This window comes from Streptomyces sp. SDr-06 (assembly GCF_003324565.1).
Classification (GTDB): domain Bacteria; phylum Actinomycetota; class Actinomycetes; order Streptomycetales; family Streptomycetaceae; genus Streptomyces.
Window position 1 is genome coordinate 1 of the sequence record NZ_QOLA01000027.1, and the last position, 55,342, is coordinate 55,342.

Consider the following 55,342-nt stretch of genomic DNA (forward strand, 5'->3'; position numbering starts at 1 on the left):
ACCACACCCCCATCGGCGTCTTCCGCTCCGTACAACGCCCCGTCTACGACACCCTGATGGCCGACCAACTCGACACCGCCATCGAACAGAACGGCAAGGGCGACCTCGCCACCCTCCTCACCGGCAAAGACACCTGGACCGTCATCAACGGACGCTTCGGTAGCCGGCAGACATCGGAGAAGACCTCATGACCTACGTCATAGCCCAGCCGTGTGTGGACATCAAGGACAAGGCCTGCATCGAGGAGTGCCCGGTCGACTGCATCTACGAGGGCCTGCGCAAGCTGTACATCCACCCGGACGAGTGCGTCGACTGCGGGGCCTGCGAGCCGGTCTGCCCCGTGGAGGCCATCTTTTACGAGAGCGACCTGCCCGTCTCGCTGCTCGACTACCGCACCGCGGACCGTGAGGTGTTCGTCGAGCTGGGATCGCCCGGCAGCTCGCGCAACCACCCCGTGCTCGCCGCCGACCACGCGGTGGTCGACGCGGAGCCGCTCAGCAGCAACGCCTGAGCGGGCGCCGCCGAGCGCCTGCCGACCCGCGTACTCGTTCTCACCCACGTCTTCGCGACAACCCCCAGGCCGCCCTCGCACGGATCGAGCCCATCATGAGCCCCGCTGCCGTTTCCCTGCCCGTTGTCCTCATCGCCGAGGAACTCTCGCCCGCCACGGTCGTAGCCCTCGGGCCGGACTTCGACGTCCGGCACTGCGACGGCACGGACCGCCCGGCGCTGCTCGCCGCCGTGGCCGACGCCGACGCGCTCCTGGTGCGCAGCGCCACCCGGGTGGACGCCGAACTGCTGGGCGCCGCGCGGCGCCTGCGCGTGGTGGCGCGAGCCGGTGTCGGAGTGGACAACATCGACGTCCCGGCCGCCACGCAGGCCGGAGTACTCGTCGTGAACGCCCCGACCTCCAACATCGTGACGGCCGCCGAACTCACCTGCGGGTTGCTGATCTCCACGGCGCGCAACATCCCGCAGGCCACTGCTTCGCTCAAGAGCGGGGAGTGGGACCGCACCAGATACACCGGTGTCGAGCTCGCCGACAAGACCCTCGGCATCCTCGGGCTCGGCCGCATCGGGCTGCTGGTCGCCGAGCGCATGGCTGCCTTCGGCATGCGGGTCGTCGCCCACGACCCCTATGCCCAGGAGGAGCGTGCGGCACGGGCGGGAGTACGGCTGCTGCCGCTCGGCGAGCTCCTGGAGACGGCCGACTTCCTCACCGTGCACTTGCCCAAGTCCCCCGAAACGATGGGTCTCATCGGGGACGCGGAGCTCGCCCGGATGAAACCCTCGGTACGCATCGTCAACGCGGCGCGGGGCGGCATCGTCGACGAGGAGGCGCTGGCCGCCGCGCTCAAGGACGGGCGGGTCGCGGCGGCCGCGCTGGACGTCTTCGCGGTCGAGCCGTGCACCGACTCGCCGCTGTTCGGCCTCGACAACGTCGTCGTCACCCCGCACCTCGGCGCCTCCACCATCGAGGCGCAGGAGAAGGCGGGCATCGCCGTCGCCGGCTCGGTGCGCCGGGTCCTCGCGGGAGAACTGGTCCCGGAGGCCGTGAACGCCCAGGCCGGTCCCGTCGACGCGGAGGTCTACCCGTATCTGGCCCTCGCCGAGAAGCTGGGCGGCGTGTTCGCCGCGCTGGCCGGGCACGCGATCACAGCCCTCGGCATCGAGGTCGTCGGCGCCCTCGCTCGACACGATGTGAGCGCCCTGGAGCCATTCGCTCTCAAGGGCATGCTCGCCGGCCGCGCGGCGACGGCCGTGTCGGTGGTGAACGCGCCGCTCCTCGCCGCCCGGCAGAACATCACCGTGGACTTCACGAGCGGCCCGAAGGCCCTGGACCGCCGCGACACCCTCACGCTGCGCGGCGTGCTGCCTGACGGCAGGCCGGTGTCGGTCTCGGGCGCTCTGTCGGGCCGCAAGCATGTGCACCGGATCGTGGCCGTCGGCGACTTCGACGTGGACGTGGAACTCGCCGACCGCATGCTGTTCCTCTGGTACGCCGATGCGCCGGGCGCCATCGGGAAGGCTGGACAGATCCTCGGCGACGCGGGCGTCAACATCAAGGCCATGCAGATAGCGCGCTCCGATGCCGGTGAAGCCATGGCAGCGATGACCGTCGACAGCGCGGTGCCCGCGCCGGTCCTGCGCCCGCTCGTCGACGCGCTCGGCGCTCGGGCCGTTCACGTCGGCTCCTCCGTGCCGAAGGGCTGAAGCAGCAGCCGGGGCGCGCGCAGCTCGCGGCTGATCGGGTCCTGGGGCTCCGATGTAGGAGCGCCGGGACCTGGCCGCGTTTCCACGTCCCGTGGCGCGACGGGTATGCCGCACCGAGGGCATTCTCCGTACCAGCCCAACTCCGTTCCGCAGTCGGCATGATGGAATGTATGGATCGGGCGCGTGCCCGGCAGGAATGCGCGACCCCAGAGTCCGAGGGATCGCAGGACCGGCCACAGGGCGCTGCCCCGCTCGGTCACCGTATATTCGTAGCGCGGCGGATTCTGCTGGTACGGGCACTTTTCGAGCAGCCCGGCCTCGGTCAGCGCGCGGAGCCGGATGGCGAGCACGGCACGGGGAATTCCCAGGTGTGCGGCAAAATGGTTGAAGCGCCGTACCCCGTAGAGGGCGTCACGCATCACGAGGAGGGTCCAGCGCTCGCCAATGATCTCCAGGGCGCGGGCGATCTGGCATTCCTGTGCGGCGTAATCGTAATCCTTGCCGAGAGTCATGCCCCAGGGTTTACCCCGTGTATTCCATGGTGGAACGAATTCCCGGGCGGAATACGTTACTTCGCCAAGTCGGCCGGGCCTCCCGCAGGCGCGGGGACCCAGGCCGGATCGGTGTACTCGGCCGACATCACCCGGCAGAAGGTGGCGAACGCGGCGGCCCTACGGGTGAGTTGGACCCCGGCCGGGCGGGCCAGCACCACCGACAGGGGTTGCACCTCGTCCTCGATCCGCCGCACCGCCAGGGTGCGGCCTTCATAGCTGAGGTCCGGAGTGGGGCGCTGGATGAGCAGGGAGTAGCCGACTCCCCGGGCGACGAGACTGCGGACCATCTCGAAGCTCTCCGTGCGGTGCCGGATGGACGGCGTCACCCCGGCCGAGCTCAGCACATCGCTGAAGTACCGCAGGCTGGGCGGCACATCGAGCATGATCATGTCGTGTTCGGCGAGGTCGGTGAGCCGTACGCGGTCATGGGCGGTCAACGGATGGGCAGGTGGCAGCAGTATGTGCGGCTGGGTCGCGTAGAGGGTGTCGAAGTCGATGCCGGTCTGGATGTCGACCCCGTAGAGCACGGCCAGTTCGCAGCCGCCCTCCAGGAGAAGCTGCTGGAGATCGGTCAGGGAGCCCTCGACGAAGTCGAGGGTCACCCGGGGGTGGGCGGCCTGGAACTCCTCCAGGAGGCGCGGCAGCAGGAACGGCGCAAGGGTCGTGAAGCAGCCGATCACCAGGCGCCCGGCCGGGGCCTGCCCGATGTCCCGCATTCCGGTGCGCAGTTCCTCGGCGTGTGCGAGCAGGGCGCGGGCCTGCGGAAGGAGCAGCCGGCCCGCTTCGGTGAGGGTGAGGCCCTTTGCCTTGGACCGGAGCAGAAGTTGAACTCCCAATTGCCGTTCGAGCTGGGAGATCGCCACCGATACGGCGCCCTGGGAAATGTAGAGGCGACGCGCGGCTCCGGTCATGGTGCCGGCCTCGGCGCAGGCCACGAAATGGTGCAGCTGACGCAGGCTCATCCCGTCGGTCATTAATGGATTCTATAACACGCTTCAAGATTATGTTGTTTCCAAGTGGCCCCGCTTGTCCGAGACTTGAGGAACCAAGCCCAGGAGGTTGCGCGATGACACCGACCGATATGGCGGCGAAGTGCCCGGTCCATCACGGTTTCGATCCGCTCGGCGATTCCTACGTGGCAGATCCGTATCCGATCCACACGGCGGTACGGGAAGAGGCTCCGGCGTTCTACGCCGAGGCGATCGACATGTGGGTGATAACCCGGTACGACGACATAGAGGCCGTCCTCAAGGACCCGGGAACCTTTTCCGCGGCGGTCGGCCAGCGTCCGGTCTTTCCCATGTCGGAGGAGGCCCAGCGCATCCTGAAGGACGGATTCCGCGCCTACCCGGTCATGTCGGACTGCGACCCGCCGCGGCACACCCGCATCCGCAAGCACAACATGACCGGCTTCTCTCCGCGCCGCATAGCGACGCTGGAGCCGAAGGTGTGGGCGAAGGCCACCGAGCTCGTTGACGCCATCGAGCCGGGCCGGGTCGACCTGGTGTCGGCACTGACCTATCCGCTGCCCGCCTACATGATCTTCACCTTCATCGGGTTCCCCGACGAGGACATGGACATGCTCAAGAGCTGGTGCGGCAACCGCATCGCGTTCAGCTGGGGGCGGCCGAGCGGCGACGAGCAGCGCGAGATCGCCACCAACATGACGCACTACTGGGAGTACTGCGAGAAGTTCGTGGCCCAGCGCGCGGCCGAGCCGGTCGACGACTTCACCAGTGACCTCGTCCGCATCCATCAGGCCGACCCCGACGCCCTGTCGCTCGCCGACATCACCAACGTCGCCTACGGGCTCAGCTTCGCCGGTCACGAGACCACGACCAGCTTCACCGGAAACGCGATCCGCCAGCTCCTCGCCAACCCCGAGCAGTGGGCGGCGATCTGCCAGGACCGCTCGCTCATCGCCAAGGCGATCGAGGAACTCCTCCGCTTCGACAGCAGCATTCCCGCCTGGCGGCGCATCACCACCCGCGCGGTCGACGTCGGCGGCGTGGAGATCCCCGCCGAGGCCAAGGTGCTGATCCTGCTGGGGGCCGCGAACCGGGACCCGAACCATTTCGAGGACCCCGAGACCTTCGACATACACCGCGGCGACGCCCGCCACCACCTCGCGTTCGGCAAAGGCATCCACTACTGCATCGGCGCCCCGCTGGCTCGCATGGAGGCCCGGATCGCGCTCGACCTGCTCGCCCAGCGGGCCCCGGACATGCGGATGGTCGAGGGCCAGGACTTCGACTTTCCGGCCAATGTCTCGTTCCGCGGTCCCCGCAGGTTGCTGGTCGACTGGCCGCAGTGAGCCGCCGGGTCTGGTCACCGGGGCGATGACGGCAGACTGCCCGTCGCTCCGGTGGCAAGCGGTCATCCAGGCCTGCGCTCGGTGACGAGCAGGGTCTGCAGGACCCGGCCGCAGTCGCCCGTCTCGTCGTACATGAGCCCCGTCGCCAGGCCCGACCCGGCGGGGCTGGCCGCGGTCTCCGAGCGCAGGCACAGCCACTCGCCGACCGGGGCGCGGTGCAGGGCGAGCGTGATGTCGGTGTTGATGACGAGTCCCTCGTGGTGGTCCAGTTCGAAGGCGACGGCCCAGCTGCTGTCGGCCAGGGTGAGCGCCCGGGTCAGCGGAGAGTCCCGCTCTCCGGCGACCAGCGGGATGCGCTGGCGGGCCCAGACGGTGCCCGGGCCGACGGAGTCGAAGCTGTGGCCGTCCGGGAACCGCCACTCCATCGCGGAGACATAGCCGTCCAGATGCGCTCCCGTCATGGTCCGCGCCGCCTGCGGGGCGGGCTTCGGCGGTGCGGGAGGGCTGTGCCGCAGCGAAGGGGTGGCGGCGGGGCTGGCCACCATGCGCCAGGCACGGGCCAACAGCACCGGCTCGCCGTCGGCGGTCAACTCGCCCTCCAGGAGCTCGACCCGGCCGCCGGCGCGCACCGTCCGCACCTCCACGCGCAGATCCGCGACGGGCACCGGGCGAAGCAGCTCCACGGTGACCCGGACGATCCTCGACCCGGCCCGCGCCGCATGTCGTTCCAGGGCCCGTCCCACGAGGGCGGACGGGGGACCGGCGTGCTGGGTCTTGGGACTCCACGGTCCCGCGGTCGCCGACGTGCTCTCGAAGGAGCCGTCGGCGAGCTCGCGGTAGAAGGACGCGGGAAACGCGGGGGCGGCGCAAGCGGGTTCAGTGCTCATGGCGGAAATCTGTAGACCATGCGGCATCGGCCGGGCAAGAGGGCCCCTCCAGTGCCGCCCCGGGATCAGCGCGGCAGCAGACGCACTCGGTGCGACTTCGCCAACTCCCCTGGAGAAAAGGCGACTTGGCCCTGGCGCACCACAGCGGGGGACGGCGGGTGGATCCGTACCGCCACGTACGCACATGGTTGATCCTTCGCCGCACTAGCCGACGGGTGCGAGTGTCCCGGCCGCGTGCTGGGAGCGCTCGAAGGCGATGCCCACGCGGAACAGCACCGACTCGGCGAGGGGCCCGGCGATGAGCTGCATGCCGATGGGCAGTCCGTCGGCGTCCTGGCCGGCGGGCACGGACAGAGCGGGGAAGCCGGTGACGTTGGCGGGCGCCGACAGCCTGACGTAGGCGTCGGTGACCGTCTCGGCGGTTCCGTCCGGCCAGTGCACCAGGGTCTGGCCACGCAACGCGGCCGTCAGGGGCGCGGACGGTGCGGCCATCACGTCGATGTCCTCGAACAGTCGCAGCCAGGCGTTCCTGATCAGTGTCCGGGAACGCTGGGCGCGCAGGTAGTCGAGGGCCGGAACCCTCCTGCCCGCCTCCAGGAGCAGCCGCACATCGGGGCTGTAGAGCCCGGGAGTCCGGCTCAGGGAGTCTTCGTGGACGGCGGATGCCTCGGGTGCCATGAGGCCCCACTGGGTGGCCTCCACCTGGGCGACCAGGGGCAGACGCACCTCCACGGGAGTCGCGCCCAGCTTCTCCAGGCGGGCGACGGCGCCGCGCACGGCCGATTCGACCTGGGGGTCCACACGGTCGAAGTAGTAGTTCACGGGCACCCCGATCCGCAGCCCCCGCAAGCCGTCGTCGGCCGAACGCGGCCGGGCACCGGCGCGTGGCGCCGCGATGCTGGCCCCGTCGCGCGGGTCGTGGCGGGCCAGCGCGTCGAACACCAGGGCCGCGTCCTCGACGGTCCGGGCCAGCGGGCCGACGTGGTCGAGGGACCACGACAGGGGAGCCACCCCGTGCCGCGAGACCAGCCCGTAGGTGGGCTTGAGGCCCACCACGCCGTTGAGTGCGGCCGGCACGCGGATGGAGCCGCCGGTGTCCGTGCCGAGCGCGAACAGGGCCGAGCCGGCCGCCACCGCGACCGCCGAACCCCCGCTGGACCCGCCGGCGATGTGCCGCGCCGCCCAGGGGTTGGCGGTCTGCGGGGTGAGCAGGCCGTAGGCGAACTCGTGGGTGTGCGTCTTGCCGATGAGGACTGCGCCGGCCGCCGAGAGCAGTGCCGCGACCGTGCTGTCCTCGGTGGGCACGCGCCCTTCCCACAGTCGTGAGCCCGCGGTGGTGGTGATGCCCGCCGTGTCGATGAGGTCCTTGAGACCGTAAGGGATGCCGTGCAGGGGGCCGAGGCGGCGGCCGGCCCGGATGTCCCGCTCGGCCTGCGCGGCCGCCGCTCTGGCCCGGTCGGCGACCACAGTGACGTACGCGTTGAGCTGTCCCTCGACCGCGGCGCACCGCTCCAGCACCGAGTCGACGAGTTCGACGGGTGACAACGCGCCGCGAGCGATCGCCTCGGCGGCCGCGGACAGGGTCAGTTCAAAGGGCGGCATGGGTCGACTCCTGCCGCACCGATGGCGACTCGCCCGCGGCGCGGAAGGCGGCCGCGGGGGCGACGCCTTCCAGATCGAGCGTGCGCAGCCGACCGAGAATGCCGCCCAGGCGCTCGGCGAACTCGGCCACCTGGAGCGCGAACGGAGCGGCGGCGGGGCCGGCATCCGCGGCCACGGCCCCTTCCGGTTCCGATGAGCCGGAGCATTCCGAGGACACCATGGGAGGTTCCTTTCCGAGCCGGACAGGGTCAGACGACCAGAAGAGGAGACAGGGTGGCGGAGGAGCGACGAAGAACCCGGCGGCCCCCTACGGGGGATGCGAGGGCCGCCGGGAGAAAGGGACGTTCCGGGGCCGGGCCGCGGAACATCAGGTGCCGGTGAGCCTGCTCAGAGGTCCACGGTCACGCCGTACTTCTCCAGCCAGGCGTTCAGCCAGAGCGGCACCTCCAGGTCGATGCGGGTGATCTGGGTGCTGGCGGTACTGATGCTGCCGTCGAGGCGGCCGTGCACCTTCTCCAGGTCCAGGAGCGGCAGGATCGGCGCGTTACCGCTGCCGATGACCTCGGCGAGCCGGTCCCGGAGCTTCTTCTCGTAGCCCGAGTCCTGGGTGCTGGGGTACGGGGCCTTGACGCGCTTGACGATGGACTCCGGAAGCACGTCGCGGGTCGCGGCGCGCAGCAGGCTCTTCTCGCGGCCGTCGAAGGTCTTCATGGCCCACGGCGCGTTGAACACGTACTCCACCAGCCGGTGGTCGCAGAAGGGGACCCGGACCTCCAGGCCGACCGCCATGCTCATCCGGTCCTTGCGGTCCAGGAGGGTGTTGAGGAAGCGGGTCAGATTGAGGTAACTGATTTCGCGCATGCGCTTCTCAAGGCCGGTCTCGCCCGCGAGAACCGGCACCTCGGCGATGGCGTCGCCATAGCTGGAGCGCCGGTAGCCGGGGATGTCGAGGGTGTTGAGCAGGCTGCCGTCGAACAAGGGGGTGCCGTCGTAGAACGGGCCCGGGGTGGTGGTCAGCCAGGGGAACGTCTCGGCGGTCAGGACCTCGGGGTCGTGGAACCAGCTGTAACCGCCGAAGAGTTCGTCGGCCGACTCGCCGGACAGGGCCACCGTGGACCGCTCGCGCACCGCTTTGAAGAGCAGGTAGAGCGACGGCCACAGGTCGCCGTACCACATGGGCGGCAGGTCGGTGGCGGCGAGCACGGCGGCGCGCACCCCCGGGTCGCTCAGGTCGTCACTGTTGAGCAGGATCTCCTTGTGCTCGGCCGCCACGTGCTCCGCGAGGTCGCGTACGAACGGGGCGTCGGGCGTACTGCGCAGCGGGTCAGGAACGAAGTTCTCGACCGCGCCCACGAAGTCGACGGAGAACGAGCGCACCGGCCCGGCCCCTTCGGCCGCCAGTGCCTTGGCGGCCAGCGCGGTCACCGCCGAGGAGTCGAGACCGCCCGACAGGAGGCTGCACAGCGGCACGTCGGAGATGAGCTGCCGCTGGACGGTGTCCTCCAGGAGGTCCCGCACCGTCTCGATGGTCTTCTCCAGGGAGTCCGTGTGCTCCCTGGCCTCAAGTGCCCAGTAGCGGCGCTTGGTCAGGCCCTCGCGGCGGACCCGCACGGTGTGGCCGGGGCGGACCTCGTGCATGCCGGTGAAGATGGCGTGTTCGGGTGTCTTGACCATGTCGAGGAGTTCCCGCAGGCCGTTGGCGTCAACCCGGCGGGGTATCTCCGGGTTGGCCAGGATGACCTTGGGCTCGGAGCCGAAGAGAACGCCGTCGGCCGTCGGGTAGTAGTAGAGGGGCTTCACGCCCATCCGGTCACGCACCAGGAGGAGTTCCTCGCGGCGTACGTCCCAGATGCCGAAGGCGAACATGCCGTTGAGCTTGTCGACGACGCCCTCACCCCACTCCAGGTAGCCCCGCAGCACGACCTCGGTGTCGCTCCGCGTGCGGAAGCGGTGCCCACGCGACACGAGGTCCGCCCTGAGCTCCCGGTAGTTGTAGACCTCGCCGCTGAAGGTGAGGACCGCGAGGAGACGTCCGTCCTCCTCGGCGGTCATCGGCTGACGGCCGCCTTCGAGGTCGATGACCGACAGGCGACGGTGGCCGATCGCGGCGTGCGAGCTGACCCACACGCCTTCGTCGTCCGGGCCGCGGCAGGCCATCGTCTGAGTCATGGTGTCGACGGTGGCGCGCGCCTGGGTGAGGTCGCGACCGAAATCTATCCAACCCGCAATGCCGCACATGTGTGACGTTCTCCTTAGGTCGACAGGCCGACGATGAGCACCGGGCTTCCGGGCACTCCGCAGTCAGGTACAGGTATGGGGATGGGCCGTTCACAGGGGTCGGCCCGCCGCGGCCGAAGGGGGATGACCGCGGCGGGCCATGCAGGAGAGGGCGGTTCGGGCCCTACGGGGACTCGGGGAACGAGATCTTCCTGGCGTGGTGGAACCAGGCCGCGAACACCATCAGCACGGCGGCACAGCCGCCGAGCGTCATGACGGTCGAGGGGGAGGTGTGGTCGATGACGATGCCGCCCATCAGCGCCCCGATGGAGAAGGTGGCCTGGAACGACGCGGTGAACACGACGGAGGAGGCTTCAGGGGAGTCAGGGGCGGCCTTGGCGAACCAGGTCTGCGAGCAGACCGGCACGGCGCCGTAGGCGATGCCCCAGACGATCAGCAGGGCCACCGCGCCCAGGTCCCACCGGCCGAGCACCGGCAGCAGCAGGGTCACGGAGGCGATCATCGCCGCGGCCGCCGCGAAGGTGGCCCGCGGGTACCGGATCACGGCGGACCCGCCGAGGAAATTGCCGACGATGCCCGCGACTCCGTAGATGAGCAGGTAGACCGTGATGAGTCCGGAGCTCACATGGGTCACCTGCTCCAGGAACGGGGTGACATAGGTGTACGTGCCGAAATGCGCCAGGACGATCAGGAAGGTGAGCACCAGGGCGAACCGTGTGTTGATGCTCCGGAACATGCCGCTGAGCACGTTCAGGCGGGTGGTCTGCACGGCCGGGAGTGGGGGCACCACCAGGAGCAGCATCGCGAACACCGCGATGGTGAAGACACCCATGACGAGGAACGTCGTCCGCCAGCCCGCGATGTCCCCGATGAACGTGCCGAGCGGGACGCCGAGCACCGAGCCGAGAGGCACCGCCGAGAAGATCACCGAGGTGGCCCGGCCCACCTGTTCCGCCGGTACGAGCCGGCCGGCCAGCCCGGCACCGATGGACCAGAACCCGCCGATGGTGATGCCGACCATCACCCGCGAGATCAGGATCATCCAGTAGCTCGACGCCATCGCGGCCAGGAAGTTGGCCAGGGCGAGGATCAGGATGAACGCACCGAGCATCACCCGCCGGTCGATGCGCGCGGTGGCCACGGTCACCACCGGCGCGGAGATCGCGGCGAGGAAACCGGGCATGGTCATCATCAGCCCGGCCATTCCGTCCGAGATGGTGAAGCTGGACCCGATCGACGTCAGCAGACCGATGGGGAGGATTTCGGTGGTGACGATCGCGAAGATCCCCATCATCACCGAGGTCACGGCCAGCCACGAGACCAGAGGGGAGCGGAGGGTCGGTGCCGCTGAGGCTTCGACGGAGGTGGTTGCTGTGGACATGAATCCCGTCCTGTGTTGGGCATCACATGGAGTGTGATCACTAGTCCAGCAGGGACGGCAGCCAGCTTCTGGCAGATTCTCGACACGGACAACAGCCATCCCGGGTGATGTCGCATTCTCGCGATGCACCCGCTGGCGGCCGAAAATTGAACATCTCCGCAGGTCAGAGGCGTATACGTGATGACATGGGGGCACCCCTGGGGCCGCCGGTGCCACCGGCTCGCGCACCTCGATCCGCTGGCGACTTCGCCAAGTCGACGAAGGGGACGGAGCCGGCGCAGACCCTGGACGGGGTGTTCGGAGTCGGGTGGGTGCTGTCGAAATGCTGCCAGCGAGGAGACATGGCAGCTGACACGATCGAGATCTGCTCGGAGGGACGAGCCGCGAACTGAACTGGCTCACGCATGTCGATGCCCCTTCCTCGGCGCTGCGCACCGCATGGCAGGGGAGCACTTCCTGGAAGCCGCCCGGAACTGTCCGGTAGACGCAAGGGGGTGCCGCAGGCGGGGGAGTGCGTGGAGTTGGTTGGCCTCGGCTTGAGGCGCAAGGGCGAACACCTCTGCACTATGGAAGGACTCGTATGGTTGAACACTTGGACGACTCGACCCGGAAGGCGATTCAGGAGAGGGCTACGGGGATGAGCCATGCGGATGCCGTGATCGAGGAATCACGTATCCGCTCTGCGAGGAAGCGGCTGGGGAGCCTCCACTGTTTTGAGTCCTACTGGCAACAGAAGTGCCTGGACTTCCAACTTGCCGAGTGGGAGCGCATCATCCAGCTGCTGAGCGAGGACGGCTTCGGATCTTACTCGCGGGACAAGGACCCTGCCGCAGCGGAACTGGAGCCCGCGGAAGGCTGACAGGCCGAATCCCCCTTTTCGGCTGCTTGCGCGGTCAGCGCGGCGAGGAAGACGTGAGCGAGCTTGGCCAGGGTGATGTGCCGGTACCAGCCGACGTAGCGGCGAACGTCGGAGCGGTCGGGGCCCGGCGCAGGGCCCCGTTCTCCCGACCGCCCCTGACAAGGGTGCTTGATCCACTGCGAGTTGGACGCGTGCCGTTTCCGGACTACGCCGACTCGCCTGCGGTGGACGGCGGCAGACGGTCGAGGAATGCCGCCACCGTTCCCACCGGCTCCCGCCATCCCAGTCGGTGGCTGAGCCGGGTCATCTGCGGCAGCTCGTAGGCGTACCGCGCAGGATCCTCCGTCCCCGCCAGCCAGCGCTCCGTCGGTCCGTCCCACTCCACACGGCCCCCGGCCAGGACGATGACACGGTCGAAGTGCTCGGCACAGAACTCCATGTCGTGGGTGATGGCCACGACGGTCCGGCCACGCGCGGACAGGTCATCGACCACGTTCTCGAGGAGCTGGATCGACCGGTGGTCCTGGCCGGTCGTCGGCTCGTCGAGAACGACGATGGGTGTGTCCATGGCCAGCACCGATGCCAGCGCGATCCGCTTCCGTTCTCCGAAGGACAGGTGGTGGGGGTGGGCGCCCGCAAGATCCGCCAGACCTGTGCGGCGCAGGGCGGCTTCCACCAACTGGGATCTGCGTGCGGGCGGGAAGCCGAGGTTGCGTGGGCCGAAGGCGACTTCCTTGGCCACGGTCGACGCATGGAGTTGGTCGTCCGGGTTCTGGAACACGAAGCCGACCGACGCGGCCAGTTCGGCGATGCTGAGCCCCTCCGTGCTGCGGCCGTCGATCTCGATGCTGCCCGAAGTCGGCCGCTCGATACCGATGAGGTGCCGGGCCAGAGTGCTCTTGCCCGCTCCGTTGGGCCCGATGACGGCCACGCGTTCTCCGGCGGCGATCGACAAGGAGACGCCGTCGAGCGCGGTCGTGCCGTTGGGGTAGCGGAAGACCAGCGACTGGATGCGCAGGGTCATGCGGTGGCGCCTCCTGCCGTGACGATGCTGGTCATCCCGCCGAATCCCTCGGCGGCGCTGTCGAGCGTGACGGGCAGCGGCCGGCCGGTGGGCCACCGGTGGCGTTCCGCGGCACGCCGCGCCGCGATGGTGTAGCGCAGCGGTGCGATGCCCCAGGACTCCAGTTCCTCCCGGGCCAGCACCTCGTCCGGGGTGCCGGTGGCCACCACCCTGCCCTTCTCCAGGACCACCACGCGGTCCGCCTCACGCGCGACGCGCTCCACCCGCTGTTCCGCCAGCAGGACGGTGATGCCCCGCTGCCTGAGCGTGGAGAGGGCGGTGAACACCAAGTCGCATCCGGCGGCGTCGAGTTGGGAGGTGGGTTCGTCCAGGGCCACGACCGCGGGCCGCATGACGAGTACGGAGCCGATGGCCAGAAGCTGCTGCTGGCCCCCTGAGAGCTGGAAGGGGGAGCGGTCGCGCAGGTGGGTGAGGCGGAGCTCGTCCATGACGGCGTTCACCCGCTCGTTCATCTCCGCGCGAGGAACGCCCAGATTCTCCAGGCCGAAGGCCAGTTCTTCCCGCACGGTGAACCGGGCGCCGGAGATCTGGTTGAACGGGTTCTGCATGACGAGTCCGACGTGCGCCGCCAAATGGGCGGTGTCCTCGTTCGCCACGGTCGTTTCATTGACCTGGACCGCTCCGGAGGCGGTTCCGCCGGTGAGGTGGGGAATGGTGCCGCTGATCACTCCAGCCAGAGTGCTCTTGCCCGCGCCGCCGGCCCCGAGTACGACGCACAGTTCTCCGCTCGGCACATCGAGATCGAGATCGCTCAACGCCGGAACGGTGCTCGTGGGATAGGTGAAGGAGAAGTCCTTGATATTGATCATCGCACTACGCCCCATACATTGACGGTGACCGCGCCCGCCGCGCAGAGCATCATGACGGCGCGCGACAGACGTTGCGCCGTGCTGTCGGCCATGGCGACCAGGCTGGTGGGCCGGCCGGTCGCGCCGAAGCCGCGGGTTTCCATGGCCGCCGCGCGTTCGCTCACGTCGGTGAAGGCGCCGAGAACCAGGGGACCGATGAGCGGCACCAGGGCGCGCACCCTGCCGTACAGGCCCTTGATCCGCTGCCCGCGCGCCTGCTGCGCATGCAGGATGCTGGTCGCGCGGCGGTTGAGGGTGGGCACGATCTGCAGCGCGGCGGCCACGATGTACACGATGCTCGGTGAGATGCCCCGCTCGCTCATCGTGCTCATCAGTGAGCCCGGGTGTGTGGTGAGGAGCAGGAGGAAGAATCCGCCCATCATGACGGCGATGTGCAAGGCGGTCTGCACCGCGAATTCGACGCCCTCCGCCTTGAGTTGCAGGGGCCCGAAGTCGGCAATCACGTGGTGCGCCTCGGGGAAGAAGAATCCCTGAATGAGGAACACGGCGACAGCCACTGGAATCCACAGTGCCATGAGCATGAGCGAGAAACGGCGGAGAACTCCGGCGGCAATCGACACTGGTACGAGAACGACGCAGAAAATCAGCAGCGGCCACCAGTAATCGACGACTGCGAAAGCGCAAATGGTCGTCGTGACAGCAAAGGTGAGCTTCGTCAGGGGGTTGAGCCGGTGAATTCTTGATGAAGGGACGGTGCCCATGGTCTCGTGCACCGTTTCACACCGCCCTGGTCAAGTCGGGCCGTTGCGCCAGGGGTCGATGGCGCCGAACGAAGGGGAATCGGTGCATGAATCCCGGTGGCAGCCCTTTCACGATCGCCATCGCGAGCGCCACCGTCAGGGCCTTGTCCAGTGGATCGGCCACGAGCCCCTGCAGGGTGGCCGCTTTGAGCATGCCGTTGCCGAAGGCCTGGAAGGTGGCGATGAGCGCGGACTGCCCGACGGATCCACTGGCGTTGCCGAAGACGAAGGCCGTGATGGGGGCGGAGATGACCCCGGCCACGACGCCTGTGAGCCCGCCCGCCAGGAGGGCCGTGGGCACCCGGCGGAAGAGGCCGATGCGGGCGAACATGCCCGCCGTGAAGCCGATCATGGCTGCTGTCACGGCATAGGGCAAGGCCCCCGGAGTGATCGTCATGCCGACGACGACGCTGGCCAGAGCCCCCGTGGCGGCCCCTGCCGCCGGGCCGGCGAGCATTCCCACCAGCACGGTTCCGATGGAGTCGAGCTGCAGGGGGAGCCCGCTGAAGTAGACGACCTTGCCCATGACGATGTTCACCGTGACCGCCACCGGCAGCAGGGCCACGGTCGTGGTGGGCAGACGGCCGACGGCTCCGGACACGATCAGCATGGCGCCGAGTGTGTAGCCGATGAGCGCGAGGAGCGCTGCCGGGCCGCCCACCCCGTGCTCCGAGGTGGGCCGGGCCACGATCAGGCCGGCGTAGGTGGTGAACACAACGGCGGCGCCCAGCCCTAAGCGCCAACTTTCGGACAGTTTCAACGGACCTGAATGTCCGGAACCAGCCACGCTCGACCTCATTCCCCGCTCGTGAGGCAACACCGGGATTTTCGGTGGCGGACACTAGCAGTCGCTCATCAGTAGATGTCAACACCATTGGTGGGCCCACCTGTTGTGGTCGGCCTCGGAGGACACCACCACAATGGGCGTCAACCGGCAACCTGTTGACAAGCCATCCTGGCTGGTGTGGGATCGCCGTGAACCTAACGATCATGAGGCGTTGCTTTGTCCGAATTGGCTCAAAGTAAAGACTCACGCAAAGACGTGCAGGGGGAAATGGCAGTGGCCAACCACCGTTCTTTCGCGGATTCCTACACCGCCGGACTGCAAGAACTCCTGGATACGGGCAAAAATGTTCCGTCCGTACAGGACCCTCTCTCCAAGGCATCGGACTTCGGGCGCAACGACCGCCCCTACCGCGAACTGATTGCCCATCAGAGCACCATCGACGACCCCACGTCCTGTCTGGCCGTATCCCCGCACCTGCCGGTGAACCTCTCGTACTGCTTCGGGCTGCTCGCCTGGTCGCTCGACGGCCGCAACGACGTGGGCACACCGGCCTACTACCGTCGCGGCGCCCACGAGTACTCGGACGACCAGCACACGCTCAGCGGCGCCTTCGGCCACCGCCTTGTCACCGCCAACGGCAACCAGCTCGCCGAGGTGGTCGGCCGCATCGAACGCGACCCGGCCCACCGCCGCGCGTTCGCCCTGGTCCTCGAACCCGAGGACAACTTCCGTCAGTCCAGGGAATACCCGTGCGCGGTGGGCGTGCATCTGTTCCTGCGCGACGGCGCACTCACCTGGCTCACCGTCATGCGGGCGCAGCAGGCACTCACCGTCCTGCCCTACGACGCCTTCCTCTTCATGGGCATGCAGCAGTACGCCGCGGGCCTGCTGGGCGTTCCCGCAGGCCCGTACATCCACCAGTGCGGCACGTTCCACTTCTACGACAACGAACTGCCCCTCGCCCAGAAGGTGGTGGACGGTCCCGTCCGGGCGGGAACCCTTCCCGCCTTCCCCGCCACGCCCGACGGAGCCCGTGAAACGGCCAGGGAACTCATCGACTTCGAGCTGCGGCTGCGTACCGCCGCCGAGGCCGGCGATGTCGCGACCGTGGACGAGATCGCCGGCACCAAGGCCAACACCGACTTCGCCGATGTCGCCCGCGCCTGCCTGGCCACGCACGCCTATCGCAAGCTCAACGACGCCTCGTCGCTCGTGACCAGCCACGCGACCGACGAGACCGTGGCCCAGCTGATCGCCGCGATCTGATTCCCCGAGAACAGGGAGTCACCAGTGACCCTCACGATCCGCCCGCCCCTGGAGTCCCGCGGCCCCGATCGGGCAGCGGCCCGGAAAGCCCTGGCCGATCGCATAGCCCACAGGCGTGAGCTCTTCGACCGGGCCCCCGACAACGTTTCCCACCCCCACACCGACCGCTACCGCTTCCCGGTCATGGCGGCGCTGGTTCCCGTCGCCACCAGCAGAGGTGGGGAGATCGCCTATCCCGGCGACCCCATGTGCCTCTACGCCGCGCTCTCCCTCACCGTCATGCACTCCGTCGCACGCTTCGAAGCGGGGCTCGCCGACGAACCCTCCCTCGACGACGTGGCTCCCGACTGGGGCCGCTACCCCGACGCCCGCTACCGCCGCGCCGAGGACGGACCCCGGTCCACCCTCATCGCGGACAACCCCACCACGGACGGCCACGTCTTCGACCCGCGCATCTGGGACGACCTCGCCCGCGACGCCTTCATCACCGAAGTACGCGCGCTCCAGCCCAAGGTGCTGCTCCTCAGTTCGGTCTCGGCAGGGCACCGTTACGCGCTGGAGATGGCCGAACTCGCCAAGGAGCACGCGCCGCACTGCGTGGTGGTCATCGGAGGCCGGCACGCCGACGAGACCGTCCGCTACCAGCACGCGACCGCGAGCGTGGACCTGTCCTGGAGCAGCACCGTCCAGGTCATCCAAGACGGACGGGCCCGCCCGGCCGTGGACTTCGTCGTGGCGGGGGACGGATCCCCGCTGCTGGACCTCCTGATGCGTGCCCTCGCCCTCGTCGTCACCCCGGGCTTCGGCCCCACGCGTGTCGAGGACGTACTGGAGGCGCTGCCCCTGGTCGCGGCGCACGAGGACGGCCCCCGCGGTTCCGGGAGCATCGTGGGCCTGACCCGGGAAGGCGCAGTCGTCGTCCCGGTGCGGGGCGAGCGTCTGACCTCGGCCCAACTGCCCTCGCCCTACGAGGCGTTCTCCGTGCGGGCCCGATTCGGCATCTTCACCCGGGCGGGCAGCTCGCCGATCGGCAGCCGCACCGCCCATGTGATGACGCTCGACGCCTGCCCGTTCAAGTGCACCTTCTGCTCCGAGAGCATCCAGGTCTCCCAGCGGCCCACGCGGTTCGCCGTCACCGAGACCGAGCACGTGGCCCGGCGCATCGACCAGCTCATCTCGTGGGGCGCGGAAGCCGCCTTCTTCGACGACCCGGTCTTCTGGGGAGGCAACTGGAAGGCCATCACCGACTTCTGCCACGACCTCGCGGCGGTCCGGGCCGAACGCACCGACGGGACGCCCTTCGAATGGGGCGCGCAGCTGACCGTGGACGTCGTCCTCAACCGGGCCAAGACCGACGAGGTCCACGCGGCACTCGACCTCATGCGCGAGAACGGCTGCACCTACATCTACATCGGCATCGAGAGCATGGCCCAACGCGTGATGCGTCACGTCGGCAAGAACCTCCTGCGCCGCAACCCCGAGGCTTGGGTGAGCAAGGTGCGTGAGGCGCTGGAACTCATCAAGGGCCATGGCATCAGAGTGGGCAGCTCCGTCCTGTTCGGCCTGGACGGGGAGGACAGGGACACCATCGAGGAGACGATCGAGGAGATCGGCCGGCTCATCGACGACGACCTCCTCATCATGGCCAGTCCCAACATCCTCACCTACCACCCCGGCACGGCCATCACGGCGGCGCACGGACAGGACCGGCTCGACTACCACTCGCGCAAGGACAACCGGCCCCCCTACACCTACTTCGAAGAAGCCTACCCAGAGGTCGTCTCGAAGCTCCTCGACGAGGACGACATCTGGTACATCCACGAGGCATCCGAGAAGCGATGGGGCAGTACCCGCAACAGCGCCGCCGAATCGGTGGCTTCGGTCGGCGCGTGAGTGCGCGCCCCACAGGAAGGAACATCGTGAGAGGCAACACGCTGGACGTCGAAGAGCAGACCTACTGGGGCCCGTACTACTCCTACTTCCCGGCTCTCGCGCGCTACATCCCGCTGGGGGAGTACGCCCGCCGGGTCCGCCCCCGGGCCTGTGTGCTCGGCGCCTCGGACGGCAAGTTCGCCCTTCCGCTGCTGCGCGCGGGCTGGGAGGTCGTGGGGGTGGAGACGGACGAACTCTTCCTCGACGGCGGCGAGTTCGATCTCGTCGACGGGCACCACGAGGTGGTGGGCCTGCGTGAGCGGCTGAAGGCCGAGGGCCTCGAAGAGCGCTGCACCATCGTCGAGCAGGACTACATGACCCTGCCCGCCGAGGGCGACTTCCAGCTCGTCATGGGCAGCGGCCTGTGGTCCATGGACCCCAACCGCGCCCACTCCCTGCAGGCCCTCATCCACCATGCGATGGACATGGTCGCGCCCGGCGGCATCTTCTTCGGCGAATACCTGATCGCGATGAACGACGAAGAGCGGCAGTGCGGTTACTACCCGCCGCGCGAGGAGATGGACGCCATCATCGAACGGCCCGGCTGGCAGACCTTCGAGAACGCCGACCTCGGCATCCGGGGCGAGAGCCACCTCGGGTACGAGCAGTGGCACTTCCACCGCTACGCGGCCGCCATCGTGCACCGCATGCCCGGACCGCGCTACGCCACACCTACTCCCTGACACCCATGGCACACCGAAGCAACACGGGGCACCCACACAGGCGCGCGGGTGCCCACCCTGCCGCCGTCGTCACCGACCTCGACAAGACGCTGCTGCGCTCGGACGGGACCGTCGGCGCGCGTACCGTGGCAGCGCTGTCGGCGGTCGCGGAACTCGGCGTGCGGATCGTGTTCGCCACCGCGAGGCCGGCCTGGTCAGCGCGGCAGGTGCTGCGCTCCCTGGAGGGGATCGACGCCGTGCTGCTCTCCTCCAACGGCGCGGTGGCGGGCGGCTTCCAGGACCCGCGCCCGGATCGGGTCCGCGTGATGTCCGCCGTGCAGGCACGCTCGGCGGCCCGGCTGCTTGACCCGCTTCCCTGGGCGGCCGACCGGATCTCCGGGCGCCTGCTCGGACCCGGCTGGCCGCCCGTCCTGGGCAGCGCGGACAGCCGGGCGCGGCAGGTCGAGGACCTGCCCGGCGACGAGGAGGTGCTCTGCCTCATGGCGTACGGCACGCCAACACAGGCCGCTCTGTCGGGCATCGGCGGGAGCGGTCTGCGGTGGACGTCGTCGGACGCCGGCCTCATCGAGGTATCGGCGCCCGGGGCCGACAAGTGCTCCGCCATGTCCTGGTACCTGGCGCGGCAGCGAAGACACTGGGACGACGTGATCGCCTTCGGCGACGCACCCAACGACCTCGACATGCTGGCCGCGGCCGGCACCGGGGTGGCCGTGGCCAACGCGACGCCGCAGGTGCTCGCCGCCGCGACCGAAGTGACAGAGACGCACGACGAGGAAGGCGTGGCCCAGTGGCTGGAAAGAAACCTGCTGTAACCGGCGGAGGCCAGGCCCCCGCCGGAGGGCCGCCGGACAGGATCTGGATCGTCGGCGGCCCCGGGTGCGGCAAGTCGACCCTCGCGGCGCATCTCGCGAAGGCCCGGGGCCTGACCTGCGTATCCCTGGACACGCACTTCTGGGGCCCCGCATGGACGCCGGTGCCCGAAGCCGACTTCGTGGCCGGGGTCGGGGCGGAGCTGCGGGGTGAGCGGTGGGTGGTCGACGGCCAGTTCCCCGCCGCGGTCGACGCGTACGCGGGCACGAGCGACTGCCTGATCTGGGTCGACCCCCCGCTGCATGTGGCGTGGCCGCGACTGCTGCGCCGCACGCTGCGTCGTTGGATCCGCCGGGAGGAGCTGTACGGCGGCACCCGCGAAACCCTGTGGACGGTGATCGGCCCGAGGTCGATCCTCTGGTACGCGCTGAAGGTACGGACACCACAACGGCGCGCCAACGAGGCGCTGTTCACCCGCCTCACCGGTACCGGAATCCGGCTCATCCGATTCCGCGGGACCGATGTACGGTCACTGGTCGGAAGGATCACATGACGAGGCAGTGATGCCGGTGCCGACCCGTTACGCCGTACGAAAGCCTGGAGTTGCCCATGGATGTCCGTCCCTACGATGCCGTCAGCGATCTCCCCGTCCAGGACTGGGACTCGCTCACGCTCGGATCCACCATCTACTCGACGGCCGGCTTCCAAGCCGTCCGCCAGGAGGAGCTCCCCGACGGAGCCCGCGGCCGCCGTTTCATCGCCTACGACGCCGCGGGCGTCGCCACGTCGGGCCTGGAGGCCTACACGTTCGCGGCACCACCGCACGGGCTGTACACCCCGGCGGACCTGCTGCAGGGCCTCATCAGCCAGGAACGCCACACCCATCTCGCCTCCCGGCCGCTGGCCATCGGCGCGGGCTGGTCGGAGTTCCGGGGGCAGTTCGTGCACCGGCCGGAGGCGACGCCGGAGCAGCGAGCCGCGGCCCTGGAGGGCCTGGCCGCCGAGATGCTGGGCTTCGCCAAGGAGGCCGAGGCCTCGGTGCTGGCCTACTACTACCTCCCCCGGGAGGACGCCCTGGACATCGCGCGGGCCCACGGTTGCGACGACACGGTCGTGCTGTACCACGACGTGGAGACGCTGCTGCCGATCGGCCAGTGGCGGGACCTGGACGAGTACTACGCCTGGCTGCCCGCCGGACGGCGCCCGCGTGCCCGCCGCGAAGTGCGCAACTTCAAGGCCAGCGGCCGGACCATCCGCGAGGTCCCGCTGCCGGAGGTCGTCGACACCATCGCGCCCCTGAACAGCGCGCTGATGCGCAAGCACGGCCATGCCTACGGCGTCGAGAAGGCCAGGGAGGTCTACGGCCGGCAGGGCAGGCATCTGGGCGATGTGAGCACCCTGCTGCTGAACGAGGACGAGGGCAGGCCCGTCGGCTTCGCGCTCCGTTACCGGCAGCGGGACATGTTGTGGGCCCGGGTCGCGGGATTCGACTACAGCTTCCCCAACATGGCCGACTACTTCAACCTCGTCTTCTACCACCCCATCGCCCAGGGGGTGGGGCTCTCGACCCGTGCCATCCACCTCGGACTGGGCACCTTCCAGGCCAAACTGGCCCGGGGCGCCCAGCCCAACCCGCTGTACACGGTGCTGGTGGGCGTGGACCAGCCCCTGATGGCGGACGCCGACGCCGTCCGCGGCCGCAACCGGACGGAGGCGGAGGCCTTCGGGGCCGAATACGGGCAGTACGTGGTCGGCGGCCTGAACACGGAGGACTGGCTGCTGTGAGCAAGTGCACGACCGGGTGGTTCCGCTGGTGTGAGAAGGGGGCCTACGCATGGCCGAGGTGAGGCAGACATCGTCCATCGCCGACATCGAGCGGGACGCGTGGGACGCCCTGGTCCCGGCTTCCTGCTTCTACCAGAGCCACGGTTGGCTCAGGGGGCAGGAACGCCCGGACTTCGCGACGGCCCACTACACGGTCGTCGAGGACGGCGGCAGGCTGTCGGCCGCGGCGTGCGCCTACGACTTCCCGCCGCAGAACGCACCGGCCCTGCCCGCGGTGGCGGCAGACCACAGCGTGCTGCGGGTCGGTACGCGCACCGGCTACCACAACGAGTTCCTCGTCTCCGGCGACGGAGAGGCAGCCCGGCAGGCGCTGGCCGAGGCCATACGGGCCGTGGCCGATCAGGCGGCGCGCCTGGGGCACGACGCCCTGCTGTTCGACTTCCTCACCACGGACAGCCTGCGGCTGCTGTCCGGGCTCTTCCCCGTGCGGGCCGAACTGCGCAGCGCCGAGGCGGTGGTGCACAACGACGGCGGCACCTTCGAGACGTACCGGCAGCTCCTGGGCCGCAACGTGCGCAAACGCGACTACGAGGTCCGCAAGTTCGAGAAGGCCGGCCTGCACCTGCGCACCGCGCCGCTCTCCGCCTGCGTGGACGAACTCGCGCCCCTGATCGGGCAGACCATGGACCGGTACGAGGCCTCACTCGACCAGGAGGAGATCCGGACCTTTCTCACCGTCCAGGCCAAGTACCTGGATGACGTGAGCACGGTGTTCCGGTGCGTCGACGACGAGGGCCACCTCGTCGGCGGACACGTGTCGTTCGCGTGGCGGGACATGCTCTATGCGCGGGTGGCGGGTTTCGACTACACCCGGACCCGCAACGCGTACGAGTACTTCAACGCCGTGTACTACGGACCGCTGCGGCACATGGAGCGGCATGGGCAGACCGCCCTGCATCTGGGCCTCTCGGCGGTGGAGGCGAAGGTGCGGCGGGGGGCGAGCCTCCATCCGGTCTGGGCGGCCGTGCTGCCCCTGCCGCTCGTCGAAGGCGCGGGGCTCTCCCGCGATGCCGCGAAGGACCAGGCGCTGGCGGACGCCGTGCGGGCCGAGGCGGACGGTGGGATGGACAGCGCCGAGTGGGACCTGGACGCCGCGGTCACCCCGCTGTAGGCGGTGCGCCGGGTGTGCCCTGCGCCCGGGATCGTGTGGCGAGCGATCCCGTCGGCGAAGGGCATGTCCCGCGTCCGTGCCCGGTCGGGTCAGGTCAGGTCAGCCGGTCACCGGCCACAGCGTCGGGCAGAAGTCGGGGTCGGCGTAGTCCGGCCGGCCTTCCGCAGTCCGGCGGACGAGGGTGTCGTGCTTGTACGGCTGCTGGCGGCCGTTGGAGGCCCGGTAGTCCTGGTAGGTGTTGGACGCGTCCTGAAGGTGCAGCGAGATGGCACGCCGGGGGTTGGGACTGCGGTTCGCGCCGCTGCCGTGGTAGAGGAGGCAGTGGTGGAAGGTCATGTGCCCGCGGGGGATGTGCACCGGGATCCGCTGGGCGGTCGCACCGTTGCGGTCGGCGTCGCCGTTCAGCAGGTATTCACGCGCGACGTCAGTGGGCTCACCGACTGGACGGTCTGCGCCGTGCCGTCGACTCCACCGGTGACTGCCGGGCACCATCGTGATGGTTCCGGTTTCCTCCGTGCAGTCGTGGAACGGAATGAAGGCCGTCAACATGTTGTCGGAGGAACACGTCGGCCAGAAATACTTGTCGAAATGCCAGGAGACGATATTCGAATCCTCGTCGGGAACGGCAGGCTTGTAAATCAGCGTGGCCTGAAATGTGCGTATCTCGGGCGTCTGCGCAAGGCGTGCCGCCACGGCGCCGATCAGCGGTTTCCGCAGAATACGTGAGGTGACTTCTTCCCGATAGTGAATGTAGTCGTTGTTACGTTGGACCGGGCCGTCCGCAGGGGTCCAGTCGGCGATGCGGTCAGGCTGAACCGGTAGCTCGCGACCGCGATGACCTGCATAGAAGCGCTCGCTGGCCGCCGTCAGAGCCTCGGTCTCGGCATCGCTCAGAAGCTTCTTCGACAAATACCACCCATGCTCCGCATAGTGGCGCACGTCCTCGTCGGACGGAAGCAGCTGTATTTCCTCTTCGGTCAGTGCAGAGTATTCCGACACGCCGTCCTCGACTCTCTGATTCGCGACAGGCACAAGATCGCTGTACACGCTAGCGGAGAAAACGATCACATGCTAGAGTCCATCACGATTGATTTTGATGAAGTGGCTGCCGGGGAGGCAGAGTGGCGATTCTGGACAACGAAGTCCGCGTTCTCCTGAAACAGAACAAGAACTTCAGAAACGTATGGGCGGGGGAAACGACCGCTCATTTCGGAACGCAGCTCACCAACTTCCTGCTCCCTCTGGTGGCGGTCACCGCCCTGCACGCGAGCGGCACCGGCGTCGGCCTCATCTCCGCCGTGCAGTTCATACCCATCGTGCTGCTGTCCCTGGTGGCCGGCGTGATCGTGGACCGTTACCCGCCCCGCCGCACCCTGGTGATCACCAGCGTCGCCCGCGGGGCCGCACTCGGCGTGCTCGGCCTGGTGCAGGCCGCCGACGGCCTGACGCTCGGACACATCGTCGCGGCCGCGGCGGTGATCGGCACGGCCAGCGTGTTCTACGAGGTCGCCTACCAGTCCACCATCCCCAAGATCGTCCCCGTGGAATCGATCGCCCCGGCGAACGGACTGCACCAAGCGACCTACTCCGTAAGCCAGTTGGCGGGCCCCTCAGTAGCGGGATTTCTGGTGGGCAAGCTCGGACTGTCGCCCGCCCTCACGGTCACCGCGGCCCTTTTCGTCGGCGCCACGATGAGCGCGGCCCTGCTGCGCGGCGTCGAAGCACCCGGTGTGCCCCGGCAGTCCGCCCTGCGCACGATCGGTTCGGGCCTGCGCTACACCTGGTCCCTGCGCCCCATCAGGGACCTGTGCACCCAGGCGGGCCTGTCGAACCTGCACGAGCAGTGCTTCCTCACGGTGTTCCTCGTCTTCGCCGTCCGGGAGCTCGATCTGAGTGGCACGGTCGTCGGTGCCATCATCGGCATCGGCAGCATCGGGGCGCTGGTCGGTTCCCTGCTCGCGGCACGGCTCGCGGCCCGCTCGACGGTGGGACGCGTCCTCACCGCCGGAGTGATCCTCGCCGCCGTCGGCCTCCTGCTGGTGCCCGTCGCCGTCCAACTGGACATCGCCGTCCCGGTACTTGTCGCCTGCGCTTTCATCGTCAACGGCTTCGGCGTGGCATTGTTCAACGTGTTCGCGGTGAGCCTGCGACAGGCCATCCCGCCGGATCACCAGCTCGGCGCCGTCACCGCCAGCTACCGGCTCGTGGCACTCGGCACCCTGCCCGTAGGTGCGTTCATCGGGGGCGCGCTCTGCGACGCGCTGACCCCCGGCACGGCGATCTGGGTGGTGGGCCTGTCCTACCTGATCGTGTCGTGCTGGCTGCTGTTTTCCCCCCTGCGCTCGGCCACCACCCTTGAGCAGGCCCGCACCTTGGGGGCCCGGGCGGACTCGGACGCACCCGACGCGGAACGGGCCCCCACCACCACCGAGTAGGCCTCCACAGGCCTCCACCCGCTCGCTCCGACAGCACCCCGGCTGCCGGAACACTCGACCGACAAGGCAAACGCGCGCCATGACAGAGGCACAGGACGTCCTGATCTACTCCAAGCGGTTCGCGGGAGGAGTGCGGATCGTCTCCAGGATGCTTTCGGACATGGGGCGCCGCCCCGTCCTGGTCTCCGACGAACCCGACGACGTCAACCGCGACCACTGTGCGGCCCATGTGGTCATCGACTGGGCGCGAGCCGATCTGGACGACTTCGTCGCCGCGATCGACGCCGCGGGCGTCATACCCACGGCCATCGTCAACTTCGTCGAACCCCTCATCTCCTGGCAGACACGCGCTGCCCGGCACTACGGCCTGCCCGGCGGTGAACCCGGACGCGAGACGCTGCTGAGCAAGGCCGCGGTCCGGCAGGCGATGGCGGCCGAAGAACTGTCGGCGCTTGCCTTCACCTCGGGTCCGGCCGCCTCCTTGGGCGTCGAAGCGGTGACGTCGTACCCCGTCATCGTCAAGCCGGACAAGGACTCAGGCGGCTCGCGCATGGTCCGCAGGGCGGACAGCCCTGCCGAACTGCGTTCCAGGCTCGATGAAATCGCTGGAGCGCTGGGCCCCGACGGCCACGTCATCGTCGAGGAGTACATCGACGGCACCGAGTTCTCTGTCGATGGGGCGGTGCTGCAGGGGCGCTTCGTTCCGCTTCTGAGCGTCGAGAAGACCGAACACGACGAGGCCCGCCACCATGACGCCGGGCTGCGCATCTCGCCCCCGCCCTCCGACCTCGTACGGCGTGGGGCTCGGCAGCTGACCCGTACGGTCGGCGCACTGTGCGTCGCGCTCGGCCTTCAGGGCAGCTGGCTGCACGTGGAGGGCAGAGTGCGCGAGGACGGGACCTGCGAACTGATCGAGATCAACCCCCGTCCCGGCGGCGGCCTGTACCGTATCGCCACCCAGCACACCTGTGGCATCGATCCGATCGAGCTGTCCGTCCGGATGGCCCTCGGTGAGGAGCTGGACATCGGCCTCCTGGAAAAGCCGGCGGCCGACCACGATCTGCTGGTGGCTCTCCTGCCGTTCGAGGCCGACCGGGTCGGAACGCTGGTGAGCGCCACCCCTCTCGACGAACTGAAGCTCCTCCCCGGCGTGGTCGACGGGTACCAGTTCGAGGGCTTCCGCGTCACGTCGATGGATCAGGAGAACTTCTTCACAGAGGTGTTGATCACCGCGGAGAGCGTGGCAGGCCTGCGGGAAATCGCCCAACAAGTGCGCGGCGCCTTCACCTTCAGCTTCGAGTAGCCGACCCCCGTCCGGGCCCGAAAGGACCGGCGCGCGCGGTCAGCCGGCTCTGGCCGTCTCCGATGCAAGCGCCCGCGATGCGAGGAAGGCCGTTCACGGGCTGGACGACGACGGCCTGATGGCCGTGCCTGCGGGCCACCTCGGCATGGACACGGCTACCAGACTGCGGTGACCCACGGCGCCGAGAGGTGGGACTCGACGGCAATCACTTCGCCGACCACGGGCCTTGAGCGGAGCGCCTCCCGCGGCCGCCGAGGCAGTACCGCCGTGACTCAGTGCGTGATGCGCACTGCTCAGCGCCCGGCAGGGGCGGGGACGGAGAAGCGGATTCCGTAGCGCTGTTCCATGGTGGCGATCCGCTCGGGCAGGCTGGTGCGGATCTGCGCCAACTCGTCCTTGTGCTCGGCAACATACTGCTCCCGCGCCTTCGCGCGCAGTGGCTCCCGCGCCGCCTCGACGGGCTTCATGCAGGTCGCGTAGATCGCTCCGAGCCTGCGGTCCTCCGCCTTCATGGCGTCGCGGTCGTCGATCGCCTGGATCTTCTTGTCGACCCCGTGCCCGATCTCCTCTTTCCCCTTTGTCGTGGCCTCAGTTGGGCAGAGGCGATGCGTGCTCGGCGGTCGAGTTGCTCGAGGAGGGCGTCCGGCATGTGGAGATCGCGCGGGCGGTGGGGGTGTGTACGGAGAGCGTGCGACTTGGCGTCGGGTGTGGAAGGAGGGCGGTGCTTCGTGTTGCGGCGGTCGGGCGTCCACCCAAGCTGTACGGCCCTCAGGTCGCGGTCGTCCGGGCCGCGTTGGAGCGCGGTGGCCTGGCTCACGGTTTGGGTGAGGAGCGTCCGGCCAGCCACACCACTACGAGCACGGCTGTGAGCGGTGCCGGTATTCGTCGTCCACCTGCATCGCCCACCCTGCTGCCCTGCCCTGTGCGTCAGGCGCCGAGTGATCAAGCTGCTGATGAGGAGCCGTCGAGAAGAGACGGCCGCCCCCGTACGTCTGTGCGCCGGTGCGATGCCGCGAACTCGCGGATGGCGGCCAACCCGGGCCCCGACCGGCGGGGGTCCTGGCGCCTGCTCAGTGTCCGGCGGTGGCCGGGGTGACCGCTTCCGAGGTGTCGTGCAGTCCCAGGCGCAGGTGTTCGACGTGGTAGAGGGCCTGGTCGAGGAGCGTGGCGACGTGGTTGTCGTAGAGGGCGTAAACGACGGAGCGGCCGTTGCGGGTGCCGGTGACCAGGCCGAGGTTGCGCAGCAGGCGCAGCTGGTGGGAGCAGGCGGACTGCTCCATGCCGACTTCGCTCGCCAGCTCGGTCGCCGGCAGGGGGCCTTCGCGCAGGCGGGCGAGGATGAGCAGGCGGGAGGGGGTGGCCAGGGCCTGGAGGGTGGTCGCGACCCTGGCTGCGCTGGTCGCGTCCAGGCGTGTGCGCGGGACGCTGCTGTCGGCTGGTGTGGCTCCGTGACCCATGCGCTCATCGTACTCTCCGCCATGAACACATGAATCGGTGTTCATTCGTTCCTGTTACGGTGGTGGGGCTGGGCGCTGTCCGGCGTCGGCTCCGTATCCAGAGGACTTGGCTCGATGTCTTCCACTCTCACCCGTCCCGTCCCGCCGGGCGCTGTCCGTGAAGCGGCGGCGCCCCGGCGCCGTACCCGGATCTTCGCGCTGCCCGAGGCCCGCTGGGCGGCCGCGGCGCTGGCGCTGTTCCTGGTCGCGCTGCCGCTGTATCTGGCCGGGGCGCCGACGTGGTCGTGGGGGCCGCTGTTCGCCCTCACCTACGCCACCGGCGGCTGGGAACCGGGCTGGGCCGGACTGCGGGCGCTCAAGGAGAAGACCCTCGATGTCGACCTCCTGATGGTCGTAGCCGCGCTGGGGGCGGCGGCGATCGGGCAGGTGCTGGACGGCGCGCTGCTGATCGTCATCTTCGCCACCTCCGGCGCCCTGGAAGCGATCGCCACCGCCCGCACCGCCGACTCGGTGCGCGGCCTGCTCGACCTGGCCCCCACCACCGCGACCCGCCTGCTGGACGACGGTACCGAGGAGAGCGTCCCCACCGGGCAACTGGCCGTGGGCGACACCATTCTGGTGCGGCCGGGGGAGCGGATCGGCGCCGACGGCCGCGTCCTGGACGGCACGAGCGAGGTCGACCAGGCCACCATCACCGGCGAGCCCCTCCCCGCCGCCAAGCAGGAGGGCGACGAGGTCTTCGCCGGCACCTTGAACGGCACGGGTGCTCTGCGCGTGAAGGTCGAACGCGATCCGTCGGACTCGGTGATCGCCCGCATCGTGACCATGGTCGAGGAAGCCTCCGAGACCAAGGCACCCACTCAACTGTTCATCGAGAAGGTCGAACAGCGGTACTCGATCGGCATGGTCGCCGCGACGATCGCGCTGTTCGCACTGCCGCTGCTGTTCGGCGCCGCCCTTCAGCCCACGCTGCTGCGCGCCATGACCTTCATGATCGTCGCCTCGCCGTGCGCGGTGGTGCTGGCCACCATGCCGCCGCTGCTGTCCGCCATCGCGAATGCCGGACGGCACGGTGTGCTGGTGAAGTCCGCCGTGGTGATGGAGCAGCTGGGTCAGATCGACGCGGTGGCGCTGGACAAGACCGGCACGCTGACCCAGGGCACCCCGCGGGTGACCGACATCCGCCCGCTGGCCACCTCCGGCCTGACCGAGAACGAGCTGTTGCGGCTGGCGGCGGCGGCCGAGCACCCCAGCGAACACCCCCTCGCGCGCGCCGTCGTGGACGCCGCCCGCACCCGCAACCTCGACATCCCCCCGGCGCAGGACTTCGCCTCCGCCCCCGGCACCGGCGTGACCGCCACGGTGGAGGGCAAGGCGGTCGCGGTCGCCACCCCCGCCCGGCTGCTGAACGGGCGCACCGACCACCCGGCCGCAGTGGTCGCCGCCCGGCTGGAGGACCAGGGCCGCACCGCGGTCCTGGTCCAGGCCGACGGCACCCCCGTCGGGGTGCTGGGCATCGCCGACCGGCTGCGCGAGGAGGCCGCCGCCACCGTCACCGCCCTGACCGTCCTGACCGGAACCGCGCCGGTGCTGGTCACCGGCGACAACCCGCGCGCCGCCGCCCGCCTGGCCCAGGAGGTCGGCATCACCGACGTTCGCGCCGGGCTCCTCCCGCAGGACAAGGTCTCCGCGATCACCGAGCTGGAGCAGGCCGGACGGAAGGTGCTGGTGGTCGGTGACGGCGTCAACGACGCCCCGGCGCTGGCCGCCGCGCACACCGGCATCGCCATGGGTCGCGCCGGATCCGACCTCGCCCTGGAAACCGCCGACGCCATCGTGGTCCGCGACGAGCTGGCCACCCTTCCCACCGTCGTCCGCCTCTCCCGCCAGGCCCGCCGCCTGGTCGTACAGAACCTGGTCATCGCCGGAGTGTTCATCACGGTCTTGGTGATCTGGGACCTGTTCTGGACGCTGCCGCTACCGCTGGGTGTCGCAGGTCACGAGGGCTCCACCGTCGTCGTCGGCCTCAACGGCCTGCGCCTGCTCGCCGACAGCGCCTGGCGCCGCGCCCGCACCGGGACCGGCCAGTGAGCCGCCGCACCCGCAAGGCCGCCCCCTCCGACGCGGGGGCAGCCCGCTGCACCGTCACCGTCTGCCGCGGCTGCTGCTGCGGCACGCCGAAGATCCCCGGCATCGACCACGCCGCCCAACTCGCCGGACTGCGCCGCGCACTGGAAGGCACCGCGCAGGTCCGGGTCACCGACTGCCTGGACGCCTGCGAACACGCCAACGTCATCGTCGTCCAGCCCTCCGCCGAGGGCCGCAAGAACGGCGGCCGCCCGGTCTGGCTGGGCCTGGTCAACGATCCCGGCGCCACCGACGACATCACCACCTGGATCGAAGCCGGCGGCCCCGGGCTCACCGACCCGCCCGGCATCCTCGACCTCTACATCTTCCGCCCCTCCCGCCGCGTCCAGGCCGAACTCCACGACACGTAACGCCCGCGCCCATCTGCCCGTAGGCAAAGGACCGTTCGCGACAGGGACCGCCGCGCAGTCCGGGAATTCGCGACGGGGCGGCCCGGCCTGGAGGCAGCGCGGGGGCGCGGGCAGCGGCTGGAATGCAGCGCCGCCGGGGCATGGCATCCCAGACTGACAGCCCAAGGGAGGCGCTGGCTACCGGTGTTGCACGCGCCTGCCCCAAAGGCCAGTTGGCCGGGTCGAACGCGATCGCCCCTTGGCCGCGGGTCAGCGGGGACGTCGGCCCCGAAGGAGCGCCCGCCTGGGCAGGACGAGCAGCAGCAGGCTGTAGTACTGCAGCGCGGGTACGGCGAGGGCGAGGACAAGGGCCAGGACCAGAGTGAGGACGTTGAGCCAGCTCTCGGTGTAGGACTCCTGGAGCCTGCACGGTTGTTGATCGTCCTCGTCGAGCAACCCAGGGTTGGTTTTGAGGATCCTCAGCATCGCCAGCCGGCACACCATGCTCGCCAGGAGAACCGCGTAGTAGAACGCCGCCACGAACTGGTCGCGCCCGAAGGCGCCGATCATCTCCGTCGGCAGGGGGAGCACGACGACGGACAGCAGCCACCCCATGTTCCACACCATCAAAGGGCGGGTGACCCTCGTGACCGATGAGAAGGTCCGGTGGTGCTCCCGCCAGATGTTCGCGATGACCGCGAAGCTGAGCAGGAAGCTCCAGATCTGGTCGAGGTGACCGGTGATCACCTCGCTGGCGTGTTCGTGGGCCGACGCGGCCTCCGGGACGATATCGATCAGCGGCAGGATGAGCAAAGTGATCGAGATCGCGGTCACCGCGTCGGTGAACAACACCAGCCGTTCCCCGGATGCGCCTTCTTTGTTCCCGCCCGGCGCGGGAGACGGCGGCCGAGCCGGGCCGTATCCTCGCGTGCCGGGTTCGTCGACGGCGTCGCTGGCACTCATGCGTGTAACACCTTTCTTCTGTCCGGTCCATCGGGCCGGGGGCGGCCGGTGCGGCGGTTTCCACGACCCGGGCGGACCGAACTGTCTGTCTGTACAAGGGCTGTTGGGTGAACGGCTTCGAGTTCGACCATGAAGCGGCCGCTGTCCCAGGGCAGGTCCGGCCGCGGTACCGGCTGGGGGCGGCGAAGAGCGCGCCGAATCCGTCCATGTCACGTCGGATGCCGCGAGTGAAGGCGAGCACGGCCAGGTCCGACAGGGTGGCGGAGCCGGGTTCGCCGATCTCACCGGCGAGGGTCACGCTCCACGACCACGGCACACCCGCCCTGGCGCGGTCGTTTGGCCGCAGCTTCCTGCGTGCATGCCGACCTCGTCTGATGCCCCGCGGCGTTGAACCGTGGGCTGAGGCCGTCGCCGTGCCGGTGGAGCAGAGGGCTACGGGCGGCGCGTGCCTGCGCCCCTGGAGCAGGCCGGGGCTCAGTGCTGCCCGGAGGCGCGCACCATCAGCGCTCCCGAGCGGGTGAGCAGCGCGGCGATCGCCATGAACACCAGCCCGTTGGTGACGATCGAGGCGATGTCCTGGGGCAGGGCGCCGTGGCGGAAGAAGAAGCGGCCCAACTCGGAGCTGTACCAGTAGGTGGCGCCGATGGAAAACACCGAGCGGGCGACAATCAAGCCGATCCACAGCGCCGCGTAGCAGCGGCCTGCCCGAGCGACGACCCGGCCGTCCGGCTCCCGGAAGACCTGGACCTGGCTGACCGCGATCAGCCCGAACAGCACTCCGGCGGCGAGGCCGCAGATTTCGACGGCCAGGCCGATCCCGCTGTCGAAGAAGGTGTGGACGAACACGGGGACGATGATCACCGCGACGATCAGCGGGCGGAGCAAGCGTTGGCGGCTCACCGCCTTGGTGCCGAGGTCCGCGTACAGGGTCGTGAGCAGCACGACGACGTTGATGAGGAGAGCGCTCTGCAAGGTGGACATGGATGCCGCCCGTAGGTGAAGGGGATCTTGTCCACACAGCGTCAGGCCTGTGCCCCGGCCCGGGCGTCGGCCGAGGAGTGGAGGAGGGTGGAGCGCGGACACCTCCACCCTTCTCCGCCCTGCTCCACCCGTCGGTGGGCCCCGATCCAGAGGGCGAGAAAGAGGTGTATGCCAAGCTCGAACCATGGCTGTGATCACAGAAGGCAAGCCGTCCCCACCACCCGCAGCGCCACCGGGATCGATCCTGCTGCGCCCCGACCTCTGGCAGCACGTGCTGCCCCGGGTGCTCGGGCTGGCTCTGGTGCTGGTCGTCCTGCCGCTCTCGGACGGGCTCGTCTGGTCCTCCACCACCTGCGTGCTGGTGGTGCTGCTGAGCGGAGCCTGGGCGCTGTGGTGCGTGGCCGGCCTCCGGGCGGTGCCCGAGGCGTGGGCCGTGCCGATCCTGGGTGTCACGATCATCAGCGGGAATCTCCTCATCACCCTCGAACCCAAGGCCATGCCGGCCACGGCAATCGTCGGCATGGCTGTGGTGTCCTCCGGGGCGGTCCTGCCCACGCTGGTCAGCGCGGCCGTCCTGGCGGCCGGTGTCCTGGCGCTGGCGATCGGCGGGATCGCGGCCAGTCTCCCCGGGCACGCCTGGGCGGACGTCGTCGCCTGGATCGCCGCCCTGCTGGCCCTTCAGCTCGCCGGTGCGACCCGGCGCAGCATCGGGACGCAACATGCGCAGGCCGAGGAACTGTTGCTGCAAACCCGACGCGCGCAAGAAGAGAAGCAGCGGGCCGCGGCGCTGGCCGAACGGACCCGGATCGCCCGGGAGATCCACGACGTCCTGGCGCAGTCACTGGGCGCGCTGGCGGTCCAGCTGGACGTGACCGACTCGCTGCTCACCGCGGATCCGCCGCGCACCGACGAGGCGGTCGAGCGGGTCCGCAACGCCCGCCGGATCGCCGTCGACGGACTGACGGAAACCCGACGCGCGATCGCGGCCCTGCGGGCGGACACCCCGCCCCTGCCGGAGGCCCTCACCGCGCTGGTCCACGACCACCGCACCCTCTCCGGCGCGCCGGCGACCTTCACACCAGTCGGCACCCCGCGCACGCTCGGACCGGAGGTCGGGCTAGCGTTGCTGAGGGTCGCCCAGGAGTCCCTGGCGAACGCCGCCAAGCACGCCCACGGACGGGAGCTGACCGTCACTTTGGAATATGAACAGGACCAGGTGAGACTGACCGTGCTGTCCGGGCCCGCCCACTCCGGCGGCGGCGAGGCCGTCCTGCGGCCCCGACCGGCAGGGTTGGACGGCGGCTACGGTCTGGCCGGTATGCGTGAGCGGCTGCTGCTGATCGGCGGCGACCTGACGGCCGGCCCCGCCCCGGAGGGGTGGCGCGTGCAGGCGGAGGTGCCCGCATGAGTACCCGGGTGGTGGTCGTCGACGACCAGGCGGTGATCCGCGAAGGCCTGATGACCCTGCTGGACATGATGCCCGGCATCGACGTCGTCGCCGGGGGCGCGAACGGCGAGGAGGCCCTCGCCCACGTCGCCGAAACGCACCCGGACGCGGTGCTGATGGACCTGAGCATGCCGGGGATGGGCGGCGTGGAGGCCACCCGCCGGATCGTGGCGGCCCACCCGGACGTGGCCGTCGTGGTGCTGACGACCATGGCGGACGATCAGCTGATTCTCGACGCCCTGCAGGCCGGGGCCCGCGCCTACCTGACCAAGGACGCCGGCAAGACCGAGATCGTCCGCGCGATCGAGGCCGCGGTCGCCCGGCACACCACCTTGGACCCGATCGTCCAGGAACGGCTGTTGGCCGCCGCCCTGCGCGGCGCCGGACAACCGACCGAACGGCGGCCCGAACCGTCACAGGACCTGCTGACCCCGCGCGAGTCCGACGTACTGCGGCTGCTCGCCCAAGGGTTGTCGAACCGCGCGATCGGCCGGCGCCTGCTGGTGGGGGAGGCCACCGTCAAGACCCACGTCAACCACCTGTTCGCCAAGCTCCGGATCCGCAACCGAGCGGAGGCCGTCGCCTGGGCCCACACCCACGGCTTCGGGCCCGACGGGGACGCCGTGCGCCCTTGCCCTTGAGAAGGGCCGTCCCCTCTCGGCTGAGTGTGAGGACGGGCCGGGTGTCACTGACACCGTGCGACCCCGGTGTGCAGGGCGCGTACGGTGCCTCAGACGCCGTGCGTCCCTGGTGTGCAGGGCGCGTACGGTGCCTCAGACGCCGTGCGTCCCGGTGTGCAGGGCACGTACGAGTCAGTCGTCCAAGGCCGTTGAGACCTCGTCGTCGACGGGGGCGGGGGTGGCCGCGGTGACCTTGACGCCCAGGTCGAGTCCGGCCGTGCCCGCTTCCCGCTGTCGGTGGGACGGCGTGGCTGGGGGAGGGGTGGGGCTCCGCACGCTGAACGCGGCCCGCCACCCGGTGGTTCCCGACTGGCAGTTCGTTCAGGGTATGGATTCTCGCGCGTGGCCTACACCGAGCCGCTTCCCGACGAGAAGGCCGCCACCGTCGTGGCGTTCCTCAGCCGCGCCCGCGAGTTTCTTCGCCGCCCACGGCATCCACGGGGTTGACCATGTGGTCACCGACAACGGCGCGAACTACCGCGTTGCAGTCTTCGTGCGCTCCCTGATCTCGCGGGCCTCTCGCCACCAGCGGACCAAGGCCTCCACGCCTTGACGCAACAGCAAGGTCGAGCGCTACCAGCGCATCCTCGCCGAAGGACTCCTCTACGCCGGGCGGTGAACCTCTGAAGCAGAGCGAGCTCGGGCGATCGCGGTCCGGAACGTCCACGACTCCTACCACCTGCCGCACACCACTGCCGGAAACCGTCCTCCAGTCTCACGCCTCCACGCGAGCGTCACCAACGTCATGGCCAGCGACACATCCCCTGAGCCAGGGCCGCCAGGCCGGACTCCGAAACGAGATGCGCGGCTTTCGTCGGATTCATGAGTATCTTGACCCCGTCAGCGGAAGCGGCCGGGAGGAAACGCAGTGTCCAGCTCAGGATTCGACTCACCGCAGCACCGCATCTTCGCCATGCTGGATGTGGACGGTGACGGCGCGATCACGCATGCGGAGTACCTCGCACGGGTCGACCGCGCGGCCTCCGCGATGGCCCGCGACACCCATCATCCCGTCGTCGCCGCCTCGCGAGCCGCTCACGAGGCAGTCTTCGCGGACATGGATGCCGACCGTGACGGGCGCGTGACTTTCGAGGAGTACCGGACATGGGTGGGCCATGACGCGTTCGAACGCTCCTGCCGACCTGCCTTGGGTTCCCTGTTCGACATCGCCGATGGTGACTCCGACGGGCGCCTGAACCGTGAGGAGTTCACCCGCCTGCGCACCGGGACGGGTAATGCCGAATCCGACGCCAACGCGGCATTCGAGGCCCTCGACACCGACCGCGACGGACTGATCGACCGCGACGCCTACCTGGCAGGCATCCGGGACTTTGTGACCACGGGCAGCTCCCCCATGGCCGCGGCTTACGGAGCCGTGCGGCGGGTACCGGGCAACTGATCCTGCACCGGTGGAGCATCCGAAAGCTCCCCGCAAAGCCCTCGGCACGACGCCTGCGAGTGAAGGGTCCTGTGCGCACTGAGAGCCCATCTTCAGTCATGTCAGCGGCAGGCACGGCAGCGGGACTCGGTGCAACTGCCGCCGCCGCAGCGCGATCAGTCGGGCCTGCTCATCCTCCGGCCCCCGGCCGATGCCTGATCCATGGTCGGCGTGCCCGAGGGGTGGGTGCGGGAACCGGCGCCGGGACGGCATCCTCTTGGAGCACCTCCCGTGCGACGGCCACGAGGGCGACGACCTGTTCCCAGAAAGGGGCGTAGCACTCGTTGAACCGCTGGATCGCGTTCGCTTCGCCCCCGATCATGTCCTCCAGCGCCTGGTAGTTGTCGGACGTCGAGCGCCGCAGCCGGTCGGCGGCGGCCGCCGCCTCCTGAGGCCCTTCCAGCTCCACCACTCGTACGAGGTGGCGCAGCGTCGCGTACGCGTCGCGCAACCGTAGCCGCAGGTCTTTGAGCGTGGCTGTGCGCGACTCGGGATCCGGGTCCGCGTGGGCGTCGTTGACCTTCCAGTACAGGTCGCCCATCTTCTGCGCCTGCTCGATGACGTCGGCGTAGGCGGTGCGCCGCGCGGTGCGTCGCTGATCCGCCCGCTGGACCGCCGCCGTTGTCTCAGCCTGAATACGGGCGGCACGCGTCGTACCCTGGCTGGTCACCCAGCTCGCCACCACCGCGGTGCTGGCGGTCAGTACCCCTACCCACAGCGTGTTGTCGGCCACGGCGCCCATTCTCGGGCCGAGCCCTGATTTTGCGAAGGGCGCGACGGGGCAGGCAGGATCCGAAAGAGATGACCTGGACCAGCTCGCGTGGCAATCCGGCGCCCTGCCATTCGGTCCTGCTGATGAGCAGCGCATGAATCGCAACTGCGAGACGCTGCATGTCATCGCCTGCTGCCCGCACCGTTGTGAACTTGACGTGCCATCCCTCGGCGGGGTCGGTCGTGGATGCCACAGGTCGCATAGAACATGGCCGCAGGTGGCATGTGGCTCGGGCTGCGTACCCTCGGTTGCGTGCCTCGCCATTTGAAGAAGCCCCGCCGACTGGTCGCCGACGAGCGCGTGTACATGTGGACGATGCGGCACAGCCACCGAAGGGACCCCGATGGCCGGTTCGTGGACTGCCGTCAAATCCTCACCCTGTCCCCGCAGTCGGCCGGCACCTGCGGCCCGCTGCGCATTGTCTTCGCCGACGGGCCTGGCCGGTACATCCCGGGCGGGGCTCCCTTCGGCTCCGGGGACGTGGGCTTCACCCAGAGGGCAGGGGCAGACCTGAACCTGCACGAGCCGGGCGCCGTCCGGGCTCTGCTCGACGCAGCGCTGGCCCGTGGGTGGCAGCCGGGGCAGCGGCGGGCAGTTGAGGTCGACGGCTGGCTGCTGCTGGAGGCGGCGGCCGCCGCGCGAGCTGGGGACGCCGACCCAGAGAGCCCGTAAGGGGTGACTGCCCTCTGGAACCGGCGATGGGTGAACACCCGGCCCCGCCGACACCGCCGCCCGGCAGCTGGATCCCGCGGCCGCCGACGCGGTGCACGCGTACGCGGCCAAGTCCCGCGCCGACGCCGACTGGTACGCCGTCGTGCTGGAGGACATCGCCACCAACGGCCTGCCCGACCCCGAGCAGTGCACCCCGTGGGAGAAGCTGCGCGAGGCCCGCCTCACTCGCCTCGCCGCCCAGCGCCCCGCCGTCGCCTGATGGCCCCGTAACACCGTCGGCGCCGCGCTCGGATCGCGTTCTCCGACTCCGCCGCGAAGCAGCTGGAGAACCTGACCAGCGAGGCAGAGATCCGCGCCCTGGACCGCGCGCTGGTCGTCATCCCCGTCGCCCACAACACCGGTGAGCTGATCCCCGGCGACACCGCCGGCCCTCAACTGCGCGAGTACGCCGACGAAATCGAGCGCGTACGCCTCTTGTACTGGGACACGGCGCCGCGCACTGTGGCCGTCGTCGCCTACCTCGCGGTCGGATCCGCGAAGGAGCGGGTTTGCCGTGCCGTCGATCGTTCCGCCCCCGAAGCCCGGCCACACACCTCGACCAGGGCAGGCCCCCAAGAGCCGGACTCGGCTTCGCGTAACTGGCTCACCCGCGCCGGCCGTCGTATCAGCGTCCATGTCGCGGCACGCGGATGGCTTTGAGTACTCCATCCTGTGAGCACCTTCAGAATCGACAGGGTGACGGTAAAAATCGACACTGTGTAGACTTTCTGCGGAGGGGGCGGTCCGGCTCCTCGCGAGACCTCTTTGGAGGAACAGTGCACAAGCAGAACTGGCTCATCACTGGCGTCAGCACGGGCCTCGGACGTGCCTTCGCCGAGGCCGCCCTGGGCGCGGGTCACACTGTCGTCGGCACCGTCCGCAACGAAAAGGACCTGCGGGCCTTCGAAGAGGTCAGGCCCGGTCACGCTCATGGTCGCCTGCTGGACGTGACGGACGATGAGGCCGTCGCTGGTGTGGTCGCGGAGGTGGAGCAGAGCGTCGGCCCCTTGGATGTCGTTGTCGCCAACGCGGGCTACGGCCTGGAGGGCACCTTCGAGGAAACCCCGCTGGCCGCGGTACGGCGGCAGTTCGAGGTCAATGTGTTCGGGGCAGTGGCCACCCTGCAGGCAGCGCTCCCTCATATGCGCCGACGTCGCCGCGGACACCTGATGGCCGTCACCTCCATGGGCGGGCTCATGGCCGTACCCGGCATGTCCGCCTACTGCGGCAGCAAGTTCGCCCTGGAGGGAATCCTGGAGGCGCTGGGCAAGGAAGTCGCGCAGTTCGGCATCCATGTGACGGCGATCGAACCGGGCTCCTTCCGTACTGACTGGGCCGGACGGTCCATGACACGTGCCGCGCGGACCATCGACGACTACGACGAGTTGTTCACCCCCATCCGCGAAGCGCGGCAGAAGGCCAGCGGGCATCAGTTGGGCAATCCGGCCAAGGCCGGGGACGCGCTCGTGCACATCGCCTCGGTCGACCAGCCGCCGGCCCACCTCGTCCTCGGCTCGGACGCGCTGCGACTGGTCACGGCCGCCCGCGCGGCCGTGGACCAGGACATCCGCGCATGGGAGACACTCTCCCGCACCACCGACTTCGCCCAGGGCGCTCAGCTCTGATGCCCGGCCAGCATTCCGCGCGCGGCCGTCGCACCACCGAGCGCAAGGGCGATGCCCGGGAGCGGGCCATCCTCGACACCTGCGAAGACCTGCTGGCGCGCAAGGGCTACGACGCCATGACCGTCGGCGACGTGGCCCAGGGCGCCGGCATCACACGTGGTGCCCTGTACTTCTACTTCGGCTCCAAGCAAGAAGTGGTCACGGCACTCGTGGCCCGGACCGTCGAGCATCTGTGGGAACGGTCCCGGGCCACCGCGCAGACGGACGAGCCGCGTCAGGCCATTACGGCAGCCATGCAGCGCACGGTCGAGCTGTGGAACGAGCACGGCTTGGTCATGCGCACGGCGATCGACCTGTCGTTCACGGTGCCGGAGATCGGCGAGCTGTGGAACCACACGGCCGACCTGTTCATCACGGCCATCACCGCCGTCCTCGAACGCGCCGGCGTCCCAGCAGGCATCGAACCCGATCAGGCCTCAGCGATGGCACGCGCCCTGTGCTGGATGATCGAGCGGACCTTCTACCACGCCTCACAGGAATCCCGCGAGGAGCTCCAAAAGGCGTCGGCGACATGTGAACACATCTGGCTGACCAGCGCCGGCCTGATCACCTGAGTGCGTTGTGGCAAACCAACCACCGCCAAAACCCTTGGCGCTGTCCCTTCCTTGTCCCCACCTCGTCCCAGGATGACCGGTCAGGTGTCCCAAGCCGCAGGTCAGCGGCCTGGGACGAGCAGAGACGTCCCCTGCCAACGTCCCAGCGGGCCAGACGGGTTCGGGCCTGGTGCAGAATCCTCGCTGTTGGCTCCGGGGCGGACCGACGGATCACCGGGCGAGGGCGACAGCGGCCAGCGTCCTGGTCACGGAGGATGGCGATGAACATCATGAAGAGGGCCACTCTCGCGGTGGCCGCGACCCTGCGCCTCGCCACGGGTTGCGTCGCCACCGCCAACACCCACGTCGGCGGCGACCCCGACCAGCCGCGTCGGCCGTGAGCCCGAGCAGGGCGGCGCGCCGTTCGAGCCCTCCGAGTCGGACAAGCACTTCGGCTTCAACAACGGCTACACCGAGACCCCGTCCCGGACACATTCAGCGGGGCCACCGTCGAGGCGCAGTACCTGCTCAACACGTTCGGCAGCGACGTGACCGTGGACGGCTACTACGGGCCAAAGACGCAGGACGCTGTTCGTGTCGTCCAGCGTGGGGAGAGCCCGGCCCAGGACGGCTGTGTCGGCCCCCACACCCGGCCAGTGCTGCGCTTCGTCGCCTGGTGATCCCACCTCAGGTCTCGGCGGCCCAGGACCCGGGCCGCCGGTGGGGCACCTCCGGCCGACCGAAATCCGCGAGCGTCCGGACAGCGCCCGGCCCTACGTGTACCCGAACCACGACTGCGTGATCCGGGTCCAGCACTGCAACGGGCTGTCGGAGGACGGCATTGTCGGCCCCCGCACCCGGGAGTAGCTCTACCACCCCAACTACGCGTGCCGGCGGTTCGACAACTGACGGTTCCGTGCAGCACCCACGGCCGACGCGGGAACCGCCCGGCCCACCCACCACTCGAAGGACAGACTCATGAAGGCAACAGGCAAACGCGCCGTACGCAACACCGCGATGCTCGGCGCGGTGGTGGCAGCCGTCGCAGGACTGACCGCCACGCCGGCCCAGGCGCAGTACAGCTACTGGCAGGCCTGCATGCAGGAGGTCGGCAGCTACCACTACCTGGGCTGGGACCTCCCGAACGTGACGCTCGGCAAGGGCTCGGGCGGCGTCTGCGTCAAGGAACTGCAGTCCGATCTCGTGCAGTTGGGCCTCGTCCCGAGCCAGGACGTCGCCAACTTCGTGGACGGCGACTTCGGCGACAAGACGTACGACGCGGTCGTGGCCTACCAGCGCAAGTACTCCGACGCCGGCGGCGTGGACGGTCTGGTCGGGCGGAACACCTGGCACGGCCTGATCGCACGTACCGAGTTCGAGTAGGCCGTCCTGGACGGCGCGGGCGGCGGCCGGGTCCGCGAGCGCGGCGGTCCCTGACCTGCGCGCCAACGCAGCGGCGCAGCCCCCGGTGAAGGGGCTGCGCCGCTCAGTGCTGCCAGCCCTTCGGGCGTTCTGGACCGCTCCGTCTTCCGCGCGCACCCGCAGACGGCGCGGGCGTCCGGCTGCTCCCCGGCCGACGAGGACCGGGTGACCTTCAGGCCGCGCCGGCTCGTGACACACAGCCGAGGGCGCTCGTTGTCCGAGTGGCCACCGACGTCCAGTTCGTCTTCGAGGACGACGAGTCCGAACTCGACCACTACAAGGCCGTGATCGACCATCAGGCCAACCACGCCCAGCACCTTGCAGGCGTCGCCTACGACGACGCCACCGTCGGATACTTCACCCGGGATGCCCCGTCCTCACCGCGCTGGTCGTCCTGGCAGGCGTGACACTGGGCAAGTTCGAGGACAGGTTGACCCAGCACGGGCACCTCAAGGACCTTTCGGAAGCGTGGCCGAACCCCTGCGCCAAGCGCCCGCGCAGGACGGAAACCCGTCCCACGTCGCGGGCCCGCTCCGTGGGACACGTCCCTGGGACGGACGGGACGTCCGTACAGCTTTCGGAGGGGCCACCGAGCACGGCAGAGTACGGCGAGTCCTGCCGCAGCAGGGTGGCCACGCGTCGGCGGCGCCAACCCGTCCGACGCGTACCGGCGGCAGCGCACCCCCGAACGTCGACCGAGTCGCGCCCCGCGCGGCGGAGTTCTGACGCTGCAACCCGACCAGGCATCACGCCCCTTACCGCCGGGGCCGTTCATCCCGAGGGCACACCGCCCCGACACCGTCTCGCGAGGAGAAACACATGGGCAGGAAGCCCTTCGGCCGCGCCGCGGCGGCACTGGCCCTGGCCGGTGCCGTCCTGCTCACCCTGGCCGGGCCCGCCAGCGCCAGCCCCGGCGCACCGACCCTCGGCGACGGCTACGCCAACAACACCCACGCCGTGTGGTGCGTCCAGCACAACCTCAACCACTTCCTGAATGTCACCACTCAGGCCGACCACCCCGCGCCGGTGGCGGAGGACGGGATCTGGGGCCCGCAGACCAAGTCCGCCGTCCAGTGGCTGCAGTCCCACACCTTCCTCGGCGGCCGGTCGCTCCTCGCCGACGGCTTCGTCGGCCCGCTCACCGGCAACGCGATCATCAGCGACGGCGACCCGTACTACGTCGGCAGCTACGACGCCTACTGCTGGCAGTACATCCCCACCACCTACGGCCCCTGATCACCAGTACCGCGAGGAGCAACACATGACCGCGAAGTCCTTCCGCCGCGCCGTGCTGGCAGGGGCCCTGGCCGGAACCGCGCTGCTGGGTCTGGCCGGCTCCGCCAGCGCGTCCGACACCGCCGGCTACATCGGCGACGGCTACGCCAACAACAGCCGGGCGGTCTGGTGCGTTCAGCACCTGATCAACGACGTCGCCCGGAACAACAACCGGGCGACCATCGACGAGGACAGCATCTGGGGCCCGCGGACCAAGGACCAGGTCCTGTGGTTCCAGGCCTTCGTCCACGTGCAGCCGGACGGCATAGTCGGCCCCTTCACCGGCGACAACATCCTCTACCGCGGTGATCAGACGTACGGAGGGAAGTCCGGCTCCTGCTTCGCCTACGTGCCCAGCGACGCGGGGCTGTTCGAGTAACGCCCGCCCGTCGAGCACACACCGGGCGACAGGGAGCGGGGCATCCGCGTTCCCCTGACGCATCACCACGGATCCGGAGAACCCCCGCTGTGAAGACCATCCTTCCCGCCCGGCGCCACTGGTCGCTGGGCCTGGCCCTGGCGGCCGCACTGACCGGCTTCGGGGCCTGCACCGCCTCCGCCGCGACCGCGCCGGCCCCGATCCCGATCACCTCCCCGGCCTGCCCGGCCGACCTCCAGCAGGGCGAGGCCGACGGCTGCGTCGCCCAGCTCCAGGCGGAGCTCAACCTGACCGGCGCCCACCTCACCGTGGACGGCCAGTTCGGGCCCGCCACCGACAGCGCCGTGCGCACCTTCCAGGGCGCGCACAGCCTCACCGAGGACGGCATCGTCGGCCCGGCCACCAAGTCGGCGCTCGATGCCGCGGCGGCCGGCGCCTCGGGCACCGTGGACCTGCGCACCCAGTGCGGGGTCCTCCAGACCGGGGCGAGCGGGCAGTGCGTCTCGACCCTGCAGACGATGCTGAACACCTTCAACGCCGGCCGCCTCGTCGTGGACGGCCAGTTCGGGCCCGCCACCGACACCGCCGTACGCAACTTCCAGGCCGCACAGGGCCTGGCCATCGACGGGGTCGTCGGCTCCGGCGTCAAGAACGCCCTCTACACCGGCACCCCCGCCCCGCTGCCCAGCGGCCCGATCCACTCCACCAGGGTCCTGAACGCGGCCAAGTCGTACCTGGGCGTTCCGTACGTGTGGGGCGGCGGACACTCGCTGCGCGGCGAGGGCCCCGGCCCGTCGCTGGGCACCTGCGACGGGTACACCGGCTCGATCCAGCCCTGCCCGGCCAACACCACGGTGGGCATGGACTGTTCGGGCCTGGTCCGGGCGGCCTTCTGGTTCGGCGCCGGCATCGACCTCGCCAACGGCGGGGACACCACCGAGCAGACCCTGGACAAGCACCTCACCCCGATCACCGAGGCCCAGCGGCAGCCGGGCGACGTCGAGTACTTCGGCTCCGGCGCCCACAACACCGTGCACGCCGTGCTCTACGCCGGCACCGACTCCGCCACCGGCGCGGACATGATGTACGAGGCCAAGGAGACGGGCACCAACGTGCACTACGTCCCCCTGCGCACCGGCGGCTACTGGTACCACGTCACGGCCTGACCGCCCGGCCACGTGCGGGGGACGGCAGCCGCCACCCGCACGCACCCGAAACCACCCACTCCGGGCTGTTCGCCCAGCCATGTCGGCGGGGACCTCATCGTCCGCCCCGGACCATCGACCTGACCCTTGTGAAGGAAACACCCATGCGTACCAAGCTCGCTGCCGTCGCCGCGGGAGCCGTCCTGCTCACCGGCTTCGGAATCGGCACCGCCACCACCGCGTCCGCCAGCACCCCCGCCGTGTGCTCCTCCTACGGCTACAACAGCGACAACGAGGCGGAGGTGAGCTCCGGAGACAGCGGCCCGGAGATCAAGGCGCTGCAGTGCGAGCTCAACTACAGCGTGCGCGGCGCCGGTCTCCAGGTGGACGGGGTCTTCGGCAAGAACACCCTCGCCGTCGTGAAGAAGTTCCAGGGGTGCGCCGGTCTCAGGCCCGACGGCATCGTCGGCCCGCTGACCTGGGCCAAGCTGGACTACCAGAGCGACATCGACACCCAGGCGAACTACCTCTGCTGATCCGGCCCGACCCAGACCTCCCAGGCACCCGTACCGAAGGAAGAACCATGCGCAACAAGTTTGCGGCCGTTGCGGTCGCCACCCTTCTGGCCACCGGCCTCGGTGTGACCACCGCCGGCAGCGCCTCGGCCGCGACGTCCCGGAGCCAGCTCTGCGGCGGTTACAGCACCAGCGAGCCGATGCTCTCCCAGGACGACAGCGGTGACGCGGTCAAAGCCCTGCAGTGCGAGCTCTACAACTCCCTCACCTACATGGGCCCGGACGTCGACGGGTACTTCGGCCCCAAGACCCTCGCCGCGGTGCAGAAGTTCCAGACCTGCACAGGTCTCAAGCCCGATGGCATCGTCGGCCCGCTGACCTGGGCCAAGCTCGACTACCAGAGCAGCCGGAGCACCACCCCGGTCTGGTGCTAACGTCTCGCGCCAGTCGTGGATCGTCAGTTGTCGTGTGACTTCTGCTGCTGGTGCGTCAGTTCCTCGTCGGGGTACGAGGCTTGAGACGTTGCTCCTGACCGAGGACGAGCGTGTGGCACTCGAACGGTGGACCCGCCGGGCAACGTCGGCGCAGTCGCATGCCCCGCGGGCGCGGATCGTGCCGGCGTGTGCGGGTCCACGGGTGCCGCCGATGTGATCCTGCGCTGGGCGCTCGCCTGGTACAGGCAGCGCGGCATCAGCGAAGCGCCTGCCGCCCTGCGGGAGCTCCCGCCGCTCCAGAGCCAGACCTGATCACGGGCTCGCCGAACGCAGCGCGGCCTCGTGGCTCCCTGCGGGCCCGTTCTGACCGCACCCCTTCTGCATCGTCACACGCTGACTGACGCTCTCGCGGGGACCGGAAATGGCCCCTCTGGCGCACCGGCTGGCTACGGGTGACGCTACGGTACGCGCATGCATTTCATCGGTGCGGGTTTCCGCGCGCTCATGATGGCACTCATCAACGGCGATCCGTTGTGGCCTGCGGTGACGCTCTTCTTGATGTCCATCCTGATCGCGATCGTCGTCGCCGCGGTTCGCGCCTCCCGTAGTTAGTACGGCAGATCGCTGAGTGGCTTCCCTGTCCCTCAGACGTTGCGGCGGGCGCACTCGTGTTCCTGGGAGAGGCGACGCAGGGCGGGCATGGCGGGCTCCATCGGGACAGCGAACGGCAGGGCCCGCACCCGCCACCGGCAGTGGCCCCAGTAGGGGTGTACTTGGAATGCCCGGGGCGAGAGAAGCACTCGCCCAACACGGTGCGGCCATGGGCAGAGGCTCGCGTCCTGGTGGGCCATGGTGCGGACCCGGTACGGGCTCGTGCTGTGCCTTCGTCCGGGCCCGCACCGGGAGCTGTGGTCCGGGGCTAGCCGGCGAGCTGGGCTTGGAAGGCGGCGTGGTTGAAGTACGCCTTGGCGTCCTGGATGAGGCCGTCCTCGCCCAGTTCGTAGATGTTGATGCCGGACCAGTTGACCGGCTTGCCGTCCAGGGCGACGGCGGCGCCGCGCCAGGAGACGGCGACCCGGTTGCCGACCGTGTGCGCCTCCAGGGGGGTCAGGCCGAGGAAGGGCTGGAAGTTGGGCAGCACGGAAGCGATGAAATCGCGGATGGCGGTGCGGCCGGTGATGGGCGGTGTGCCGACCGGGTCGTGGAAGACACCGTCGGCGGCAAAAGCCTCGGCCCAGGCGTCGGCATCGCCTGCCTGGGAGGCGCGGAAGAACTGGAGGACCGCGAGCGGCATGGCCGGGAACGACATGAGAGTTCCTTCGAATCGGAGGGTGGAGGGCACAGGGTCCGCGGCGGCCGGAGGCGCCCGCGCGGTGGGCCGGCCGCCGCTCACCTCGCGAGCGTCTCGGGCATGGCTGCGTCGCCGATCGACTGCCGACGCCCGGCGAAGTAGAGGGCGAGCGCGAGGAGAGCGAGTACTCCCATGAGTGCGCACACGCCCAGCCAGCCCAGCTGGGCATAGGCGCGGATTCCGAGCCAGGACCCGGCGCTGCCGCCGAGGAACGAGCAGGTCATGTACGCGGTGTTCAGCCGACTGCGAGCCTCGGGGCGCAACGAGAAGATGCGGGCCTGGTTCGCGACCTGGCTGCACTGCACCGCGATGTCGAGCAACAACAGCCCGGCCGCCAGCGCCGCCAGTCCGGTCCAGGAACCGGTCGTACCCGCGGCCAGGACGGCCGCTGCGGCGAGGGTGGCAAGGATGCACCACAGGTTCACGCGGTCCGCGCCGTGCCGGTCCACCCACCGTCCGGCGGCCGGGGCGCAGAACATGCTGGCCGCGCCGATCAGGGCCAGTACGCCCACCACCTGCGTGTCCAGACCGTAGCGGGGGCCGGTGACCAGCAGCGCCAGCGCGGTCCATGCGGCACTGAAACCGCCGAAGAGGGTGGCCTGGAAGAGGGCGGAGCGCCGCAGGTCCGGCTCGGTGCGCAGCATCCGTACGCTGGCCGCGAGCAGGGCGGTGTAGCGGTCCCGCGTGGGCGGGGCGACACGGGGCAGGGCGGTGTGGAGCACGATCGCCAGCAGCACGGTGAGCGTGGCCGCGACCAGATACGGCGCGCGCCAGCCCAGTTGTTTGCCGAGGGTGCCGCCGAAGGTGCGGGCCAGCAGGATCCCGCCGATCAGCCCGCCCTGCAGGGTCCCGATGACGGCGCCGCGCCGGTCGGCCGCGACCAGCCCCGCGGCCATGGGCAGCAGCAGTTGGGGCACCACGGTCGCCATCCCGACCACGGTGCCGGCCGCGAGAAGTGCGCCGCTGGCCGGGGCGAGAGCAGCGGCCATGAGAGCCAGGGCGGTCACGGTGAGCAGCACGGTGATCAGGGGCCGGCGCGGGAGCCGGTCGCCGAGCGGGACCAGGAGGAAGATCCCGCCCGCGTATCCGAGCTGCGTCACGGTCGCCACGGACGCGGCCGCATTGGCCGTAATGCCGAAGCTGTCGGCGATGAGCGGCGCCAGAGCCTGCGGAAAGTAGACGTTCGCCACGCTGACCCCGCAGGCCAGGGCCATGACCAACGGCATCCGACGGGGCAGGGCCGGTGCCGGAGGCAGCGGCGGATCAGGGCAGGGCATCGCAACTCCAAACGAACGAACTAGATGGTTCGGAAGATGTCGAGAGAGTCGCAGACGGCACCGCGATCGGTCAAACGAACTGGTTCGTTACCATCAGGGAATGGCGTACGACTCGAAGGCAACCAAAGAGCGGATCCTGGCGGCAGCGGCCGCGGAATTCGCCCAGCACGGCGTCGCCGGCGCCCGCGTGGACCGCATCGCCACCCAGGCCAAGGCCAACAAACGGGCCATCTACGATTACTTCGGCGACAAGAACAAGCTCTTCGCCGCCGTCCTGGAACACCTCATGGCCGACCTCGCCCGGGCCGTCCCACCTGGCGACGAGGACCTCCCCGCCTACGCCGAGCGGCTCTTCGACTACCACCGAACCCACCCCGAAGCCCTACGCCTGCTCATGTGGGAGGCACTCGAACTCGGCGACCAACCCGTCCCCGGCGAAGAGACCCGCACCCAGCACTACGAGGACAAAATCCGCGCCACCCAGACCGACGCCTCGGACGGCGCGGCCCGCAACCGGCTGTTCCTCACCCTCGGCCTGGTCGGCTGGAGCCTGGCCATGCCCCAGCTGCGCCGCATGATCCTCGGACCCGACCACACCCTCGAACAACTCCGGCCCGCCATCGCCGAAGCAGTCCGCGCCCTCCCCGGACACAGCGAAACCCCTCCGCAGAACTGACGCCTCGCGACCAGGGTTGCCACCACGCCTCGCACGCACCGGCGAGAGGTGCCCCGCGAGTCCCGCCAACCCCCGAACCGCCCCTCAATCCACAGGGACGACTGTGTCCGCGGCGGCCCAGGCCGCTTTCGAGTCGGCCGACGGCCCGCAATTCCCGGTCGCCGACCCGGACGACCTCGCGGAGCTCTACTGGGACATGTACACCAAGCGCGACCGCGTCGAGCAGTTCTCCCCCGAGTCGCTGACTCCGCGGCCCTCCGCCTAGTACCCGCGACCCTGCACAGGGCGCCCCCGGCCGAGGTCCTGCCAGGGTGGTATGTATCCGACGCTGATTCCGCAGCCCCAGAACAGCGATCGGACCAGGCGACCCATGCGACTTGGCCGCCTGGCCCAGTCTCTTTCGCTGAAGCGTGACGGCCCCCTCGGCCTCTGGGCTGCCCGGGTGCGCTACCTGGCCCGGCCCCGGCTCGTGTTATCCGCCGGCCCGGTAGCGGCCCGGGGTCGTGCCGACGAGGTCGGTGAACGCCGCGATGAATCCGCTGGGGTTGGCCCAGCCGCAGGCGTGGGCGGTGTGCGTGGTGTCGTGGCCCTCGGCCAGGAGCACCAGTGCGTGGTGCACACGCAACTGGGTGCGCCACTCGTAGAACGTCATGCCGAGCTCGTCGCGCAACAGTCGGCTCAGGGTGCGGGCACTGGCCCCGACCCGCCGACCGAGCCCGGCCAGCGTGGTGGCGTCGGCCGGCGTCCGGGACAGGATCTGCTCGATCGACCGCAGCCGGTCGTCGCGCGGGTGCGGCAGGTGCAGGGGCTGTTCGTCGGCCTCGCGCAGCTCCTCGACCAGCACCCGCAACAGACGCTCACGCGCGGTGCGGCTGTAAGCGGGCACCGCCCCGCTCCCGCCGCCTGGGCCGTCATGGCCGTTGCGGCGCGGGTCGGTCAGGGCGAGCAGGACCTCCCGCGCCAGGCCGGAAACGCGGAACACCGCCGGACGCCCTGGCACCAGCCGGGCGAGGGACGGCGGCAGGAAGACGATCCGCATGTCCGTGTCCCCGTGGGCCCGGTGACGGTGCGTGAACCCGGCCGGCGTCCACGCGACCCGGTTGGCCGGAACGATCGACGTCCCGCTCTCGGTGTGCAGGACCAGGACGCCCCTGGCCGCGTACACCAGGTGCCCGCGCGCGTGCGTCTGCGCCTCGCTGCTGTCGCCCGAGGGCCACAGGTGGCGCCCGCCGGAGGGCCACGTCAGCGACGTGGGACCGGCGTCTGGGCGGGCTTGGCGGTGAACGGGCATCGGTTGGCATCGTATCGGTAGCACGCCATGACGCACGCCGATGAGACTTTCCGTCATGAGCGGTGGCCCCCGGTGCCACGGCCGAGCACATGAGGGGAAGCACCATGGCGACGTTCGTACTCGTACCCGGCGGTTGGCACGGATCCTGGACGTTCGAGGCGGTGGTCCCGCTGCTGGAGCGGGCCGGCCACACCGTCCACACCCTGACCCTGACCGGCCTGCGCCCCCACGACGACCCCGCTACGATCGCCGCCGCCAATCTCGACACCCACGCCGACGACGTGTTGCGTCTGCTGGAGCGCGCCCAGCTCGAGGACGTGACGCTGGTCGGCCACAGCTACGGCGGGATGGTGATCACCGCCGCCGCCGATCGCGCCGACGGCCGGGTCTGCCGCCTGGTGTACCTGGACGCCTGCGTGCCGCGCGACGGCGAGTCGTGCTGGTCCATCATGAACGAGGGCTACCGGCAGTCGTTCGTCGCCGGCGCCGCCACCACCGGCTACGCCGTCCAACCCCCGTGGCGGCCGGACGGCGACCCGCGCCGCCGCCCCCACCCACTCGCCGCCTTCCTGCAGACGGTCCGCCTCACGGGCGCCCACGCCGACGTTCCCCGCCGCGAGTTCGTCTACTGCTCGGGGTGGGAGGACCGCACACCGTTCGCCGACCAGCGCACCCGGCTGCTCGCCGACCCGGAGTGGACCGTGCACGACCTGCCGACCGCCCACAATCCGATGCGCGAAGCCCCGCGGGCAGTTGCCGCGCTCCTGCTCGACGAAGCAGACGAGCCCGGCGAAAACTCCGCCCTCGCTCCGAGGCCGATGGCCCAGTTGGGGTCGTGACGTGCCCGGTCAACCTGGGCGACGTGACCACCAGGGGGTTGAGGTTCCCCGGGGTGCGGCGAGTGGTGACAGTGGTGGTTCAGGGATGGTTCTCATGAGAGGACTCGAAAGACCGCTGACGGATCACCAGCCGCCAAACTCCTTGCCGGTTCCGCGAGGGTGGTCGCGCTGACCGGAACGGGAAGCCGCACGTCGAGTGGCCCTGCTGACGCCGGGCTGCGTCACACGATCGCGGCCGTCGACGCGCACGTCCACGATCAGTGCGGCGAGTTCATCGGTGAACTGCTTGTGTGGACCGACAAAGGCGCCACCCTGGCAGCCCTGGAGTACGCCCGGATCACCGACCGGATGCTGAGTTCACTGCCGCCCGCCGACAGGTACAACTCAGAAGCTGTGTCATATCCCGTGATCTGTGACGCTCCGTGAGGTGCGGCGCTCCTAGAGGGGGCAGCCGGGAGTGATGGGCAGAAGTTCGCGCAGGCCGGTTTGGCACATGGCGTCGTGAACAGGAGGGCTGGCCGCGATGATCGAGAGGCTGCCACCGAGGTGGTTTGCGGCATGCCGGATTCCGAGGATGGTGAAGAGACTGCCCTCGTCGCAGAGGCTGACGTCGGTGAGGTCGAGGAGAAGGTGTCGGTCACCGCGTTCGAGGACGCCGACGATGGTGTCGATGAGTTTGCTGACGTTGCTGACTTCCAGCTCACCGGCGAGAACGAGGGTGAGGAACGATGTGTCCTCGCAAGAGGCATGTCTGACGGTCAACCGGTCCATGCCTGTGTGATGTCACGAACAGCCGGTCAGCGCAATTCTGGGGTGCTGATTCAATTCACTGTGGCTGGACCTAGGCGGATGGTGTGCGGCTTGTGCATTCGGATGCGCATCGGCTTAGGTTTGCTGGCGGGTTCAACGGGGTGGGGGACGGTGCGGGGCGGCCGTGGCGCCTGGGTGAGGCGGCGGACCATGAGAGTGATGAACGTCCAGGTGAGGTGAGCTTCGCTGTGGGAGATGAGCCGCTCGTAGTCCCGCACGTTCCTGCGTGCTCTCATGATCCACGAGATGGCCCGCTCCACTCTCCACCTCTTTGCCAGAACGGCGAAGCCGTCCTGGTCTTTGCGTCGGGGCACCGTCTTGAGGGTGAGACCGAGGCAGGAGTGTGACCAGTCGATGAGGGGTCCGCCGTAGGCGGAGTCGGCCCAGGCAATGGCAAGTTCGGGATGCGTGAGCACCAGACGAAAGAGCAGGTCACGTGCCGGAAGACTGTCGTGTGGGGAGGCCTTGGTGACCATGACGGCCAGGGGCATGCCGCGCATGTCGACCGCCAGGTGCCGCTTCCGTCCGTTGATCAGCTTCCCGCCGTCGAACCCGCGCGTGTCCGCTCCCACCGTCTCGGATCCCTTGACGGACTGGGAGTCCAGGATCACTGCAACCGTGCGGGGGTTGAGACCGTCGTGGACACGGACCTGTTCATGGAGCTCGGCGTGGATGCGGGCCAGCGCGCCGCTGGCCCGCCACCTCTGGAAGAACCCGAAAACGGTGCGCCAGGGAACACCGAAGTCGACAGGCACGGACCTCCACTTGCAGCCATTGTCGTTGACATAGCGGATGGCATCGACCACGTCCCGGCGAGGGTGCTTCTCCGGGCGTCCACCGGCGGGCAGCTGACAGGCGGGAGTGGGCAGCAAGGGTTCCAGGACGGTCCACTCGGCATCTGTGGTGTCACTGGGGTAGGTGCGCCTGCGCACTGAGGCGCCTGGTCCGGGATTGTTCCTGCGGATCATGGTCAGCGTTCCATGCGGCTGAGGACTTCGAGGGTGGCCTTGACGCCGCCGAGCTGGTCGAGCACGAGGCGTACCCACTCGTCCTGGGGTGCCTTCTTGGCGTGGGGGGCGACGATTCCGGTGATGACGTTGGTGATCCGGTGGAGTTCGGTCTCGAAGATCGCCCGCTCGTAGGCGATCCAGACCTCGCTGTTCTCGGAGAGCTGGAATCCGTCTTGCCGGTTGTAGGTGACTGGCGGCAGGCCTTCCTTGACCGCGACCTTGCGCAGGAACCGCAGGCCCGTCCAGACCTGCGAGGGCGAGCGCTTGGTCGCCTGGCACAGCTGCTTGAGCGACAGGCCCGCGGGCCGCGCTTCTTGCAGGGCTTTGCGTACTGCCTCGCCGTGGACGTGGGCGGGCAGTCCGGCCCGCCGGGCCATGGCTACTGGCCCCGCAGCAACTCGGCGAGCTGTTCGTCCAGGTCCACTTTTCCAGTGGCCACGGCGGATTCGATCCAGTCGGCCGTCGCCCTGATCTTTTCCAACTGGCGTTCCACCGTGGTGGACTGGGCCTCGGTGAAGTCCCAGCCGCGCAGTTTCGGCACGAGCCTGGTGGCCCCGGCGATGAAGCCCTGGCAGACGGCGATCAGATCGCTGAACTCCATCGCGCGGTGAAAGCCCCGCACGATCCGCGCCGGATCGACCTGCTCGTCTTCTCCCGCGTAGTCGCCGAACGCCTCGTCGTAATCCTCCTCGAACTCGTCCTCTTCGAGGAGTTCGGCCTGTTCGAACTGGGCCTCGTTCACCCGCTCCCTCGCCAGCGGGTCGCGCATCGCCTTGAACGCGACCTCCGGCCGGCGCAGGAAAGCGGTGGCCACGGCCGTCGCCACCGCCTCGTCGCCCCCGGCGATCTCCTGAATCGCCTCGACCCGCTCTTCCAGCGTGACAGGGGTGTCCGTCTTCCAGCCCACCATCCGCTTCGCCGCATCCACGCACCACTGGCGCTTGCCGGTGCGCTCATTCAGCGGAGGATCCTTGATGACCTCGAACCGGTTCTCCAAGTGCCCGAGAATGCGATGGATTTCGTAGGAGGCCCCGGCCTGCCGGAACTCGACGGGCCACTGCGCGGCCACCCACCGCTGGGTGCGAACCGTGTAGTAGGACAGGCCGATCGACTCCGCGAACAGCCGTAACGACTCCTGGACCCCCAGGCCGTCACCGTCGACCGGATAGCGGCCTCCATGCGGACGCATCGGCTCGATCTCCAGTGCCGCATCCCCGATGGCGAACTGACAACGCGCGTCCATCTCGACCGAGTCCAGCGACCGCGCCACCAACTCCTCGAACCGGCCGCGGACCACACTCCCAATCCTCGTGAGCACAGCAGATCACCCGCTCCGCAGACCGGAACACGGTCCCCGTGACCGCGATGGTCTCCGGCCTGCCTGCCCCCGACCATCCACTCAGCTCTCCATGGTCACCACACCCGACCGGAAGGCATCATGACCACCACCACCCGCCGCCCACAACACGTACGATTCTGCGACACCCTGACCCATCAGTGCCATGGCCTGAACAGCACGGCTCATCACAATCGAGTCAGACTCAAAAGACACCGGTCCCCCGGACGCAAAGCGTCCTAAGCTCGAAGCGAGGCAGCCGCCTCCCACAAGCCTGCGCAACAGCCGCCGGCCAGCCCGCACCACGTGGTCCCCAGCCCCCGGACTGCGAGAACTGCCCACCCGCGGAGCCGGCTGGAGCCGCATAACCACGATGCGGCTCCAGCCTCGTCCTCCCTGCCTGTTCGAGCCCCGGGGTGCTCCCGCACTCCCCGGGGACGGCCGGTGAGGACGTTGAGTGCGAGGGCCGCCCCGGAGGGGAGCCGGACCGCCCTCGTGCTCGCGGCCACCGCCGGCCAGGCCCATGCCCCGGCGGTGGCCGCTCGCATCGAATCCAACCGATCGAATGCTCTGACGGGATTCAACTACCCCGACAGAACCAACCGATGCACGCCAATCCCCGGGCAACGCCTCCAGCCCTCGGCGCCCGCTCTAGAAGTAACCCCGGCCCAAACGTGCAAATCCAGGGACGGGCCTGGCACACGCACCGCAGGCTCACTCTGCTACGGAGAAGAGCCTCAACGATCGCGCCCGGACGGCGCGCGGAGACTTCCCATCGAACCTACACCCAGAACCCGCACACCGACCGGATGCTCCCGGCCAGCTCTGCTACGCGCGGGCCAGGTACAGGAGTTGAGTTTGACAGCCGCGTTGTGAACCCGCGATCAAACCACCTCCCGCCGCACCTTACGAAGCGTCACAGATCACGGGATATGACACAGCTTCTCAGAGGAGGTTTCATCTCGAAATCTCCTTAAGTGCCCTGGTTTTGATAGGGGGCCTGCGTGACTTACGTGTCATCAGTGACAGGCGCGGCATGGCGACGTCAAGGTGGCGGTGCAGTATGCGCTTTTCGCCCCGGGATCAGCATCGGAGTCTGTCTCATTCGTGAAAGCCCGGTCTCGCCCGGGAAGCGGCAGGTGCCCTTCGCGCCCCTGGCGGAGGGTTCCGCAACGCGGTACGCCAAGAGTATGGGCAATCGCCGAGCGTATGACAGCGATCTCTCCGATGACCGGTGGGCCCTGGTGGAACCGGAGTTGACTGAGTGGCGCGCCAAGCGCCGTCAGGCCGGCATCCCCGGCGGGCGGCCACCGAAATACCCACTGCGGGACCTGCTCGACGCGATCTTGTACGTGGACCGCACCGGCATCCCCTGGCGTTACCTGCCCCACGACTTCCCACCCTGGGAGACCACGTACCACTACTTCGCGTACTGGCGGGACGAAGGGGTCTTCGCCAGGCTCAACGGGCTGCTGCGACACCAGTTGCGCGAGCAGGCCGGACGGAATCCCGAGCCCAGCGCCG

At 69.4% G+C, this 55,342-nt stretch carries 60 protein-coding genes and 4 pseudogenes (1 of these 64 cut by a window edge); 40 read left to right on the forward strand and 24 right to left on the reverse strand.

Features of this window, described 5'->3' with window-relative positions:
- From DT019_RS33845 to serA, 3 genes and pseudogenes are all read left to right on the forward strand, one after another.
- Window positions 1-191: pseudogene (locus DT019_RS33845) on the forward strand (hypothetical protein); the annotation flags it as partial.
- Window positions 188-511 (forward strand): ferredoxin, encoded by a 324-nt coding sequence (fdxA, locus tag DT019_RS33850; protein ID WP_114040821.1) that lies wholly within the window; start codon window positions 188-190, stop codon window positions 509-511. The pseudogene DT019_RS33845 and the gene fdxA, both read left to right, overlap by 4 nt.
- 95 nt (window positions 512-606) lie before the next feature.
- On the forward strand, window positions 607-2,214 hold the full coding sequence (serA, locus tag DT019_RS33855; RefSeq protein ID WP_114040822.1) for a phosphoglycerate dehydrogenase: 1,608 nt from the start codon (window positions 607-609) through the stop codon (window positions 2,212-2,214).
- Here serA and DT019_RS33860 read toward each other — a convergent pair.
- Window positions 2,184-2,726, reverse strand: a complete 543-nt coding sequence (locus DT019_RS33860) for a winged helix-turn-helix transcriptional regulator (RefSeq protein WP_114040823.1) — start codon at window positions 2,724-2,726, stop codon at window positions 2,184-2,186. The genes serA and DT019_RS33860 overlap by 31 nt on opposite strands.
- A 56-nt stretch (window positions 2,727-2,782) precedes the next feature.
- Entirely contained in the window at window positions 2,783-3,742 is a 960-nt protein-coding gene (locus DT019_RS33865; protein WP_223279887.1) for a LysR family transcriptional regulator, read from the reverse strand.
- Window positions 3,743-3,834: 92 nt separating this feature from the next.
- On the opposite strand from DT019_RS33865, the gene DT019_RS33870 reads away from it, so the two are divergent.
- Window positions 3,835-5,082 carry a cytochrome P450 gene (locus tag DT019_RS33870; RefSeq protein WP_114040824.1) on the forward strand — a complete coding sequence of 416 codons (1,248 nt, stop codon included), beginning with the start codon at window positions 3,835-3,837 and terminating at the stop codon, window positions 5,080-5,082.
- 62 nt (window positions 5,083-5,144) lie between these two features.
- Here DT019_RS33870 and DT019_RS33875 read toward each other — a convergent pair whose 3' ends face one another.
- The 5 genes from DT019_RS33875 to DT019_RS33895 all read right to left on the reverse strand — a co-directional run bounded on the left by DT019_RS33875 (window position 5,145) and on the right by DT019_RS33895 (window position 11,190).
- Window positions 5,145-5,969: a thioesterase family protein gene (locus tag DT019_RS33875; RefSeq protein WP_114040825.1), complete on the reverse strand. Its 825-nt coding sequence runs from the start codon at window positions 5,967-5,969 to the stop codon at window positions 5,145-5,147.
- Window positions 5,970-6,173: 204 nt separating this feature from the next.
- Window positions 6,174-7,571, reverse strand: a complete 1,398-nt coding sequence (locus DT019_RS33880; RefSeq protein WP_114040826.1) for an amidase — start codon at window positions 7,569-7,571, stop codon at window positions 6,174-6,176.
- Window positions 7,558-7,791 (reverse strand): hypothetical protein, encoded by a 234-nt coding sequence (locus tag DT019_RS33885; RefSeq protein WP_223279888.1) that lies wholly within the window; start codon window positions 7,789-7,791, stop codon window positions 7,558-7,560. The genes DT019_RS33880 and DT019_RS33885 overlap by 14 nt, the downstream gene beginning before the upstream one ends.
- Window positions 7,792-7,958: 167 nt before the next feature.
- Window positions 7,959-9,809, reverse strand: a complete 1,851-nt coding sequence (gene asnB, locus DT019_RS33890; RefSeq protein WP_114040827.1) for an asparagine synthase (glutamine-hydrolyzing) — start codon at window positions 9,807-9,809, stop codon at window positions 7,959-7,961.
- 163 nt (window positions 9,810-9,972) lie between these two features.
- Entirely contained in the window at window positions 9,973-11,190 is a 1,218-nt protein-coding gene (locus tag DT019_RS33895; protein ID WP_114040828.1) for an MFS transporter, read from the reverse strand.
- 592 nt (window positions 11,191-11,782) lie between these two features.
- Between DT019_RS33895 and DT019_RS39920 the strand changes: the two genes are divergently transcribed.
- Window positions 11,783-12,049 (forward strand): hypothetical protein, encoded by a 267-nt coding sequence (locus DT019_RS39920; protein WP_189390169.1) that lies wholly within the window; start codon window positions 11,783-11,785, stop codon window positions 12,047-12,049.
- A 205-nt stretch (window positions 12,050-12,254) separates the two neighbouring features.
- Here the strand turns inward: DT019_RS39920 and DT019_RS33910 are convergent, their stop codons facing one another.
- Genes DT019_RS33910 through DT019_RS33925 form a run of 4 tightly spaced genes read right to left on the reverse strand, consistent with a single transcriptional unit; the run spans window position 12,255 to window position 15,502 of the window.
- On the reverse strand, window positions 12,255-13,073 hold the full coding sequence (locus DT019_RS33910) for an energy-coupling factor ABC transporter ATP-binding protein (RefSeq protein ID WP_114040831.1): 819 nt from the start codon (window positions 13,071-13,073) through the stop codon (window positions 12,255-12,257).
- Complete coding sequence (locus tag DT019_RS33915) at window positions 13,070-13,942, reverse strand: energy-coupling factor ABC transporter ATP-binding protein (RefSeq protein ID WP_114040832.1); 873 nt, start codon at window positions 13,940-13,942, stop codon at window positions 13,070-13,072. The genes DT019_RS33910 and DT019_RS33915 overlap by 4 nt, the downstream gene beginning before the upstream one ends.
- Window positions 13,939-14,715 (reverse strand): energy-coupling factor transporter transmembrane component T family protein, encoded by a 777-nt coding sequence (locus DT019_RS33920; RefSeq protein ID WP_114040833.1) that lies wholly within the window; start codon window positions 14,713-14,715, stop codon window positions 13,939-13,941. The genes DT019_RS33915 and DT019_RS33920 overlap by 4 nt, the downstream gene beginning before the upstream one ends.
- Before the next feature lie 4 nt (window positions 14,716-14,719).
- Window positions 14,720-15,502 (reverse strand): hypothetical protein, encoded by a 783-nt coding sequence (locus DT019_RS33925; protein WP_147267377.1) that lies wholly within the window; start codon window positions 15,500-15,502, stop codon window positions 14,720-14,722.
- Window positions 15,503-15,796: 294 nt separating this feature from the next.
- Here DT019_RS33925 and DT019_RS33930 point away from each other — a divergent pair, with 294 nt between their 5' ends.
- Genes DT019_RS33930 through DT019_RS33960 form a run of 7 tightly spaced genes read left to right on the forward strand, consistent with a single transcriptional unit; the run spans window position 15,797 to window position 23,176 of the window.
- Window positions 15,797-16,795, forward strand: a complete 999-nt coding sequence (locus tag DT019_RS33930; protein WP_114040835.1) for a thymidylate synthase — start codon at window positions 15,797-15,799, stop codon at window positions 16,793-16,795.
- Between the two features lie 24 nt (window positions 16,796-16,819).
- Window positions 16,820-18,688 carry a B12-binding domain-containing radical SAM protein gene (locus DT019_RS33935; RefSeq protein ID WP_114040836.1) on the forward strand — a complete coding sequence of 623 codons (1,869 nt, stop codon included), beginning with the start codon at window positions 16,820-16,822 and terminating at the stop codon, window positions 18,686-18,688.
- A 26-nt stretch (window positions 18,689-18,714) separates the two neighbouring features.
- On the forward strand, window positions 18,715-19,410 hold the full coding sequence (locus tag DT019_RS33940; protein WP_114040837.1) for a class I SAM-dependent methyltransferase: 696 nt from the start codon (window positions 18,715-18,717) through the stop codon (window positions 19,408-19,410).
- 5 nt (window positions 19,411-19,415) lie between these two features.
- Complete coding sequence (locus tag DT019_RS33945; protein WP_114040838.1) at window positions 19,416-20,222, forward strand: HAD family hydrolase; 807 nt, start codon at window positions 19,416-19,418, stop codon at window positions 20,220-20,222.
- Window positions 20,198-20,773 (forward strand): hypothetical protein, encoded by a 576-nt coding sequence (locus DT019_RS33950; protein WP_147267378.1) that lies wholly within the window; start codon window positions 20,198-20,200, stop codon window positions 20,771-20,773. Before DT019_RS33945 ends, DT019_RS33950 begins: the two co-directional genes overlap by 25 nt.
- 56 nt (window positions 20,774-20,829) lie before the next feature.
- Window positions 20,830-22,005 carry a peptidogalycan biosysnthesis protein gene (locus DT019_RS33955; RefSeq protein ID WP_114040840.1) on the forward strand — a complete coding sequence of 392 codons (1,176 nt, stop codon included), beginning with the start codon at window positions 20,830-20,832 and terminating at the stop codon, window positions 22,003-22,005.
- 49 nt (window positions 22,006-22,054) lie between these two features.
- Window positions 22,055-23,176 (forward strand): hypothetical protein, encoded by a 1,122-nt coding sequence (locus DT019_RS33960; protein WP_114040841.1) that lies wholly within the window; start codon window positions 22,055-22,057, stop codon window positions 23,174-23,176.
- 99 nt (window positions 23,177-23,275) lie between these two features.
- On the opposite strand, the gene DT019_RS33965 is transcribed toward DT019_RS33960, so the two are convergent.
- Window positions 23,276-24,223 (reverse strand): phytanoyl-CoA dioxygenase family protein, encoded by a 948-nt coding sequence (locus DT019_RS33965; RefSeq protein ID WP_223279889.1) that lies wholly within the window; start codon window positions 24,221-24,223, stop codon window positions 23,276-23,278.
- 74 nt (window positions 24,224-24,297) lie between these two features.
- Between DT019_RS33965 and DT019_RS33970 the strand changes: the two genes are divergently transcribed.
- Complete coding sequence (locus DT019_RS33970; protein ID WP_114040842.1) at window positions 24,298-25,611, forward strand: MFS transporter; 1,314 nt, start codon at window positions 24,298-24,300, stop codon at window positions 25,609-25,611.
- 79 nt (window positions 25,612-25,690) lie between these two features.
- Window positions 25,691-26,914 (forward strand): acetyl-CoA carboxylase biotin carboxylase subunit family protein, encoded by a 1,224-nt coding sequence (locus DT019_RS33975; RefSeq protein WP_114040843.1) that lies wholly within the window; start codon window positions 25,691-25,693, stop codon window positions 26,912-26,914.
- A 293-nt stretch (window positions 26,915-27,207) separates the two neighbouring features.
- Here the strand turns inward: DT019_RS33975 and DT019_RS33980 are convergent, their stop codons facing one another.
- Together DT019_RS33980 and DT019_RS33985 are read right to left on the reverse strand one after the other, a co-directional pair.
- The gene (locus DT019_RS33980; protein ID WP_114040844.1) at window positions 27,208-27,426 is read right to left on the reverse strand and encodes a hypothetical protein; all 219 of its coding nucleotides are present in this window, start codon (window positions 27,424-27,426) and stop codon (window positions 27,208-27,210) included.
- Window positions 27,427-27,984: 558 nt separating this feature from the next.
- Window positions 27,985-28,371, reverse strand: coding sequence for an ArsR/SmtB family transcription factor (locus tag DT019_RS33985; protein WP_114040845.1), 387 nt, complete (start codon window positions 28,369-28,371; stop codon window positions 27,985-27,987).
- 114 nt (window positions 28,372-28,485) lie between these two features.
- Between DT019_RS33985 and DT019_RS33990 the strand changes: the two genes are divergently transcribed.
- Together DT019_RS33990 and DT019_RS33995 are read left to right on the forward strand one after the other, a co-directional pair.
- Window positions 28,486-30,462, forward strand: coding sequence for a heavy metal translocating P-type ATPase (locus DT019_RS33990; RefSeq protein WP_114040846.1), 1,977 nt, complete (start codon window positions 28,486-28,488; stop codon window positions 30,460-30,462).
- Window positions 30,459-30,869, forward strand: coding sequence for a (2Fe-2S) ferredoxin domain-containing protein (locus DT019_RS33995; protein WP_114040847.1), 411 nt, complete (start codon window positions 30,459-30,461; stop codon window positions 30,867-30,869). Before DT019_RS33990 ends, DT019_RS33995 begins: the two co-directional genes overlap by 4 nt.
- Before the next feature lie 249 nt (window positions 30,870-31,118).
- Here the strand turns inward: DT019_RS33995 and DT019_RS34000 are convergent, their stop codons facing one another.
- Window positions 31,119-31,811 (reverse strand): TMEM175 family protein, encoded by a 693-nt coding sequence (locus tag DT019_RS34000; protein ID WP_189390173.1) that lies wholly within the window; start codon window positions 31,809-31,811, stop codon window positions 31,119-31,121.
- A gap of 474 nt (window positions 31,812-32,285) precedes the next feature.
- Window positions 32,286-32,792 carry a CcdC protein domain-containing protein gene (locus tag DT019_RS39925; protein ID WP_189390175.1) on the reverse strand — a complete coding sequence of 169 codons (507 nt, stop codon included), beginning with the start codon at window positions 32,790-32,792 and terminating at the stop codon, window positions 32,286-32,288.
- Window positions 32,793-32,976: 184 nt separating this feature from the next.
- Between DT019_RS39925 and DT019_RS34010 the strand changes: the two genes are divergently transcribed.
- The 4 genes and pseudogenes from DT019_RS34010 to DT019_RS34025 all read left to right on the forward strand — a co-directional run bounded on the left by DT019_RS34010 (window position 32,977) and on the right by DT019_RS34025 (window position 36,318).
- The gene (locus DT019_RS34010; protein WP_114040849.1) at window positions 32,977-34,200 is read left to right on the forward strand and encodes a sensor histidine kinase; all 1,224 of its coding nucleotides are present in this window, start codon (window positions 32,977-32,979) and stop codon (window positions 34,198-34,200) included.
- Entirely contained in the window at window positions 34,197-34,880 is a 684-nt protein-coding gene (locus DT019_RS34015) for a response regulator (RefSeq protein WP_114040850.1), read from the forward strand. The genes DT019_RS34010 and DT019_RS34015 overlap by 4 nt, the downstream gene beginning before the upstream one ends.
- A gap of 369 nt (window positions 34,881-35,249) precedes the next feature.
- Window positions 35,250-35,679 (forward strand): annotated as a pseudogene (locus tag DT019_RS40515) (IS481 family transposase); the annotation flags it as partial.
- Window positions 35,680-35,787: 108 nt separating this feature from the next.
- Window positions 35,788-36,318, forward strand: a complete 531-nt coding sequence (locus tag DT019_RS34025; RefSeq protein ID WP_223279890.1) for an EF-hand domain-containing protein — start codon at window positions 35,788-35,790, stop codon at window positions 36,316-36,318.
- 169 nt (window positions 36,319-36,487) lie between these two features.
- Here DT019_RS34025 and DT019_RS34030 read toward each other — a convergent pair whose 3' ends face one another.
- Complete coding sequence (locus DT019_RS34030; RefSeq protein WP_189390177.1) at window positions 36,488-37,090, reverse strand: hypothetical protein; 603 nt, start codon at window positions 37,088-37,090, stop codon at window positions 36,488-36,490.
- A gap of 291 nt (window positions 37,091-37,381) precedes the next feature.
- Between DT019_RS34030 and DT019_RS34035 the strand changes: the two genes are divergently transcribed.
- The 15 genes and pseudogenes from DT019_RS34035 to DT019_RS39935 all read left to right on the forward strand — a co-directional run bounded on the left by DT019_RS34035 (window position 37,382) and on the right by DT019_RS39935 (window position 45,840).
- Window positions 37,382-37,801, forward strand: coding sequence for a hypothetical protein (locus DT019_RS34035; protein WP_223279891.1), 420 nt, complete (start codon window positions 37,382-37,384; stop codon window positions 37,799-37,801).
- Window positions 37,802-37,868: 67 nt separating this feature from the next.
- Window positions 37,869-38,060, forward strand: a complete 192-nt coding sequence (locus DT019_RS34040; RefSeq protein WP_114040851.1) for a hypothetical protein — start codon at window positions 37,869-37,871, stop codon at window positions 38,058-38,060.
- Between the two features lie 32 nt (window positions 38,061-38,092).
- Window positions 38,093-38,329 (forward strand): annotated as a pseudogene (locus tag DT019_RS40520) (hypothetical protein); the annotation flags it as partial.
- A gap of 287 nt (window positions 38,330-38,616) precedes the next feature.
- Complete coding sequence (locus tag DT019_RS34050) at window positions 38,617-39,465, forward strand: oxidoreductase (protein ID WP_114040852.1); 849 nt, start codon at window positions 38,617-38,619, stop codon at window positions 39,463-39,465.
- A complete protein-coding gene (locus DT019_RS34055) occupies window positions 39,465-40,079 on the forward strand; it encodes a TetR/AcrR family transcriptional regulator (RefSeq protein ID WP_114040853.1) in 615 nt (204 codons plus the stop codon). The genes DT019_RS34050 and DT019_RS34055 overlap by 1 nt, the downstream gene beginning before the upstream one ends.
- A gap of 500 nt (window positions 40,080-40,579) precedes the next feature.
- Window positions 40,580-40,738, forward strand: a pseudogene (locus DT019_RS41155) (peptidoglycan-binding domain-containing protein); the annotation flags it as partial.
- A gap of 298 nt (window positions 40,739-41,036) precedes the next feature.
- A complete protein-coding gene (locus DT019_RS34065) occupies window positions 41,037-41,441 on the forward strand; it encodes a peptidoglycan-binding domain-containing protein (RefSeq protein ID WP_114040855.1) in 405 nt (134 codons plus the stop codon).
- Window positions 41,442-41,701: 260 nt separating this feature from the next.
- Window positions 41,702-41,887 (forward strand): hypothetical protein, encoded by a 186-nt coding sequence (locus DT019_RS34070; RefSeq protein ID WP_114040856.1) that lies wholly within the window; start codon window positions 41,702-41,704, stop codon window positions 41,885-41,887.
- 412 nt (window positions 41,888-42,299) lie between these two features.
- The gene (locus tag DT019_RS34075) at window positions 42,300-42,716 is read left to right on the forward strand and encodes a peptidoglycan-binding domain-containing protein (protein WP_114040857.1); all 417 of its coding nucleotides are present in this window, start codon (window positions 42,300-42,302) and stop codon (window positions 42,714-42,716) included.
- Window positions 42,717-42,741: 25 nt separating this feature from the next.
- Window positions 42,742-43,134, forward strand: a complete 393-nt coding sequence (locus tag DT019_RS34080) for a peptidoglycan-binding domain-containing protein (RefSeq protein WP_114040858.1) — start codon at window positions 42,742-42,744, stop codon at window positions 43,132-43,134.
- Window positions 43,135-43,223: 89 nt separating this feature from the next.
- Window positions 43,224-44,300, forward strand: a complete 1,077-nt coding sequence (locus DT019_RS34085) for a peptidoglycan-binding protein (protein ID WP_114040859.1) — start codon at window positions 43,224-43,226, stop codon at window positions 44,298-44,300.
- 143 nt (window positions 44,301-44,443) lie between these two features.
- Window positions 44,444-44,815, forward strand: coding sequence for a peptidoglycan-binding domain-containing protein (locus DT019_RS34090; RefSeq protein WP_223279892.1), 372 nt, complete (start codon window positions 44,444-44,446; stop codon window positions 44,813-44,815).
- A 47-nt stretch (window positions 44,816-44,862) separates the two neighbouring features.
- Entirely contained in the window at window positions 44,863-45,228 is a 366-nt protein-coding gene (locus DT019_RS39930) for a peptidoglycan-binding domain-containing protein (RefSeq protein ID WP_189390179.1), read from the forward strand.
- 186 nt (window positions 45,229-45,414) lie between these two features.
- Window positions 45,415-45,540, forward strand: coding sequence for a hypothetical protein (locus tag DT019_RS40840; RefSeq protein ID WP_262985360.1), 126 nt, complete (start codon window positions 45,415-45,417; stop codon window positions 45,538-45,540).
- A gap of 159 nt (window positions 45,541-45,699) precedes the next feature.
- A complete protein-coding gene (locus DT019_RS39935) occupies window positions 45,700-45,840 on the forward strand; it encodes a hypothetical protein (RefSeq protein ID WP_189390181.1) in 141 nt (46 codons plus the stop codon).
- Window positions 45,841-46,147: 307 nt separating this feature from the next.
- Here the strand turns inward: DT019_RS39935 and DT019_RS34100 are convergent, their stop codons facing one another.
- Together DT019_RS34100 and DT019_RS34105 are read right to left on the reverse strand one after the other, a co-directional pair.
- A complete protein-coding gene (locus DT019_RS34100) occupies window positions 46,148-46,537 on the reverse strand; it encodes a nuclear transport factor 2 family protein (RefSeq protein ID WP_114040860.1) in 390 nt (129 codons plus the stop codon).
- Window positions 46,538-46,617: 80 nt separating this feature from the next.
- On the reverse strand, window positions 46,618-47,856 hold the full coding sequence (locus DT019_RS34105) for an MFS transporter (RefSeq protein WP_223279893.1): 1,239 nt from the start codon (window positions 47,854-47,856) through the stop codon (window positions 46,618-46,620).
- A gap of 100 nt (window positions 47,857-47,956) precedes the next feature.
- Between DT019_RS34105 and DT019_RS34110 the strand changes: the two genes are divergently transcribed.
- Entirely contained in the window at window positions 47,957-48,532 is a 576-nt protein-coding gene (locus DT019_RS34110) for a TetR/AcrR family transcriptional regulator (protein ID WP_114040862.1), read from the forward strand.
- A 103-nt stretch (window positions 48,533-48,635) separates the two neighbouring features.
- Window positions 48,636-48,797 carry a hypothetical protein gene (locus tag DT019_RS34115; RefSeq protein ID WP_223279894.1) on the forward strand — a complete coding sequence of 54 codons (162 nt, stop codon included), beginning with the start codon at window positions 48,636-48,638 and terminating at the stop codon, window positions 48,795-48,797.
- Window positions 48,798-49,004: 207 nt separating this feature from the next.
- Here DT019_RS34115 and DT019_RS34120 read toward each other — a convergent pair whose 3' ends face one another.
- The gene (locus DT019_RS34120) at window positions 49,005-49,823 is read right to left on the reverse strand and encodes an AraC family transcriptional regulator (protein ID WP_114040863.1); all 819 of its coding nucleotides are present in this window, start codon (window positions 49,821-49,823) and stop codon (window positions 49,005-49,007) included.
- Between the two features lie 104 nt (window positions 49,824-49,927).
- Between DT019_RS34120 and DT019_RS34125 the strand changes: the two genes are divergently transcribed.
- Window positions 49,928-50,662, forward strand: a complete 735-nt coding sequence (locus DT019_RS34125) for an alpha/beta fold hydrolase (RefSeq protein WP_114040864.1) — start codon at window positions 49,928-49,930, stop codon at window positions 50,660-50,662.
- A 159-nt stretch (window positions 50,663-50,821) separates the two neighbouring features.
- Complete coding sequence (locus tag DT019_RS34130) at window positions 50,822-51,088, forward strand: hypothetical protein (protein ID WP_114040865.1); 267 nt, start codon at window positions 50,822-50,824, stop codon at window positions 51,086-51,088.
- Between the two features lie 12 nt (window positions 51,089-51,100).
- Here the strand turns inward: DT019_RS34130 and DT019_RS34135 are convergent, their stop codons facing one another.
- The 4 genes from DT019_RS34135 to DT019_RS34150 are packed head-to-tail and all read right to left on the reverse strand — an operon-like array spanning window position 51,101 to window position 53,779.
- A complete protein-coding gene (locus DT019_RS34135) occupies window positions 51,101-51,433 on the reverse strand; it encodes an STAS domain-containing protein (RefSeq protein WP_114040866.1) in 333 nt (110 codons plus the stop codon).
- Between the two features lie 50 nt (window positions 51,434-51,483).
- Complete coding sequence (locus DT019_RS34140) at window positions 51,484-52,440, reverse strand: IS5 family transposase (RefSeq protein WP_114040867.1); 957 nt, start codon at window positions 52,438-52,440, stop codon at window positions 51,484-51,486.
- A 2-nt stretch (window positions 52,441-52,442) separates the two neighbouring features.
- Window positions 52,443-52,859 carry a hypothetical protein gene (locus DT019_RS34145; RefSeq protein ID WP_114040868.1) on the reverse strand — a complete coding sequence of 139 codons (417 nt, stop codon included), beginning with the start codon at window positions 52,857-52,859 and terminating at the stop codon, window positions 52,443-52,445.
- Between the two features lie 2 nt (window positions 52,860-52,861).
- Window positions 52,862-53,779: a DUF6192 family protein gene (locus DT019_RS34150; protein ID WP_223279895.1), complete on the reverse strand. Its 918-nt coding sequence runs from the start codon at window positions 53,777-53,779 to the stop codon at window positions 52,862-52,864.
- A gap of 1,229 nt (window positions 53,780-55,008) precedes the next feature.
- On the opposite strand from DT019_RS34150, the gene DT019_RS34155 reads away from it, so the two are divergent.
- Window positions 55,009-55,342, forward strand: the 5' portion of a protein-coding gene (locus tag DT019_RS34155; protein WP_114040917.1) for an IS5 family transposase. It continues 536 nt past the right edge of the window; the window shows 334 of its 870 coding nt (coding positions 1-334); its start codon is at window positions 55,009-55,011; the stop codon falls past the right edge of the window.

Bases quoted from the DNA above. Each gene is read 5' to 3' on its own strand.
- DT019_RS39930 (WP_189390179.1), top strand. From the start codon at position 44,863: ATGCGCAACAAGTTTGCGGCCGTTGCGGTCGCCACCCTTCTGGCCACC.
- DT019_RS33915 (WP_114040832.1), bottom strand. From the start codon at position 13,942: ATGATCAATATCAAGGACTTCTCCTTCACCTATCCCACGAGCACCGTT.
- DT019_RS34105 (WP_223279893.1), bottom strand. From the start codon at position 47,856: ATGCCCTGCCCTGATCCGCCGCTGCCTCCGGCACCGGCCCTGCCCCGT.
- DT019_RS34145 (WP_114040868.1), bottom strand. From the start codon at position 52,859: ATGGCCCGGCGGGCCGGACTGCCCGCCCACGTCCACGGCGAGGCAGTA.
- DT019_RS33865 (WP_223279887.1), bottom strand. From the start codon at position 3,742: ATGACCGACGGGATGAGCCTGCGTCAGCTGCACCATTTCGTGGCCTGC.
- DT019_RS34090 (WP_223279892.1), top strand. From the start codon at position 44,444: ATGCGTACCAAGCTCGCTGCCGTCGCCGCGGGAGCCGTCCTGCTCACC.
- DT019_RS33875 (WP_114040825.1), bottom strand. From the start codon at position 5,969: ATGAGCACTGAACCCGCTTGCGCCGCCCCCGCGTTTCCCGCGTCCTTC.
- DT019_RS33860 (WP_114040823.1), bottom strand. From the start codon at position 2,726: ATGACTCTCGGCAAGGATTACGATTACGCCGCACAGGAATGCCAGATC.
- DT019_RS34120 (WP_114040863.1), bottom strand. From the start codon at position 49,823: ATGCCCGTTCACCGCCAAGCCCGCCCAGACGCCGGTCCCACGTCGCTG.
- DT019_RS34075 (WP_114040857.1), top strand. From the start codon at position 42,300: ATGGGCAGGAAGCCCTTCGGCCGCGCCGCGGCGGCACTGGCCCTGGCC.
- DT019_RS34135 (WP_114040866.1), bottom strand. From the start codon at position 51,433: ATGGACCGGTTGACCGTCAGACATGCCTCTTGCGAGGACACATCGTTC.
- DT019_RS39935 (WP_189390181.1), top strand. From the start codon at position 45,700: ATGCATTTCATCGGTGCGGGTTTCCGCGCGCTCATGATGGCACTCATC.
- DT019_RS33960 (WP_114040841.1), top strand. From the start codon at position 22,055: ATGGCCGAGGTGAGGCAGACATCGTCCATCGCCGACATCGAGCGGGAC.
- DT019_RS33945 (WP_114040838.1), top strand. From the start codon at position 19,416: ATGGCACACCGAAGCAACACGGGGCACCCACACAGGCGCGCGGGTGCC.
- DT019_RS33870 (WP_114040824.1), top strand. From the start codon at position 3,835: ATGACACCGACCGATATGGCGGCGAAGTGCCCGGTCCATCACGGTTTC.
- DT019_RS33885 (WP_223279888.1), bottom strand. From the start codon at position 7,791: ATGGTGTCCTCGGAATGCTCCGGCTCATCGGAACCGGAAGGGGCCGTG.
- serA (WP_114040822.1), top strand. From the start codon at position 607: ATGAGCCCCGCTGCCGTTTCCCTGCCCGTTGTCCTCATCGCCGAGGAA.
- DT019_RS33985 (WP_114040845.1), bottom strand. From the start codon at position 28,371: ATGGGTCACGGAGCCACACCAGCCGACAGCAGCGTCCCGCGCACACGC.
- DT019_RS33910 (WP_114040831.1), bottom strand. From the start codon at position 13,073: ATGACCCTGCGCATCCAGTCGCTGGTCTTCCGCTACCCCAACGGCACG.
- DT019_RS34080 (WP_114040858.1), top strand. From the start codon at position 42,742: ATGACCGCGAAGTCCTTCCGCCGCGCCGTGCTGGCAGGGGCCCTGGCC.
- DT019_RS34010 (WP_114040849.1), top strand. From the start codon at position 32,977: ATGGCTGTGATCACAGAAGGCAAGCCGTCCCCACCACCCGCAGCGCCA.
- DT019_RS33980 (WP_114040844.1), bottom strand. From the start codon at position 27,426: ATGAAGGCGGAGGACCGCAGGCTCGGAGCGATCTACGCGACCTGCATG.
- DT019_RS33975 (WP_114040843.1), top strand. From the start codon at position 25,691: ATGACAGAGGCACAGGACGTCCTGATCTACTCCAAGCGGTTCGCGGGA.
- DT019_RS33990 (WP_114040846.1), top strand. From the start codon at position 28,486: ATGTCTTCCACTCTCACCCGTCCCGTCCCGCCGGGCGCTGTCCGTGAA.
- DT019_RS34110 (WP_114040862.1), top strand. From the start codon at position 47,957: ATGGCGTACGACTCGAAGGCAACCAAAGAGCGGATCCTGGCGGCAGCG.
- asnB (WP_114040827.1), bottom strand. From the start codon at position 9,809: ATGTGCGGCATTGCGGGTTGGATAGATTTCGGTCGCGACCTCACCCAG.
- DT019_RS33930 (WP_114040835.1), top strand. From the start codon at position 15,797: ATGGCAGTGGCCAACCACCGTTCTTTCGCGGATTCCTACACCGCCGGA.
- DT019_RS34000 (WP_189390173.1), bottom strand. From the start codon at position 31,811: ATGAGTGCCAGCGACGCCGTCGACGAACCCGGCACGCGAGGATACGGC.
- fdxA (WP_114040821.1), top strand. From the start codon at position 188: ATGACCTACGTCATAGCCCAGCCGTGTGTGGACATCAAGGACAAGGCC.
- DT019_RS34055 (WP_114040853.1), top strand. From the start codon at position 39,465: ATGCCCGGCCAGCATTCCGCGCGCGGCCGTCGCACCACCGAGCGCAAG.
- DT019_RS33955 (WP_114040840.1), top strand. From the start codon at position 20,830: ATGGATGTCCGTCCCTACGATGCCGTCAGCGATCTCCCCGTCCAGGAC.
- DT019_RS39925 (WP_189390175.1), bottom strand. From the start codon at position 32,792: ATGTCCACCTTGCAGAGCGCTCTCCTCATCAACGTCGTCGTGCTGCTC.
- DT019_RS34125 (WP_114040864.1), top strand. From the start codon at position 49,928: ATGGCGACGTTCGTACTCGTACCCGGCGGTTGGCACGGATCCTGGACG.
- DT019_RS34015 (WP_114040850.1), top strand. From the start codon at position 34,197: ATGAGTACCCGGGTGGTGGTCGTCGACGACCAGGCGGTGATCCGCGAA.
- DT019_RS33880 (WP_114040826.1), bottom strand. From the start codon at position 7,571: ATGCCGCCCTTTGAACTGACCCTGTCCGCGGCCGCCGAGGCGATCGCT.
- DT019_RS34100 (WP_114040860.1), bottom strand. From the start codon at position 46,537: ATGTCGTTCCCGGCCATGCCGCTCGCGGTCCTCCAGTTCTTCCGCGCC.
- DT019_RS34140 (WP_114040867.1), bottom strand. From the start codon at position 52,440: ATGATCCGCAGGAACAATCCCGGACCAGGCGCCTCAGTGCGCAGGCGC.
- DT019_RS33895 (WP_114040828.1), bottom strand. From the start codon at position 11,190: ATGTCCACAGCAACCACCTCCGTCGAAGCCTCAGCGGCACCGACCCTC.
- DT019_RS34065 (WP_114040855.1), top strand. From the start codon at position 41,037: ATGAAGGCAACAGGCAAACGCGCCGTACGCAACACCGCGATGCTCGGC.